50 protein-coding genes are annotated in these 57,229 nt (G+C 72.5%); 35 read left to right on the top strand and 15 right to left on the bottom strand.

All coding sequences use genetic code 11. The features are described from left to right. Positions 1-134: 134 nt before the first annotated feature. The 6 genes from TOK_RS02680 to TOK_RS02655 all read left to right on the top strand — a co-directional run bounded on the left by TOK_RS02680 (position 135) and on the right by TOK_RS02655 (position 8,314). A complete protein-coding gene (locus TOK_RS02680) occupies positions 135-959 on the top strand; it encodes a PaaX family transcriptional regulator C-terminal domain-containing protein (RefSeq protein ID WP_098956155.1) in 825 nt (274 codons plus the stop codon). A 164-nt stretch (positions 960-1,123) separates the two neighbouring features. Continuing rightward, a complete protein-coding gene (locus tag TOK_RS02675; RefSeq protein WP_098956154.1) occupies positions 1,124-2,209 on the top strand; it encodes a cupin domain-containing protein in 1,086 nt (361 codons plus the stop codon). Further along, entirely contained in the window at positions 2,206-3,018 is an 813-nt protein-coding gene (locus TOK_RS02670) for a fumarylacetoacetate hydrolase family protein (RefSeq protein WP_098956153.1), read from the top strand. Before TOK_RS02675 ends, TOK_RS02670 begins: the two co-directional genes overlap by 4 nt. Position 3,019: 1 nt before the next feature. Continuing rightward, positions 3,020-4,594 (top strand): FAD-dependent monooxygenase, encoded by a 1,575-nt coding sequence (locus tag TOK_RS02665; RefSeq protein ID WP_098956152.1) that lies wholly within the window; start codon positions 3,020-3,022, stop codon positions 4,592-4,594. Continuing rightward, entirely contained in the window at positions 4,591-6,636 is a 2,046-nt protein-coding gene (locus TOK_RS02660; protein WP_098956151.1) for an acetate--CoA ligase family protein, read from the top strand. The genes TOK_RS02665 and TOK_RS02660 overlap by 4 nt, the downstream gene beginning before the upstream one ends. Then, entirely contained in the window at positions 6,617-8,314 is a 1,698-nt protein-coding gene (locus TOK_RS02655; RefSeq protein WP_098956150.1) for a (2,3-dihydroxybenzoyl)adenylate synthase, read from the top strand. The genes TOK_RS02660 and TOK_RS02655 overlap by 20 nt, the downstream gene beginning before the upstream one ends. Before the next feature lie 276 nt (positions 8,315-8,590). On the opposite strand, the gene TOK_RS02650 is transcribed toward TOK_RS02655, so the two are convergent. Continuing rightward, positions 8,591-8,782 (bottom strand): hypothetical protein, encoded by a 192-nt coding sequence (locus tag TOK_RS02650; protein ID WP_098956149.1) that lies wholly within the window; start codon positions 8,780-8,782, stop codon positions 8,591-8,593. Between the two features lie 420 nt (positions 8,783-9,202). Between TOK_RS02650 and TOK_RS02640 the strand changes: the two genes are divergently transcribed. Both TOK_RS02640 and TOK_RS02635 read left to right on the top strand, forming a co-directional pair. Continuing rightward, positions 9,203-10,024 carry a DUF998 domain-containing protein gene (locus tag TOK_RS02640; RefSeq protein ID WP_098956147.1) on the top strand — a complete coding sequence of 274 codons (822 nt, stop codon included), beginning with the start codon at positions 9,203-9,205 and terminating at the stop codon, positions 10,022-10,024. A 44-nt stretch (positions 10,025-10,068) separates the two neighbouring features. Further along, entirely contained in the window at positions 10,069-10,893 is an 825-nt protein-coding gene (locus TOK_RS02635; protein ID WP_098956146.1) for a class I SAM-dependent methyltransferase, read from the top strand. 355 nt (positions 10,894-11,248) lie between these two features. Here TOK_RS02635 and TOK_RS02630 read toward each other — a convergent pair whose 3' ends face one another. Both TOK_RS02630 and TOK_RS02625 read right to left on the bottom strand, forming a co-directional pair. After that, positions 11,249-13,615 (bottom strand): FdhF/YdeP family oxidoreductase, encoded by a 2,367-nt coding sequence (locus TOK_RS02630; protein ID WP_098956145.1) that lies wholly within the window; start codon positions 13,613-13,615, stop codon positions 11,249-11,251. Positions 13,616-13,701: 86 nt separating this feature from the next. Then, positions 13,702-14,268, bottom strand: coding sequence for a DUF6328 family protein (locus TOK_RS02625; RefSeq protein ID WP_098956265.1), 567 nt, complete (start codon positions 14,266-14,268; stop codon positions 13,702-13,704). Positions 14,269-15,015: 747 nt separating this feature from the next. On the opposite strand from TOK_RS02625, the gene TOK_RS02620 reads away from it, so the two are divergent. The 3 genes from TOK_RS02620 to TOK_RS02610 all read left to right on the top strand — a co-directional run bounded on the left by TOK_RS02620 (position 15,016) and on the right by TOK_RS02610 (position 19,072). Continuing rightward, on the top strand, positions 15,016-16,560 hold the full coding sequence (locus TOK_RS02620; RefSeq protein WP_098956264.1) for a Re/Si-specific NAD(P)(+) transhydrogenase subunit alpha: 1,545 nt from the start codon (positions 15,016-15,018) through the stop codon (positions 16,558-16,560). Between the two features lie 3 nt (positions 16,561-16,563). After that, positions 16,564-17,988 carry a Re/Si-specific NAD(P)(+) transhydrogenase subunit beta gene (gene pntB, locus TOK_RS02615; protein WP_098956144.1) on the top strand — a complete coding sequence of 475 codons (1,425 nt, stop codon included), beginning with the start codon at positions 16,564-16,566 and terminating at the stop codon, positions 17,986-17,988. Positions 17,989-18,301: 313 nt separating this feature from the next. Further along, the gene (locus tag TOK_RS02610) at positions 18,302-19,072 is read left to right on the top strand and encodes a methyltransferase domain-containing protein (protein ID WP_098956143.1); all 771 of its coding nucleotides are present in this window, start codon (positions 18,302-18,304) and stop codon (positions 19,070-19,072) included. A 39-nt stretch (positions 19,073-19,111) separates the two neighbouring features. Here TOK_RS02610 and TOK_RS02605 read toward each other — a convergent pair whose 3' ends face one another. Together TOK_RS02605 and TOK_RS02600 are read right to left on the bottom strand one after the other, a co-directional pair. Beyond that, a complete protein-coding gene (locus TOK_RS02605) occupies positions 19,112-19,762 on the bottom strand; it encodes a L,D-transpeptidase (RefSeq protein WP_098956142.1) in 651 nt (216 codons plus the stop codon). 290 nt (positions 19,763-20,052) lie between these two features. Further along, a complete protein-coding gene (locus TOK_RS02600; RefSeq protein WP_098956141.1) occupies positions 20,053-20,331 on the bottom strand; it encodes a hypothetical protein in 279 nt (92 codons plus the stop codon). A 178-nt stretch (positions 20,332-20,509) separates the two neighbouring features. Here TOK_RS02600 and TOK_RS32280 point away from each other — a divergent pair, with 178 nt between their 5' ends. Then, the gene (locus TOK_RS32280; protein ID WP_098961369.1) at positions 20,510-20,764 is read left to right on the top strand and encodes a hypothetical protein; all 255 of its coding nucleotides are present in this window, start codon (positions 20,510-20,512) and stop codon (positions 20,762-20,764) included. 390 nt (positions 20,765-21,154) lie between these two features. Here the strand turns inward: TOK_RS32280 and TOK_RS02590 are convergent, their stop codons facing one another. Genes TOK_RS02590 through TOK_RS02580 form a run of 3 tightly spaced genes read right to left on the bottom strand, consistent with a single transcriptional unit; the run spans position 21,155 to position 26,476 of the window. Next, entirely contained in the window at positions 21,155-22,021 is an 867-nt protein-coding gene (locus TOK_RS02590) for an alpha/beta fold hydrolase (protein ID WP_098956140.1), read from the bottom strand. 55 nt (positions 22,022-22,076) lie between these two features. Further along, a complete protein-coding gene (locus tag TOK_RS02585) occupies positions 22,077-24,380 on the bottom strand; it encodes a hydantoinase B/oxoprolinase family protein (RefSeq protein WP_098956139.1) in 2,304 nt (767 codons plus the stop codon). After that, positions 24,377-26,476: a hydantoinase/oxoprolinase family protein gene (locus tag TOK_RS02580; protein ID WP_098956138.1), complete on the bottom strand. Its 2,100-nt coding sequence runs from the start codon at positions 26,474-26,476 to the stop codon at positions 24,377-24,379. The genes TOK_RS02585 and TOK_RS02580 overlap by 4 nt, the downstream gene beginning before the upstream one ends. Positions 26,477-26,683: 207 nt before the next feature. On the opposite strand from TOK_RS02580, the gene TOK_RS02575 reads away from it, so the two are divergent. The 8 genes from TOK_RS02575 (at position 26,684) to TOK_RS34850 (ending at position 34,903) form a co-directional block, all read left to right on the top strand. Continuing rightward, the gene (locus TOK_RS02575; RefSeq protein ID WP_098956263.1) at positions 26,684-28,195 is read left to right on the top strand and encodes an FAD-dependent monooxygenase; all 1,512 of its coding nucleotides are present in this window, start codon (positions 26,684-26,686) and stop codon (positions 28,193-28,195) included. Further along, positions 28,192-29,841: a (2,3-dihydroxybenzoyl)adenylate synthase gene (locus tag TOK_RS02570; RefSeq protein WP_098956137.1), complete on the top strand. Its 1,650-nt coding sequence runs from the start codon at positions 28,192-28,194 to the stop codon at positions 29,839-29,841. The genes TOK_RS02575 and TOK_RS02570 overlap by 4 nt, the downstream gene beginning before the upstream one ends. After that, a complete protein-coding gene (locus tag TOK_RS02565; RefSeq protein WP_216361825.1) occupies positions 29,841-30,608 on the top strand; it encodes a maleate cis-trans isomerase in 768 nt (255 codons plus the stop codon). The genes TOK_RS02570 and TOK_RS02565 overlap by 1 nt, the downstream gene beginning before the upstream one ends. After that, positions 30,605-31,339, top strand: coding sequence for a TetR/AcrR family transcriptional regulator (locus TOK_RS02560; protein ID WP_098956135.1), 735 nt, complete (start codon positions 30,605-30,607; stop codon positions 31,337-31,339). The genes TOK_RS02565 and TOK_RS02560 overlap by 4 nt, the downstream gene beginning before the upstream one ends. A gap of 118 nt (positions 31,340-31,457) precedes the next feature. Beyond that, entirely contained in the window at positions 31,458-32,072 is a 615-nt protein-coding gene (locus TOK_RS02555) for a VOC family protein (protein ID WP_098956134.1), read from the top strand. After that, positions 32,069-32,317: a hypothetical protein gene (locus tag TOK_RS02550; RefSeq protein WP_098956133.1), complete on the top strand. Its 249-nt coding sequence runs from the start codon at positions 32,069-32,071 to the stop codon at positions 32,315-32,317. Before TOK_RS02555 ends, TOK_RS02550 begins: the two co-directional genes overlap by 4 nt. Further along, a complete protein-coding gene (locus tag TOK_RS02545) occupies positions 32,314-33,555 on the top strand; it encodes an alpha/beta hydrolase (protein ID WP_098956132.1) in 1,242 nt (413 codons plus the stop codon). The genes TOK_RS02550 and TOK_RS02545 overlap by 4 nt, the downstream gene beginning before the upstream one ends. A 163-nt stretch (positions 33,556-33,718) precedes the next feature. Beyond that, complete coding sequence (locus TOK_RS34850) at positions 33,719-34,903, top strand: cytochrome P450 (protein WP_098956131.1); 1,185 nt, start codon at positions 33,719-33,721, stop codon at positions 34,901-34,903. A gap of 224 nt (positions 34,904-35,127) precedes the next feature. Here the strand turns inward: TOK_RS34850 and TOK_RS02530 are convergent, their stop codons facing one another. The 5 genes from TOK_RS02530 to TOK_RS02510 all read right to left on the bottom strand — a co-directional run bounded on the left by TOK_RS02530 (position 35,128) and on the right by TOK_RS02510 (position 38,249). Continuing rightward, positions 35,128-35,559 (bottom strand): PPOX class F420-dependent oxidoreductase, encoded by a 432-nt coding sequence (locus TOK_RS02530; RefSeq protein WP_098956129.1) that lies wholly within the window; start codon positions 35,557-35,559, stop codon positions 35,128-35,130. A gap of 52 nt (positions 35,560-35,611) precedes the next feature. Next, a complete protein-coding gene (locus TOK_RS02525; protein ID WP_013676286.1) occupies positions 35,612-35,968 on the bottom strand; it encodes a non-heme iron oxygenase ferredoxin subunit in 357 nt (118 codons plus the stop codon). Positions 35,969-35,977: 9 nt separating this feature from the next. Beyond that, the gene (locus tag TOK_RS33710; RefSeq protein WP_098956128.1) at positions 35,978-37,003 is read right to left on the bottom strand and encodes a non-heme iron oxygenase ferredoxin subunit; all 1,026 of its coding nucleotides are present in this window, start codon (positions 37,001-37,003) and stop codon (positions 35,978-35,980) included. Positions 37,004-37,394: 391 nt separating this feature from the next. After that, complete coding sequence (locus TOK_RS02515; RefSeq protein WP_098956127.1) at positions 37,395-37,817, bottom strand: VOC family protein; 423 nt, start codon at positions 37,815-37,817, stop codon at positions 37,395-37,397. Positions 37,818-37,865: 48 nt separating this feature from the next. Further along, positions 37,866-38,249 (bottom strand): STAS domain-containing protein, encoded by a 384-nt coding sequence (locus TOK_RS02510; RefSeq protein ID WP_141566243.1) that lies wholly within the window; start codon positions 38,247-38,249, stop codon positions 37,866-37,868. A gap of 65 nt (positions 38,250-38,314) precedes the next feature. Here TOK_RS02510 and TOK_RS32275 point away from each other — a divergent pair, with 65 nt between their 5' ends. Continuing rightward, positions 38,315-38,857: a hypothetical protein gene (locus TOK_RS32275; protein ID WP_172457366.1), complete on the top strand. Its 543-nt coding sequence runs from the start codon at positions 38,315-38,317 to the stop codon at positions 38,855-38,857. 260 nt (positions 38,858-39,117) lie between these two features. Here TOK_RS32275 and dmpG read toward each other — a convergent pair whose 3' ends face one another. Beyond that, on the bottom strand, positions 39,118-40,149 hold the full coding sequence (gene dmpG, locus TOK_RS02500) for a 4-hydroxy-2-oxovalerate aldolase (RefSeq protein WP_098956125.1): 1,032 nt from the start codon (positions 40,147-40,149) through the stop codon (positions 39,118-39,120). Next, entirely contained in the window at positions 40,146-41,051 is a 906-nt protein-coding gene (locus TOK_RS02495) for an acetaldehyde dehydrogenase (acetylating) (RefSeq protein ID WP_098956262.1), read from the bottom strand. Before TOK_RS02495 ends, dmpG begins: the two co-directional genes overlap by 4 nt. Before the next feature lie 40 nt (positions 41,052-41,091). Here TOK_RS02495 and TOK_RS02490 point away from each other — a divergent pair, with 40 nt between their 5' ends. The 14 genes from TOK_RS02490 to TOK_RS02415 all read left to right on the top strand — a co-directional run bounded on the left by TOK_RS02490 (position 41,092) and on the right by TOK_RS02415 (position 56,570). After that, complete coding sequence (locus TOK_RS02490; RefSeq protein WP_098956124.1) at positions 41,092-41,865, top strand: IclR family transcriptional regulator; 774 nt, start codon at positions 41,092-41,094, stop codon at positions 41,863-41,865. A 442-nt stretch (positions 41,866-42,307) separates the two neighbouring features. Then, a complete protein-coding gene (locus tag TOK_RS02480) occupies positions 42,308-42,970 on the top strand; it encodes a GntR family transcriptional regulator (RefSeq protein WP_098956123.1) in 663 nt (220 codons plus the stop codon). Positions 42,971-42,994: 24 nt separating this feature from the next. Next, complete coding sequence (locus TOK_RS02475; protein ID WP_098956122.1) at positions 42,995-43,936, top strand: polysaccharide deacetylase family protein; 942 nt, start codon at positions 42,995-42,997, stop codon at positions 43,934-43,936. A gap of 106 nt (positions 43,937-44,042) precedes the next feature. Beyond that, the gene (locus TOK_RS02470) at positions 44,043-45,239 is read left to right on the top strand and encodes a CaiB/BaiF CoA-transferase family protein (protein ID WP_098956121.1); all 1,197 of its coding nucleotides are present in this window, start codon (positions 44,043-44,045) and stop codon (positions 45,237-45,239) included. Between the two features lie 12 nt (positions 45,240-45,251). Further along, positions 45,252-45,896, top strand: coding sequence for an isochorismatase family protein (locus tag TOK_RS02465; RefSeq protein WP_098956120.1), 645 nt, complete (start codon positions 45,252-45,254; stop codon positions 45,894-45,896). 36 nt (positions 45,897-45,932) lie between these two features. After that, a complete protein-coding gene (locus TOK_RS02460; protein ID WP_172457365.1) occupies positions 45,933-47,102 on the top strand; it encodes a sugar ABC transporter substrate-binding protein in 1,170 nt (389 codons plus the stop codon). Continuing rightward, on the top strand, positions 47,102-48,733 hold the full coding sequence (locus TOK_RS02455) for a sugar ABC transporter ATP-binding protein (protein WP_098956261.1): 1,632 nt from the start codon (positions 47,102-47,104) through the stop codon (positions 48,731-48,733). The genes TOK_RS02460 and TOK_RS02455 overlap by 1 nt, the downstream gene beginning before the upstream one ends. After that, entirely contained in the window at positions 48,730-49,758 is a 1,029-nt protein-coding gene (locus TOK_RS02450) for an ABC transporter permease (RefSeq protein WP_098956118.1), read from the top strand. Before TOK_RS02455 ends, TOK_RS02450 begins: the two co-directional genes overlap by 4 nt. A 24-nt stretch (positions 49,759-49,782) precedes the next feature. Next, positions 49,783-51,465 (top strand): dihydroxy-acid dehydratase, encoded by a 1,683-nt coding sequence (locus TOK_RS02445; RefSeq protein WP_098956117.1) that lies wholly within the window; start codon positions 49,783-49,785, stop codon positions 51,463-51,465. Further along, positions 51,462-52,310 (top strand): CoA ester lyase, encoded by an 849-nt coding sequence (locus TOK_RS02440; RefSeq protein WP_098956116.1) that lies wholly within the window; start codon positions 51,462-51,464, stop codon positions 52,308-52,310. The genes TOK_RS02445 and TOK_RS02440 overlap by 4 nt, the downstream gene beginning before the upstream one ends. Then, positions 52,307-53,110 (top strand): alpha/beta fold hydrolase, encoded by an 804-nt coding sequence (locus TOK_RS02435; RefSeq protein ID WP_098956115.1) that lies wholly within the window; start codon positions 52,307-52,309, stop codon positions 53,108-53,110. Before TOK_RS02440 ends, TOK_RS02435 begins: the two co-directional genes overlap by 4 nt. A 204-nt stretch (positions 53,111-53,314) precedes the next feature. Then, positions 53,315-54,373 carry a polysaccharide deacetylase family protein gene (locus TOK_RS33175; RefSeq protein WP_216361824.1) on the top strand — a complete coding sequence of 353 codons (1,059 nt, stop codon included), beginning with the start codon at positions 53,315-53,317 and terminating at the stop codon, positions 54,371-54,373. A 39-nt stretch (positions 54,374-54,412) separates the two neighbouring features. Continuing rightward, entirely contained in the window at positions 54,413-55,141 is a 729-nt protein-coding gene (locus TOK_RS02420; RefSeq protein WP_098956114.1) for a FadR/GntR family transcriptional regulator, read from the top strand. A 28-nt stretch (positions 55,142-55,169) separates the two neighbouring features. Further along, positions 55,170-56,570 (top strand): amidohydrolase family protein, encoded by a 1,401-nt coding sequence (locus tag TOK_RS02415; RefSeq protein ID WP_253258135.1) that lies wholly within the window; start codon positions 55,170-55,172, stop codon positions 56,568-56,570. The last annotated feature ends 659 nt before the right edge of the window (positions 56,571-57,229 follow it).

Raw genomic sequence — 57,229 nt, 5'->3', positions numbered from 1 at the left:
TCACCGGGATCGGATGTGTCGAACGTCTGCCGGTCGTGGGAGCGCCGACTCGTATGCGCGAGCGGTGGCCGCCGCGCGGGGTGGAAGACTGAGGCCCGTGTCGGCCGGAGTCGGCCGGCCGGGGAGGTGACGTCGTGAAGGCGCGGTCGCTGGTCTTCGACCTGTTCGGTGACTACCTGCGCTACCGGGGCGGCGAGGCCCGGCTGCGCAGCCTGGTGTCTCTGATGGCGTGCTTCGACGTGCCCGAGCCGACGGTGCGGGTCGTCGTCGCGCGGCTGCGCAAGGAGGGCTGGCTGTCGAGCCGCAAGGATGGGCGCGAGACCGTCTACGCCCTGACCGACGCCGCCTGGGAGCTGCTGGACGAGGGGCGCGAGCGCATCTTCCAACGGGCCCGGGGGCCGTGGGACGGGCAGTGGCACATGGTCATCTACTCCGTCCCCGAGTCAGAGCGCGGGCTGCGCGAGCAGCTGCGCAAGAAGCTGGCCTGGTTCGGGTTCGGGCCGCTCTCGGCCTCGGTCTGGCTGAGCCCGCACGACCGCGGCGATGCCGTCGCCCAGGCCTTCGCCGACGAGGGGTCCGTCCGGCTCGACGTGTTCCGGTCCCGCTCGACGGGATCGGCCGAGGACCGCGACATCGCCACCCGCGCGTGGGACCTCGCGGCGCTCGACCGCGAGTACGCCGACCTGTTGACGACGTACCGGCCGAGGCTCGCGGCCTACCGGTCGGGCGAGCTGCGGGGTGCGGACGCGCTGGTCGAGCGGATGCGGCTCGTCCACGACTACCGGCGGTTCCCGTTCCGGGATCCCGACCTGCCGCCGGAGCTGCTCCCCGAGGGCTGGCGCGGCCGGGTCGCGCACGACGTCTTCCTCGAGGCCCACGGGCTGCTCCGCGGGCCCGCGGAGGAGTGCGTCGACGCGCTGACGGGGACGGTGCCTCTCCCCGGCGAGCGGGCGGGCTGAGCGCAAGAGTTTCAATTGCTGGACGCTCGTCGCCACAATGTTGTATCGTTCGGGTCGTCCGCCACCGGTGGCGTGGTGTGCGCGCAGCGGGGAGCGTGGAGCCCGGGTCACGGACGGACACCCAGTCACGCGACCCCTCGGGCGACGATGGAGGAGACGACCGCATGACGGCGACGGTTCCGGAGATCACGCCGGAGGAGCAGGAGCAGCTCGACGAGCTGTACGCGAACTTCGAGGCGGCCCACATGATGCCGCTGTGGACCCAGATCGGTGGGCTCATGCCCACCAGCCCGCGGCCCGACTCGGTGCCGTACCTGTGGCGCTGGTCGACGCTGCTGCCGCTCGCGGAGCGGGCGGGGGCCCTGGTCCCGGTCGGCCGTGGTGGCGAGCGGCGCGCGATCGCGCTCGCCAACCCGGGTATGCCCGGCACCCCGTACGCCACGCCGACGCTGTGGGCCGCGATCCAGTACCTCGGCCCGCGCGAGGAGGCCCCGGCCCACCGGCACGTCCAGTCGGCCTTCCGGTTCGTCGTCGAGGGCGAAGGCGTGTGGACCAACGTGGAGGGCGACCCCGTCGCGATGCGTCGCGGGGACCTGCTCCTCACTCCCGGGATGCACTTCCACGAGCATCACAACACGACCGACCGTCCGATGGCCTGGATCGACGGCCTCGACATCCCGCTCGTCCGCACGATCGACGCCGGTTTCTTCGAGTTCGGCCCGGACGTGCTCGCCACGACGGCGACCCCGGAGGTCTCGCGCAACGAGCGGCTGTGGGGCCGTCCCGGGCTCACGCCCGTCGGCGCGCCCGCCCCGAAGGCCTCACCGCTCATGGCGTACCGGTGGGAGCACACCGACGCCGCGCTGGCCGCGCAGCTGGAGCTCGAGGCCGAGGGCCACCCCGGGGTGGTCGAGCCCGGCCACGCCGCCGTGCGGTTCACCAACCCGGCCACCGCCGGGGACTGCCTCTCCACCATGCGCTGCGAGATGCACCGGCTGCGGGCGGGAGCCTCGACGGCCCTGACCCGCACGGCGGGCTCGTCGGTGTGGCAGGTCTTCACCGGCGCCGGCGTCGTGACCGTGGGCGAGGAGCGCTACGAGGTGGGCACGGGCGACATGTTCTGCGTCCCGTCGTGGGCGGGGCTCGCGTTCGACGCCGGACCCGACGGGCTCGACGCCTTCGCCTACTCCGACGCCCCCGTCTTCGAGGCCCTCGGTCTCGCCCGCACGTCCCGAGAGGACCGTCCGTGAAGCTCGCGACCATCCGCACCGGCACCGGTACAGTGGCCGTCCGCGTCGACGACGGGGCCGCGGTCGAGCTCGGTGCCGCCGACCTGGGTGAGTTCCTCGCCCGACCGGACTGGCACGCCGCCGCGGAGTCGGCGTCCGGCCCCCGGCACGACCTGACCGGACTGGACTACGCCCCGCCGGTCCCGCGCCCGGAGAAGGTCTTCTGCGTCGGGCTCAACTACCGCAGCCACATCCTGGAGATGGGCCGCGAGCTGCCGGAGTACCCGGCGCTGTTCGCGAAGTTCGCCCGCGCCCTGGTCGGCGCCCACGACCCGGTCGAGCTGCCCGCGGGGTCGGAGCAGGTCGACTGGGAGGCCGAGCTGGGCGTCGTCATCGGCGCCGAGGTGCGCCACGCGGACGCCGGACAGGCCGCGGCGGCCATCGCCGGGTACACCGTGGTCAACGACGTGACCGCCCGGGACTTCCAGTACCGGTCGGTGGAGTGGCTGCAGGGCAAGACCTTCGAGCGCAGCACCCCGGTCGGGCCGTGGCTGGTCACCGACGCCGAGCCGGGGGAGATCTCCTGCGAGGTCGACGGCGACGTCGTGCAGAAGGCCGACACGTCGGACCTGGTGTTCGACCCGGCCGACCTCGTCGCCTACATCTCGCAGATCATCACGCTCGTGCCCGGCGACATCATCGCGACCGGGACGCCCGGTGGGGTCGGGCACGCCCGCACACCTCCGCGCTACCTGGCCGAGGGATCGCAGCTCGTCACCCGCATCGAGGGCGTCGGCGAGCTGCGCAACGTCCTCGTCACGGGGGCCTGACGTGCGGGTCGCGGTGGCGGGCGGCGGGCCCGGCGGGCTGTTCCTCGCCACCCTGCTGCGCCGTGCCGACCCGTCGATCGAAGTGACCGTCTTCGAACGCAACCGCGCCGACGACACGTTCGGCTTCGGGGTCGTGTTCTCCGATCGCACCCTGGCCGGAATCCACGAGGCCGACCCGGTGCTGCGCCAGGCCCTGACCGAGCACGGCAGGCACTGGGACGACATCGAGGTCCGCCTCAAGGGCGAGCGGATCCGCTGCGGCGGCAACGGCATGGCAGCGGTCGCCCGCCGGACGTTGCTCGCGCTCATGCAGGCTCGCGCCCGGGACGTCGGCGCCGACCTGCGCTTCTCCACCGAGGTCACCCTCGACGACCTGGCCGACCACGACCTCGTCGTCGCCGCCGACGGCACCGGCTCCCGGATCCGGGAGCGACTGGAGGCCGGCCTGGGCGTCGAGGTCGAGACCGCCGACGCGAAGTTCATCTGGTTCGGAACCGACCACCTGTTCGACGGTCTCACCTTCGTCCACGAACGCAGCCCGGACGGCGTGTTCGCCGTGCACGGCTACCCGATCTCCGACGAGGTCTCGACCTTCATCGTCGAGACCGACGAGGCGTCGTGGCGGCGGGCGGGGCTCGACGAGTTCGACGTGACGCAACCACCGGGGGCGAGCGACCCGGTCAGCAAGGCGTACCTGGAGAAGCTGTTCGCCGACCAGATCGACGGCGCCACGCTGCTCACCAACAACTCCCGGTGGGGCAACTTCCGCACCCGCCGCACCCGGCGCTGGCACACCCTCGCCCCGCGGCCCGTCGCGTTCCTCGGCGACGCCGTGCACACCGCGCACTTCTCGGTGGGCTCGGGCACCAAGATGGCGATGGAGGACGCGGTCGAGCTCGCCCGTGCGATCGCCGCCTCGCCCGACGACCTCGGCGCGGCCCTGGCCGCCTACGAGGCGGCGGCCCAGCCGTCGGTGGAGCGGATCCAGAACTCCGCCCGGCCGAGCCTGTCCTGGTGGGAGCACTTCGGCCGCTACCACGACGAGTTCGAGCCCTGGCAGTTCGCGTACCACTTCCTGTCCCGCAGCATCGGCGACGCCCGCCTGGCCCGCCGCGCCCCCGACTTCGTCGACGCCAGCCACCGCGGCTGGGTGCGCACCCACGGTGCGGAGCCCCTCGACACCCCGTTCTCGCACGCCGGCTGGTCGACCCCGACCAGGATGACGACCGTGTCGGCGACGGCCGTCGGCGGCGACCTCCCGATCGCCGACACCCCGCGCCCCGGCGGTTGGGCCGCCCGAGTCGAGGCCCCGGACGGCGAGGACGGGTTGCCCGCCGTGTTCGCGGAGCTGCGCCGGCTCGCCGCGCTGGGCGACCGGGCGCCGGTCCTCGTCGCCGTGCACGGCGGCACGCCGCTCACCCGCACCCTCGTCTGCGAACAGGCCCGGATCGGCGACCGGCTGCCCGCGGTGCTCGTCGACGACGAGGGCGGTGACGACGGTGGCGAGTCCCTGCGCGACCGCGCGGTGACCGCCGTCCTGTCCGGTCGCGCGGACCTGGTCGGGGTGCCCGCATGACCCGCGGCGACCTCGACGCGCTGTTCGTGCCCAAGGGGATCGCCGTCGTCGGCGCCTCCCGCAACCCGGCCAAGCTGGGTGCGACCATGGCGCGTTCGCTGCGCGGGTTCGCGGGACACCTCGCCCTGGTCAACTCCCGCGACGAGACGATGCACCCGAGCGTCGCCGCCGCCACCGCGGACGGACCCGTCGACCTCGCCGTGGTGTGCGTCCCGGCCGCGGCGAGCGCCGCGGCCGTCGCCGAGGCCGCGGCGGCCGGGGCCGGGGCCGCGGTCGTCTGCGGCGGCGGGTTCGCGGAGGCCGGTGGTGCCGGGGTCGGTCACCAGGACGCGCTCGTGGCCGTCGCCGCGGAGACCGGCATCCGGCTGCTCGGCCCCAACACCAGCGGGTTCCTCGCCCCGCACGCCGGGGTGACCGCGAGCTTCGTGCCCGGTGTCGCGCAGGTCCGGCCGGGCCGGGTCGCCGTCGTCGCCGCCAGCGGCGGGGTCAACCACGTGCTGGCGTTCCTGCTCGCCGAGGCGGGCCACGGCATCAGCCTCGCCGTCGGCCTGGGCAACGCCGTCGACGTCTCGGCACCCGACGTCCTCGACCACCTCGTCGCCGACCCGGCCACCGCCGCCGTCGCCCTGCACATCGAGTCGGTCGCCGACGGCCCCCGGCTCGTCGCGGCCGTCCGCAGGGTGTCGGTCGAACGCCCGGTCGTCGCACTCGTCGTGGGCCGCAACGACATCGGCGCCTTCGCCGCCTCGCACACCGGGGCACTCGCCACCTCGTGGCGCACCACCCGGGCCGCTCTCGTCCAGGCCGGCGCTGTCGTCGTCGACGACGAACGCGAGCTCGTCGACGCGGTCGGCGCCCTGTCCGTCACCAGGGCCCGCCCGGCGCGCTCGGCCGGGGTCGGCGTGGTCACCGCCCAGGCCGGGCCCGGACTGCTGCTCCTCGACGACCTGCGCGGGCGCGGGGTGGACGTACCGGAACTGACCCGGCCGACCCGCGACGCACTGGCGACACTGCTGCCGCCGCTCACCTTCCAGGCCAACCCCGTGGACACCGGGCGGCCCGGGCCGGAGCTGGGCGCCGTCCTGCACGCCGTCGCCGCCGACCCGCAGGTCGACGTCGTCGCCGCCTACGCGCTGCACGAGCCCGACGCCGTCGACCTGCTCGCGGCGGCGGCGCAGGGCCGCCTCGACGGCGTCCCGGTCGTGTTCGGCGTCGGCGGGACCGGCGACGCCGTCGTCCGGCAGCGCCGCGACCTGCTGGCGGCGGGGATCGCGGTGGCGACCGACCCGCGCGGGGTGGCCGCCGCGACGGCGGCGCTGCTCGCCGACGCCCGGGCCAGGGCCACCCGCCCCGACGACGTGCACCGCGACCCGGTGCCGACCGGAGTCCGGGGTCGCCACGACGAGGACCGGGCGAAGTCCCTGCTCGACAGGATCGGCGTCGCGACCACCCCACGCCGGGTGTGTGCGACCCGGGCCGAGGCCCACGCCGCGCTGGCGGAGCTGGACGGTCCCGTCGCGGCGAAAATCCTCGACCCGGCGATCCTGCACAAGACCGACATCGGTGGCGTCCACCTCGGGATCCGGGACCCGGCCGAGCTGGACACGGCGCTCGACGCCCTCGACGCGATCGGTGCCGGGCGCTACCTCGTCGAGGCCATGGCGCCGGCCGGTGTCGACCTGGTGCTCGGGGCCCGCCGCGATCCCGTGTTCGGCCCGGTGCTGCTCCTCGGGCTCGGCGGCACCACCGCGGAAGCACTGGCCGACGTCGCGCTGCGGCTCGCCCCGGTGTCCACGACCGAGGCAGCGGACCTGCCCACCGAGCTGGCCGGGCACCCGCTGCTTGCGGGGTGGCGCGGCGGACCCGTGCTCGACCCGGTGGAGCTCGGCCGCATCGCCGCCGCGCTGGGCGACCTGCTCGTCGCCAATCCCGGCCTCGCCGAGATCGAGGTCAACCCTCTGCGACTGACCGGCTCCGGTCTGGTCGCCCTCGACGCCGTCGTCGTCCCGCGGGAGGTCAGCGATGCCCACACCGATCAGTGACCACACCGTGGCATGGCCCGCGGACGTGGCCGCGGAGTACGTCGCGGCGGGCTTCTGGGCCGGGGTGCCGCTCGGCGCCGCGCTGCGGGACGCCGCCGATGCGGCCCCGGACGACCCGGCCGTGTTCGACGCCGCCGCGGGCCTCCGGCTGACCCACCGCGAGCTGGCCGAACGCGCCGACGCCGCGGCCGCCCGCCTGCTCGACCTCGGCATGGGGCCGGGGGAGCGCATCGTCGTGCAACTCCCCAACTGCTGGGAGTTCGTCGTGCTCACCCTGGCCTGCCTGCGCGCCGGGATCGTGCCCGTCATGGCGCTGCCCGCGCACCGCCGTTCCGAGCTCGCCTACCTGGCCCGGCACGCCGAGGCCACCGCGATCGCGGTGCCCGACCGGATGCGCGACTTCGACCACCAGCAGCTCGCCCACGACCTCGCCGGCGACGTCCGCTCGGGCTCGAGCGAGGTCACCGACGCCGCGTGGCACGTCCTCGTCGCCGGCGACGACCTCTATCCCGACAGCGTCGACCTGCGGGCACTGTGCGGCCCCGGCACCGATCCTGCGGCGGACCGCGCCCGGCTCGACGCGCTGGCACCGGACAGCCGGGCCGTCGCGGTCTTCCTGCTCTCCGGCGGCACGACGGGCCTGCCGAAGCTGATCGCCCGCACGCACGACGACTACCTGTACAACGCGCGGTGCAGCGCGGCGGCGGCCGAGGTCGGCGCGGACGTCGTCTACCTGGTCAGCCTGCCCGTCGGCCACAACTTCCCGCTCGCCTGCCCGGGTGTCCTCGGCGCGCTGCTGGCCGGCGGCCGCGTCGTCACCCTGCCGTCGCCCGAGCCGGAGCGGGCGTTCGCGACGATCCGCGACGAGGGCGTCACCCACACCGCGGTGGTGCCGGCGGTCGCGGCTCGCTGGCTCGACCATGCCGCCGAGCACGGGGCGGAGCAGGTCGCCAGCCTGCGGGTGCTCCAGGTCGGGGGTGCCCGGCTGGCCGACGAGCTGGCCCGCAAGGTCACCCCGGTGCTCGGTGCGACCCTCCAGCAGGTCTTCGGGATGGCCGAGGGCCTGATCAACGTCACCCGACTCGACGACCCGGACGACGTCGTCTGCACGACCCAGGGCCGGCCGATGTGCCCGGCCGACGAGGTCCGGCTCGTCGACGAGCTCGACCACGACGTACCGGCGGGCGAGCCCGGGTCCCTGCTCACCCGCGGGCCCTACACCCCGCGCGGCTACTACCGGGCCGCCGAGCAGAACGCCCGCGCGTTCACCGAGGACGGCTGGTACCGCTCCGGTGACATCTGCAGGTGGACCGCCGACGGCAACCTGGTCGTCGAGGGCCGCGACAAGGACATGATCAACCGCGGTGGGGAGAAGATCTCCGCCGAGGAGGTCGAGAACCTCGTGTACCAGCTGCCGTCGGTCGCCCAGGTCGCCGCGGTGGCGATGCCGGACGTGGTGCTGGGCGAGCGGGTCTGCCTCTACGTCGTCCCGCGGCCCGGTGCGACCGTCACCCTCGACGAGATCCGGGCGTCCATGGACGCGATCGGCGTCGCCCGGTTCAAACTGCCCGAACACCTCGTCGTGGTCGAGGAGCTCGCCGCCACCAAGGTCGGGAAGATCGACAAGAAGGCGCTTCGGGCCGACATCGTCGAGCGTCTCGACGGCGCCCCCGCCTGACCGTCCGGCCCGCATCCGCGCGAAGGCTCAGACCCCCGATCCCACTGACGAAGGGTGCACCCGTGTCCGACATCGAACTCGGAACGACGACCTCGGCCGACGGCACCGAGCTCGGTTCCTCCGCCGGGGAGCCGGGCCCGCACTGGTGATCACGCACGGCAGCGTCGCCGGCGACCTCGACCGCGCGCTGGAGTTCGCGCTGGTCAACTTCGTCCGGGTGGTTCGCGCAGGCGGTCCGCGACGCCGTCGGCTCACACGGCCGGCCGGGGAGGGGCCTCAGGCGTAGTAGTCGTTGCCGCGCGAGAACTCGACGAACGTGCAGTTCGACCACCTGGCGCCGCGGTGGAACGTCACCTGGGTGACGGCGACGCCGTCCAGCTCGGCCGTCCGCTTCGAGATCAGGCCGTGCGGGTCGTCGGGGAGCTCCGCGAGCGTCGCCTTCTGCATCGCGGGGTTGAACGAGGGCATGGTGTCTCCTCCGAGCTGCGCGTACCGACCGCTGCCGCATGCCGGCAGCCGATGATCGGCTCGGCCGCCGCGCCGGCGACAGTACGGACGGGGTGGGCTGGGTGTGGGTCGACGGCCGCCCCGTCTTCGTCAGGCCGCCGGACCCGCGCCCTCCACGAGCTGCTGCGGCGGGTGGGGCAGTTCCAGGTCGCCCCGCAGCTCTACGGGGCCGACGCGGTCGCCGTGCAGCGCAGGGCGTTGGAGGAGATCATCGGGCTGTCGCAGGACGTGCTGGACAGGCTCGAGTAGCCCTGCCGCCGCGGTTCACCCGGCCGCAGGCGAGGCGTGGGACCTCGCGAAAAGTCAGGACATCGACCGACGGTAGGAGTTGGATGGGCAGGCGCCACGGACCGGCGCCAGGGTCGTGGGGGGAGGACGTCGATGTCCGGGTCGACAGCGCAACGCGACGTGCCGGAGCCGAGCACCGGCGGTACCGGCTCTCCCGCGGCCCAGCACACCGACGCCGAACGGGTCACCCGCAGGATGGGCGTCGGGCTCGTCGTGCTGGTGACGCTGATGCCCGTCCTGCTCGCGGTGGGGTGGAGTGTGTCGGCGTCGATACAGGTCGATGCCTACGACTGGACCGCGCAGACCATCAGTGTCCTGGCGGGCCGGGGCGCGACGGATCGCTGGATCATGGTGGTGCCGCTCGTCGTCGCCGGCGCCGTCTATGTCGTCCTCGCGCTGCGCCTCGACGGGCTCGTCGCGCCCTGCAGGGCGCTGCTGATGGTCGCCGGACTCGCCGTCGCCGTGGCCGGCCTTGCGCCGCAGCCGGTCCACGGCAGCTCCACGATCCACATGTCGGCGGCGGCCTGCGCCTGGATCGCCCTGACCCTCTGGCCGCTCACGGTGAAGCCACGGCCCGGCGCCGGGTTCGAGGCACCCCCGTTCCGTGCCGCCGCGACGGCCGTGCTGCTGGTGCTGATGGGCTGGTTCTTCGTCGAGCTCGTCACCGACGGTGCGCTGCTCGGGGCGGTGGAGCGACTGCTCATCCTCGCTCAGCTCGCGTATCCGACCGTCGTGGCGTACCGCCAGGGCCGATCCTGGACCGAGCGCCTTGGCTCGGACGTCACCCACGACGCGACTGTGGAGCTGCACGGCGTCGCCGAGCTGGGCGCACCGGTGATGCAGCTGGAGTTCGAGAAGCTCGGCAGGCAGACCGTCGACGGCATCCAGCGTGAGCTGGGGGCGCCGGACTCCTGACCGGCGTCGGCGCGTGCGCGGCCGAACCGTGGTTGGCTCGGACCGTGACCCGCCCCGACACCGCCCGACGCAGCCTCGATCACTGGAGCGAGGCGGGACGCGCCGAGATGTACGCGTTCTACACGCTCGCCACCGAGGACTACCGCCGGCTCGTCGCCGCCCGTGACTGGGCCGCAGACCTGCGCACCCACACCTCCGACGGACGCGTCCGGCTGCTCGACGTCGCCTGCGGCAGCGGCCGGTTCCCCACCGCTCTGCTCGCAGGCGGGCTGCCGATCGAGCCGGTCGTCGAGGTCGACCTGCTCGACCCGTCGACGTTCAGCATCACCGAGGCCCGCTCGGCCCTGGCGCCGCCGTTCGTCGCCGCCGCCGAACACGCGATCGTCCTCCAGGATCTCGACGCGCACGCGGTGTACGACGTCGCGTGGGCCACCCACGCGCTCTACGCGCTGCCGCCCGCCGAGCTCGCGGCCGGAGTCGCGCGGATGGTCGAGGCCGTGCGGCCCGGAGGGTTCGGCGCGGTGGCGCAGGCGGGCGCCCGTTCGCACTACCTGGAGTTCTACGAGGCCTACCGCCCGGCCTTCGCCCCGGACGCCACCCCGTACACCGACGGCGAGGGCGTCGCGGAGGCCCTGCGCGCCGCGGGTGCCGACGTGGCCGTACAGGTGCTGACCTACCGCACCGGCACCGCCGACCGCGCTGTCGCGCAGGGGTTCCTGCAGCGCTGCGCGTTCGACGACAGCGTCTCGCTGGAGCAGATGGAGAGTGTCGAACCGCTGGCGGCCTACCTGCGTGGTTGCCGTGACGCGGACGGCACCTACAGCTTCGCCCATGAGGTGCACCTGATGACCTGGGAACGCCAGGGGTGAGTGCCGAGCAGCGTCCGGGCCGGTGGCGCCGGGCGGGTGTCCGGGATCGATCAGCCCGGCGTGGGCTCCGGTGAGCTGAACGCGCGCACCAAGGAGAGACGGGGGACGGACCCCAACGCTGCGGCGGGGTGGGTGGCGGGAACCACCACCGAGATCGGGTCGTGTCCCACGACGACCCCGTCGGGACCCGGGCCGCGGACGAGGGCGGCGCCGAGGGTCCCCCGAGGATCATGGCGCGTGATCGCACACAGCGTGGTTCGGCCTTGCCGCCGACCGGCGGTCGACGATCGACGATCGACGATCGACGATCAGCCTGGCCGACCACGAGTCGCGACCACTGCACGGGCCGTGCCGGTCACGACAGGTGCCGGACCCTGGGGTGGGACTTGTGGGCGTTGTCGTGGCCGACCGACGCCTGCGAGCCCGCGTGGTCGCAGGCGTGCGCGTCGAGGTGCGTGAGCCGCACGATCACGGACTTCGACGCGGGCTGGTTGCTCTTCAGCGCGGTGTGGTCGAGCGGGACCAGCGGGTTCGTCTCGGGGTAGTAGGCGGCGACGGTCCCGCGGGGGACGTCGTAGGCGACGAGCCGGAAGTCGCGGGCGCAGCGGACGTGCTCGTCGCCGTCCCAGTGGGTGACGAGGTCGATGTGGTCGCCGGGTTCGTGGCCGAGGGCGGCGATGTCCTCGCGGTGGGCGAACACCACCCGGCGGCCGCCCTCGATCCCGCGGTAGCGGTCCGACAGCCCGTAGATCGTGGTGTTGAACTGGTCGTGGCTGCGTAGCGTCTGCAGCAGCAGGTGTCCATCGGGGACGTGCAGCACCTCGATCGGCGACACGACCATCTCCGCGAGCCCGGACTCGGTGTCGAAGGTGCGGGAGTCCCGCGGCGGGTGGGGGAGGACGAACCCGCCGGGGCGGCGGGCGTTCACCTCGTAGCTCTCACAGCCGGGCACGACGCGGGAGATGTGGTCGCGGATGCGCCGGTAGTCGGCGCGCATCCCGGCCCAGTCGATGCCGTGCAGGCCGCCGAGGGTGGCCTCGGCGATGCCGGTGAGGATCGCGACCTCGGAGCGCAGGTGTTCGCTCGCGGGTGCGAGCGGGCCACGGGAGGCGTGCACCGAGCAGGTGGAGTCCTCGACGGTGACGAACTGCAGGCCCGACTGCTGGGCGTCGCGTTCGGTGCGGCCCAGCGTCGGCAGGATCAGCGCGGTCCGGCCGCCGTGCAGGTGCGAGCGGTTGAGCTTCGTGGATATCTGCACGGTGAGCAGGGTGTTGCGCAGCGCGGCAGTGGTGACGTCGGTGTCCGGCGCGGCTTGCAGGAAGTTCCCGCCGAGCCCGACGAACACCTTGACCTTGCCGTCGCGCATCGCACGGATGCTGTCGACGGTGTCGAACCCGTGCTCGGGTGGCGGCGTGAACCCGAACTCCTTCCCCAGCGAGTCGAGGAAGCTCTGCGGTGCGCGTTCCCAGATGCCCATGGTCCGGTCGCCCTGGACGTTGGAGTGCCCGCGGACGGGGAACAGTCCGGCGCCGGGCTTGCCGATGTTGCCCTGGGCGAGGGCGAGGTTGACGAGTTCCTTGATGGTGGCGACGCCGTTGCGGTGCTGGGTCAGCCCCATCGCCCAGCAGAAGACGGTCTTACGGGACCGGGCCAGCAGGGTCGCGGCCTCGGTGATCTGCTCGCGGGTCAGGCCGGTCGAGGCGGCGACGAGGTTCCAGTCGACCTTCTCGACGTGCGTGCGCCACTCCTCGAACCCGGTGGTGTGCCGCTCCAGGAACTCATGGTCGAGGGCGTCCCACTCGACGAGCAGTGAGCCGATCGCCTGGAACAGGGCGAGGTCGCCGTTGATCCGGATCGGCAGGTGCAGGTCGGACACCTTGGTGCCGTGGCCGACGACGCCCTTCGGGGTCTGCGGGTTCTTGAACCTGGTCAGCCCGGCCTCGTGCAGGGGGTTGATCGTCAGGATGCGGGCGCCGTTGCGTTTGGCCTCTTCGAGCTGGGTGAGCATGCGGGGGTGGTTGGTACCGGGGTTCTGCCCCGCGATGACGATGAGCTCGGCGCCGAGCAGGTCGGGCAGGGTGACGCTGGCCTTGCCGATGCCGATCGACTCCTGCAGCGCGATCGACGTCGACTCGTGGCACATGTTGGAGCAGTCCGGCAGGTTGTTGGTGCCGAAGGCACGCGCGAAGAGCTGGTAGACGAACGCGGCCTCGTTCGACGCCCGGCCGGAGGTGTAGAAGGACGCCTCGTCGGCGGAGCCCAGGCCGTTGAGCTCGCCCGCGATGAGCCGGAACGCCTCGTCCCATCCGATGGGCTCGTAGTGGGTGGCGTCGGGCCGGCGCACCATGGGGTGGGTGATGCGGCCCTGCTGGCCGAGCCAGTACTCGGAGTGCGCGTCGAGGTCGGCGAGGCTGTGACGGGCGAAGAAGGCCGGGGTGGCGCGGTCCTTCGTGGCCTCCTCGGCGACGGCCTTGGCGCCGTTCTCGCAGAACTCCGCCACCGAACGGTGCCCGGGGTCAGGGTCGGGCCACGCGCAGCTCATGCAGTCGAAGCCCTCGGGCTGGTTGAGCTCGAGCAGGGTGCGAGCGGTGCGGACGGGGCCCATCCGCTCCAGCCCGCGCTTCATCGAGACGGCGACGGCGGGGGGCCCGGCCGCGTAGTCCTCCGGCGGGTGGACCTCGAGGTCGGCCTCGGAGTAGTCGCGCGCCTGACGCCGGCTCACCGGCCGGCCTTTGTCGTCTCGCTGGCAGTCACCCCGGCCGAGTTCCCGGACAGCGGATCGTCAACCCTCGCGGCAGCGAAGTTCGCCTAGGTGCGGTCCGGCGACGAGCCGTCGGACCCGGTCGTATCGGCGTCGGCGTCGTCCGTGTCGTCGGTCTGCCGGCGCCGGCGCAGGGGCAGGACCAGCCAGAGCCCACCGAAGAGCGCCCCCGTGACGCCACAGGCGATCACGCCGCCGAGGGTGCCCAGCACGACGTCGAAGATGAGCAGCACGACACAGGTCACCCCCAGGGCGAGTGCCGCGAGGCCGGCGACGGCGAGGCGCTGCGCGGTCGACACCAGGAAGAGCCGGGAGTGGCGCCGGAACAGCAGCCGGTGGGCCGCGACCGGGGCGATGAGCAGCGCCGCCGACGTGACCGAGAGCCCGAGCGCCGCCAGGTAGATGATCCGCTGCGCCGAGGACAGCTCGACGAAGCGCTGCTGGAACGGAACGGTCAGCAACAGGCCGGTCAGCAGCTGGACGCCGGTCTGGACGACGCGGAGCTCCTGCAGCAGGTCCGCCCAGTTGCGGTCGAGGCGTTCGGTCGCGGTCTCGCGCCGGGCGCGCCAGTTCCATGCCGAGTCGGACTCCGGCTCGTCGACGTCGTCCGCCATCGTCCACCTCGCCTCGTGCACCCCGGCGCGACGGTAACCGGCTCACCGGATCGGGTAAACCGCCCTCCCCGCCGCAGGACTGCTGACCGGGAGCCGTACCCGCTGACGCCGGATGGGCCGAACGAGCCACGGTCCTCGTCGGGGACCGAACAGCGCCACCACCCTCCGCCATGACGTCGACCGAAGGGCACGGCGATGAGCGGTTCGCGCTGACGGCCTGCGACTTCACGCAGGGGAACATCGACGCGTTCGACTGGATCTGCCTGGTCGTCGTCTCGTCGGTCGTGTCCGCGTGCTGTTCCGCAACGTGTGGACGAGGGCGACCGGGCACCGCAGGCGGAACGGACGTCCGGGCCCGGGCTCGTGACCGGATCGTTGCCCGTGCCGATCACGCCGGGGAGCGTGTCGTCCGGGAGCCACGTCGCCGCCTGAACAGCCGGGCCCGGGCACGCCGACCTGCGCCGACGCCCGTCGGCACAGCGTTGTGAGACGGCGAGATCACGTCGGGCTCGTCGTCCCGGAACGGACCGGACAGATTAGGGTGCTCGGTGGCAGCGACGCCGAGGACCGGCTCGTCAAGGACAGCGACGCCGCAGGGTCCGCCGCCCACGAGGCCCGGTCGTGAACCCTTCGGCGGAGGCGGACCCATGTCGGCGGGCCGCAATGCGTGGCGGCCCACATCGAGGAGAGTGAATGCGCGACACCACCGAGGACGCCGAGTCCCCACCGGCCCCGGGTCCTGAACCGATGCGGATCGCAGTCGTGGCCGAGTCGACGAAGTCCGAGACCCGGGTGGCCCTCACGCCGGAGACGGTCCGCAAGGTCGCCGATCTCGGCTACCACGTGACCGTGCAGTCCGGCGCCGGTGAGCTCGCCGGTTTCGCCGACTCCGCGTACGCCGAGGCGGGCGCCGACGTGGCCGAGGGCCCCGTCTGGGACGCCGACGTCGTGGTGATGATCAACGCGCCGCAGGCCGAGGAGATCGCGAACCTGCGCGAGGGCTCGGCCCTCGTCGCGATGCTGGCGCCCCGGTTCGAGGCGGAGCGGGTGACCGCCCTCGCCGGTCAGGGCGTCACGGCGCTGTCGATGGATGCGGTGCCGCGGATCTCGCGGGCCCAGTCGATGGACGTGTTGTCGTCGATGGCGAACATCGCCGGGTACCGGGCGGTGATCGAGGCGGCGCACGCGTTCGGCCGGTTCTTCACCGGTCAGGTCACGGCGGCGGGCAAGGTGCCGCCGGCGAAGGTGCTGGTCGCGGGGGCTGGTGTGGCGGGGCTCGCGGCGATCGCCGCGGCGAACAGTCTGGGTGCGGTCGTGCGGGCGACCGACCCGCGGGCCGAGGTCGCGGACCAGGTCAGGTCGCTGGGTGGGGAGTACCTGGCGGTCGAGGTGGAGCAGGAGGCGTCCACCGACGGCTACGCGAAGGCCACGTCCGAGGACTACGACCGGCGGGCGGCGGAGATCTACTCCGAGCAGGCCGCGGACGTCGACATCATCATCACGACAGCGTTGATCCCGGGCCGTCCGGCGCCGAAGCTGATCACTGCGGCGGATGTGGCGTCGATGCGTCCCGGGTCGGTGCTCGTGGACATGGCTGCGGCGCAGGGCGGGAACGTGGAGGGTTCGGTGGCGGGTGAGGTCGTGACGACCGATCACGGCGTGACGATCATCGGCTACACCGACCTGCCCGCGCGGCTGCCCGCGCAGGCCTCTCAGCTCTACGGCACGAACGTGCTGAACCTGCTCAAGCTGATGACCCCGGGCAAGGACGGGCGGCTGACCCTCGACCTCGAGGACACCGTGGTGCGCGGGCTGACCGTCGCCCACGGCGGTGAGGTGCTGTGGCCGCCGCCCGCGGTGTCGGTGAGCGCGGCTCCGGCCGCGGCGCAGGCCGCCGCGGCTCCGGTGGAGAAGAAGCCGGAGAAGGTGCGTTCGCCGCTGGCCAAGGCGCTGCCGCCGATCATCGGTGCGCTGGCGTTGTTCCTGGTCACGGCGTTCGCGCCGGCGGAGCTGGCCGGGCACCTGACAGTGTTCGTGCTGGCCATCGTGATCGGCTTCTACGTGATCGGGAACGTGCACCACGCGCTGCACACGCCGTTGATGTCGGTGACCAACGCGATCTCGGGGATCATCGTCGTCGGCGCGATCCTGCAGATCGGCACCGGCGGTGGTGGTCTGGTCCTCGGACTGGCCGCGGCGGCGACACTGCTGGCCGCCATCAACATCGTCGGTGGCTTCGCGGTGACCCGCCGCATGTTGTCGATGTTCTCGCGAAGCCCGGGGAGGAGCTGAGTCATGCAGACGTGGACGACGGCGGCGTACCTGATCGCCGCCCTGCTGTTCGTGGTCAGTCTCGCCGGGCTCTCCCGGCACGAGACGTCGCGCTCCGGGGTCGTGTTCGGCATCGCCGGCATGACGATCGCGCTGGTCGCCACCGCGATCGTCGCGTTCGGCTCGGCGTCGGGCCTCGGGATCGCGCTGCTGCTGGTGGCGCTGGTCATCGGCGCGGCGATCGGGTTGTGGCGGGCGCGGGTCGTCGAGATGACGGGCATGCCCGAGCTGATCGCGCTCATGCACAGCTTCGTCGGTCTCGCGGCCGTGCTCGTGGGCTGGAACGGCTACCTCGAGGTGGAAGGCGGAGCCGAGAGCGGGGCCGGGGAGCAGCTGACCGGGTCGTTGCTGGGCATCCACCACGCCGAGGTCGCGATCGGCGTGTTCATCGGGGCGGTCACGTTCACCGGCTCGATCATCGCCTACCTGAAGCTGTCGGCGAAGATCAAGTCGGCGCCGCTCATGCTCCCGGGGAAGAACGTGCTCAACCTGGGCGCGCTGGTGGTGTTCGCGGCGTTCACGGTGTGGTTCGTGATCACTCCGGCGCTGTGGATCCTCGCGGTGCTCACGGTGCTGGCGCTGCTGCTCGGGTTGCACCTCGTGGCGTCGATCGGGGGCGGGGACATGCCCGTCGTGGTGTCGATGCTCAACTCGTACTCGGGGTGGGCCGCGGCGGCGTCGGGCTTCCTGCTGGGCAACGACCTGCTGATCATCACCGGGGCGTTGGTCGGTTCCTCGGGTGCCTACCTGTCCTACATCATGTGCAAGGCGATGAACCGGTCGTTCGTCTCCGTCATCGCGGGCGGGTTCGGGGCGACGTCGTCGACGGCGGCTGCGGTCGAGGGCGAGCACCGTGAGGTCAACGCCGCGGGTGTGGCCGAGCTGCTGGCCGACGCCCGCTCCGTCGTCATCACCCCCGGCTACGGCATGGCCGTCGCGCAGGCGCAGTACCCGGTCGCGGAGCTGACCCGCAAGCTGCGCGACGCGGGCGTGGAGGTGCGGTTCGGGGTGCACCCGGTCGCGGGCCGCCTGCCCGGGCACATGAACGTGCTGCTGGCCGAGGCGCAGGTGCCCTACGACATCGTGCTGGAGATGGACGAGATCAACGACGATCTCGCCGGGACCGACGTCGTCCTGGTCATCGGGGCCAACGACACGGTCAACCCGTCGGCGGCGGAGGACCCGGGCAGCCCCATCGCGGGCATGCCGGTGCTGAAGGTGTGGGAGGCCAAGGATGTGATCGTGTTCAAGCGGTCGATGGCCACCGGCTACGCGGGTGTGCAGAACCCGTTGTTCTTCCGGGAGAACACGCAGATGCTGTTCGGCGACGCCAAGGAACGGGTTCAGGACATCCTCACCGAGCTGGCGGCGCTCGTCCGCACCGGCTGAGCGGGTCCAACCACGGCCGCTCCGACGACCGGGCCGAGACACACCCCCGAGGGGCCGGTGCCACGAGCTGTGGCGCCGGCCCCGCAGGTGTCCGGGACCTGCTGGTGAGAGGGGCGCACGATGACGACGTTGGAGCTGCACGGGCGCTCGACGCCGGCATCGGACCGACGTACTTCGACCTCGTCCTGGAGGTCTTCACCGGGCACACGTCGAGCGTCGCGCTCGATCTGAGGTAACCGGCGCGTGACGGTCACCGGCGCGACGTCCCGGACGTCGCTCCGCCGGTGGCCCGCCGGGGTGCGAGGATCGGGGCGTGCCGGAGGACGCGTGGGCGGAGCTCGCGGACGCGTTCGTCGACGGCGCGTACGCCACGGTGAAGGGCCGGGTGCGGACCCACGTCCTGCACCGCCAGCTCCTCGACCACCTCCCGCCGCCGCCTGCCGCGGTGCTCGACGTCGGCGGGGGAGCGGGACACCAGTCGCTCCCACTGGCCCGCCTCGGGTACGAGGTGACGATCGTGGACTCGTCCCCGGAGATGCTGGCCCGCGCGGCGGCGCGGGTCGCGGCCGAGCCGGCGGAGGTCCGTCGCGGGGTCCGGCTGGTGGAAGGGCCCGGCGAGCGCGCCGACGTCCTGACCGCGGGGAGGAGGTTCGCCGCGGTGCTCTGCCACGGCGTCCTCATGTACCTCGACGACCCACGCCCGATGGTCGCCGCGGTGTGCCGCTGCGTCGCGCCCGGCGGCGTGGTGTCGATCATGGCGCTCAACGCCCGGACCCTCGCGGTGCGGCCGGCACTGGAGGGCCGGTGGGCCGATGCGCTGGCCGCGTTCGACGCCGGCTCGGAGGTCGGCGTGCTCGGCGCCCCGACCCGGGGCGACACCGTCGACGGGCTCACCGAGCTGTTGCGCGCCAACGCAGTACACGCTGAGGCCTGGTACGGCGTCTGGCTGTTCTCCGACTGGTCGACCCTGCCCGACGACACGGACGCGGCGGCCGTCGCCGAGGTCGAGCTCAGGGCCGCGGCGCAGGACCCCTACCGGGCGCTCAGCCGGGTATTCCACCTCGTCGGGCGGCTCGGGCCGTGATCGCGGGCCGGCGGCTCCCCGTCGCCGACCCGCGACAGGTCAGTTGTCGCCGGAGCCGTCGTCGCCGGAGCCGCGCTGCTCGGCCTCCCACGCGCGGACCCCGCCGAAGCCGTATGTCGGCCCGTCATAGCTCTGGCCGCGGGCCGCGAACTCCTCCGACGCCTTGACTACCTGCACGGAGTCGCCCACCTGCAGGTAGGCGTACCACGCCTTGGCGTCGTCGGCAGCGAGGTGGATGCAGCCGCCCGACGCGGCCTCCGGGTTGCCCTCGTGGAAGGCGATCCCGCCGTCCTCGAAGAACACGGAGTAGGGCATCGGGTCGCCGACACCGTTGGTGAACGACTCGCCGCTGACGTGGTCGATGTCCTTGAGGTAGACGTGCAGGTCGTGCCCCACCGGCGTCGGTGCGGTCTTGCCGCCGGAGGCGACGTTCACCGGACCGCGGGTGACCGTGCCGTCCTGGATGAGCCAGGCGCGCTGCGAGTCGAGGTCGACGCATGCCTTGGCCGTGACCGAGCACGGGGTGCCGGGCACGAGGGCCTGGGAGCGGACGGCCGTGGTCGCGGCCGACTCGCCCGTCGCGGGGTCGGGTGCGGTGTTCGCCGCGAAGGCCGTGCCGGCGAGCAGCACACTCGTCGCCACCGTGACGACTCCGAGCCCGACCGCACCGTACGCGTGCCGCTTTCTCACAACCGTTCTCCTCTCGTGCCGGCGGCCGACACGTCGACCGCCGATACAAAGGGAGACGGGCATCGCCCGATCGGGTTGCGCCCCGACGTCGGGAAACCGCTCGTCGTCGCCCAGCTGTGCCGGGTTCGTGCCGGTTCGCGTCTGATCGTGACGACCTGAGCGGTTCGGGCACGGCTCGGTGGCGCGGTGGCGTCGAGAGCGCCTGTGACGACCGGTCGGGCCGTGTGCCGGTCCGGGCCGCCCTCGCCAGGAGCCTGCGGGAAGCCGGCGCCGCGCCCAGGTTCGACGGGTCAGCAGGCCCCGATCACCTCGAGGCCCGCCCGGGCCCGTTCCCACGTCAGCGAGAACTCCACGGTCCCGGCGTCACCGCCGTCGTCGGGGCCGGGCTCGGGGTCGGGGAAGGTGATCGTCGAACTCTGGCCGACCGCGAGCCCGTCGAGCGGTCCGGCCGCGCCGGCGGGGTCACCGTGGCGGGCGACCCAGTCGCCGACCATCAGCCGGTGGTAGCCCGCTGCCTCGTCCCACTCGCGGAACCGGTGCTCCTCGTCGATGCCGCACACCAGCCACATGGGCCCTCCTCCCGGACTCGCCGTCACCCAGTATGCCGCCGCACGCTGCGCGAGGTGTCGGGTTTACCCCCTCGGGAACGGGGGTGTGCTCGATGGGAACGAGGCCTCGTGGGCGGCAGAGTTCTCCTCAGCAGAGCAACACCCCCACAGCAACCCCCACACACCGAAGAGGCCCGCCATGTTCAAGTCCCACTGCTCCACCAGCAAGCACCACGACGACAAGTCCTGGAACAACGACGACTACAAGCACTGCAACGACGACTACAAGCCCCACAACGACTGGGACGACAAGTACAGCCACTGCTGGGATTACAAGCAGACCGACCACTGCTGGGACGACAAGTCCTACGACGACAAGAGCTGCCACGACCAGGACTACAAGCACTGCAACGACGACTACAGCCACTCGAGCGGCGGCTACGGCCACCACTGAGCCGCACAGAGACACCACGACCGACACCCACGAGCGGCGCGCGGGTCCGCACAGGACCCGGGCGCCGACGTGTGTCCGGTACCAGCCTCGCCCCATGACCGTCCGGTTCAAGGATCTGTGTGCCGACGCCGCCGGCCCCACCCTCGTCGCCGGCTTCTGGGGCGGGCTCCTCGGCCTCGACGTCGAACTCTTCGACGACGGCGACGCCGTCCTGCGCCGCGACGGCGAGTCGTGGATGTGGATCGACCGCGTGCCGAGCCGAAGACCGTCAAGAACCGGGTGCGCCTCGACCTGCACGTCCCGGACGCCTACGCAGCCGGGTCGCGAGCTCGGGGCTCGCGACGACCGGGATCGGGTGGAGCGGGCCCGGCGGCGCAGGACAAGGGCGGATCAGGTCGCGTCGAGGGCCTCGCGCAGCGTCACGGCGAACTCCGCGGGCTTGCCGGCGTAACCGTGCTCGCCGCCGAGGAACCCACCGTGGTGGCTCGGGAACACCGTGGCCTCCTGACCCAGCAGCGCGGCCATCGCGATCGACGTCCGGGCGGTGAACACCCCGGCCGACTCCTCGCCGACCCCGATGACGACGCGGGCCGGGGCGGCGTTCAGGGCGGCGGCGTCCGGGACGTAGCTGCTGACAGCCCACGACACGTCCGACAGCAGCGGGTCGTCGCGCGTGCCGTCGTCCTCGGTGGGCATCCCGAACATCGCCGGGTCGGGGGCGGGCGCGGCGAAGTACTCGGGGGTGTACTCGCCCTGCCACGACGTCATCGCGATGAACGCCGCCATCCCCGCGTTGGAGCCCTTCGCCCGGTAGATCTCGGTGACCCGGGCGCGGGCGCGCTCGGCGGCCTCGGCGTCGGGGAGCACCGGGATGAGGGGCGGCTCGTGCGCGACGAGCGTCCGCACGTCGCCGGGGTGGGCGGTGACGAGTGCCAGCCCCGCGATCGCGCCGCCGCTGCTCCCGAACACGTCCACCGGGCCCACGCCGAGCTCGACGATCAGGGCGTGGAGGTCCTCGGCCTGCACGTCGGGTCGATGGTCGGTCCGGCCGTCCTTGCGGACGCTGCGGCCGAGCCCGCGCGGGTCGTAGGTGACGACGGTGCGGTCGGGGAAGTGCGGGGCCAGCGAGCCGAAGCCCTCCGCGGCCATGGGCTGGCCGATCATGAGCAGCGGCGGCCGGCCGTCCGCGGTCGGCAGCGGGCCGATCACGTCGTAGGCGATGTCGGCGTCGGCGGTCGCGAGCGTGTGCGTCGTCATGTCAGTTCAGACGACGCACACGCCGCGAACTCATCGCCCGTCGCCACTCACAGGGTCAGGCGATCGCTGTCAGCCGGCCCAGCGTCGCGACGGTGTCCCCGTGGTCGGCGGGGACCACCGCGGAGTAGAGCGCGGTCCAGCACGACGGACAGCAGTACTGCCGGAACACCACCGGCGCGTCGACGTAGTCGGTGGCCGTCGCGATGATCTGCGGGCCCGCGTCGGTGGGCGGGCCCTCGTAGAGCGCCAGGGCGAGCGGGTTCTCCTTGTCGCCCAGCGTCTCCGAGCAGTGCCGGCAGGCCACGGCGCCCTCGTCACCGACCTCGACGAGGTTGTCGTCGATGCGTCGGGCCGTGGCGGTGTCGGCCCGGCCGCGGGTCTCGCCGAGCAGTCGGGACCGCTCGCGGCGGCGGGCCCGCTGGGCGTCGCGCTCGGTCGCGGTCGCGGCGTCGTCGACATCGGTGCCGTCGGCCACGACCCCGTAGACGGCGCGGGCGCCGCCGACGGTGATCTTCTGTTCCCTCAGGTCACGGCCGACCGACGCAGGGTCGCGGGTGAGTGGGTCGCCGTACCCGCCGCCGCCCTGCCACGTCATCGCGAAGACCTCGCCGGGCGCGAGGTAGCTCGACGCGTAGTTCTGGCCGGGTTCGAGGGTGTCGCTGATCTCGGCGAGGTCGGACGGCATCGTGCCCGCGGCCAGCAGCTCGGCGACGCGGCTCTGCCGGGCCACGACGTCGAGACCGCTGTTGCCGGGATGCCCACCGGACAGCCCGCCGTTCTGGGCGACGGCCTTTCCCGCCGACGCCAGCACCAGGCCCATCGGGACGCTGGTGCCGTGCGGGGTGATCGCGACCGACGCGCCCAGCCCGCCGCGGTGCCGCCCGGGACCGCCGGAGTCGGGCTCCTCGCGGCGCCACAACGTCAGCACCGGATAGAGGAACTCGGTCATCTCGACGTCGGGCACCCGGCCCATCGGGATGCAGAACAGGCCGCCGGTGTCGATGCCGTCGGCGTGGGGACGCGCACCGTAGCCGCCGGCCATCGGTTCCATGATGATGTTGAGGAACGGCGCGGGCTGTTCCCCGCGCTCGTCGAGACCCGCGATGACCGCGGTGTCCCAGGTGCCGCAACAGGTGGCCTGGACGTTGCGGCCCAGCTCCAGGTCCCTGTCGAGCATCTGGGCCAGACATTCCGCGACGAGGCTGCCGGTGAGCCACGCCGGCCCGATCGGCCCTCGCCCGACGGCGGCGGGGAAGGTGGCGTTGTTGATCGTGCCCTCTTCGGCGATCAGGTCGAAGCAGCGCATGAGTCCGCCCGCCGACCAGGGGATGTCCCCGGCCAGGATCGGCAGCAGCGCGAGCATGACACCGCCGCGCATGCCGGCGTAGGTGCAGTTGATGACGCCGGCCTGCGGGTCGGTGCCGGTGAAGTCGAAGCTCAGGTGGTCCCCGGTCTTCGTCGTCGTGACGGTGATCTTGTGGAGGTTGCGGTCGCCCTCGTGGGACTGGTCCTGGTAGCCGGTGGCCGACCAGGAGCCGTCGGGCAGCGCGGTGAGCTTGGCCCGCAGCCGGGCCTCGGCGTCGGACATCATCCGCTTCATGACGGCCTTGACGGTGTCGGGACCGTACTGGGCGATGAGGGCGTGGAGGCGTTCGGCGCCGACGTTGTTGGCGCCGATCTTGGCGCGCAGGTCGAGCCCGATGAGCATGGGCACGCGTGAGCGGCGGACCCACAGGTCGGCGACGTCGCGTTGCAGCTGCCCGCCACGGACGACCTTGACCGGCGGGGTGGGCAGCGACTCGGAGAACACGTCCTGTGCGGCGGGGGAGAAGGACCCGAGGCCGACGCCGCCCAGGTCGGGCTGGTGGGCGATGGCGCTGGTCCAGGCGAAGAGCTTCCCGTCGTGGAACACGGGCTGATAGACCATGACGTCGTTCTGGTGCAGCCCGCCGCCGACCCAGGGGTCGTTGGTGAGGAACATGTCGCCGGACTCGATGCCGGGGTTCACTGCCCGGTTCTGCAGGGTCCAGTAGATGGCGAGGTCGACGGCGCCGACGAGCATCGTGTTGTACAGCCCGACCTGCACCTCCTGGCCGAGCTCGTCGGAGATCGCGAAGTCGAAGTCGTTCGCGTCGGTGACGATCGGCGAGCCGGACATGCGCTTGAGCGCTTCACCCATCTCGTCGGTGACCGACCAGAGACGGTGGCGGACGACCTCGTAGGTGAGCGGGTCCAGTGCGTCCACCTGTTCCTGGGTGACGCTGTGCACGGGCAGTGAGCTGGGCAGGGAACGGGCGAGCTCGTCGGGATCGACGGGACGGCTGGAGAAGGCCTCCGAGCCTGGGATCGGCATGGTCACTTCGCGGCCCTCCGGATGGTCAGGTTGCCGAGGTGGTCGACGGTGCCGGTGGTCCCGCCGGGGACGACGACGGTCGTGGTGGGCACCTCGACGATCGCCGGGCCGGAGAGGACGTGGCCCGCGCGCAGCTCGCGGTAGTCGTGGATCGGGGTGTCGACGAAGCCCTCGCGCGCGACGAGACACACCGGGCGGGTGGAGGCGGGCTCCGCGGGGCCGGTCGCCTCGGCGACAGGAGGCAGCTCCGGGCTGAACGGCAGCACACCTACGCCGCGGACGCGGAAGGTGATCGCCTGGATGCCGGCCTCGCGGAAGCCGGCGTCCTTGCCGAACAGCTCGGCGTAGCGGGCCTCGAACGCCGCGGCGGCGTCCTCGATCGCCGCCATGTCCAGCGGCCCGTTCGTGACCGGGGCGGTGACCTCGGCGAGCTGCATCGAGTACCGCATGTCGATCTCGCGGTGGAGCTCCACGGTCTCGAACGTGACGCCCTGGCGCTCCAGGCCGTCACGGACGCGGTTCTCCAGGTCGGTGAAGTTGCGTTCGGCGCGGGCCGGGTCGAAGGGCACGACGGTCGGGTCCGAGAGCTCCGCGGCCAGCACGATGTCCGACGAGGCCAGGCCGAACGCCGAGAACGCCGACGCGACCGGGCCCAGTGGCACGACGACCTCGTCGACCCCGACCTCCGCGGCGTACCCGGCACAGTGGGCGGGGCCGGCACCACCGAAGGCGTAGAGGACGAAGTCGCGCGGGTCGTGCCCGGCTTCGACGACGGTCTTGCGCAGCAGGTCACCGGTCTGGGCGTTCTGCACCGTGTAGACGGCCGCGGCGGCCTCCTCGACGGTGAGCCCCAGGGGTTTCGCGATCTGGGTGTCGATGGCCTGGCGGGCGAGCTCCAGCGACAGCGGTTTGCGGCCGCCGAGCAGACCCCGCTCGGGGAGGATGCCCAGCACCAGGTTGGCGTCGGTGTTGGTGGGCTCGGTGCCGCCGTTGCCATAACACGCGGGCCCCGGCACGGCACCGGCGCTGCGCGGGCCGATCCGCAGGTTCCCACCCGCGTCGAGCCACGCGATCGCGCCACCGCCGGAGCCGATGGCGTCGACCCGCAGGGTGGGGACGTTGATCGGGTGGTGGTTGATGATGGTCGTGGTGTCGCGGACGGGTTCGCCGTCGACGATCAGCCCGGCGAGGAACGTCGTGCCGCCGACGTCGGTGGAGATGATGTTGCGATGGCCGAGCTGGCGGCCCAGAGCGACCGAGCCGACGACGCCACCGGTCAGGACCGACCCGACCGTGCTGATGGCACTCGCCGGCGCCTCCTTGGCTGCGACGGCGCCGCCGTTGCTCTGCATGACCAGCAGTGGGCCGACAAGCTTGTTGTCGCGCAGCGTGTTCTCGAGTGTCGAGAGGTAGTCGCGCAGACCGGGCCCGATCTGCGTGCTCATGATCGTGGTGGCGTTGCGGGCGAACTCGCGGATCCGGGGGCTGACCTCCGAGGAGAGCGCGACGAACAGGTCGGGGGCCTCCTCGGCGATGAGCTCGCGGAGGCGGCGCTCGTGCACGGGGTTGCGGAATGACCACAGCAGTGACACCGCGATCGCCTGCACACCGTCGGCGAGCAGCGCGCGGATCGCCGTCCGCGCCTGCATCTCGTCGAGGGTGACGACGACGTTGCCGTCGCGGTCGATGCGTTCGGTGACCTCCAGCGCGTGCCGCTTGGGCAGGAGGCCGTGGTCCTTGGTCTGGCCGAGGACGTGCTGCAGCTCGTGGGGCGAGCGGCCCAGGTAGCGGCCCTCGACGTTCATGATGAAGATCGAGTCGCGGTGGCCCTTGGTGGTCAGGAACCCGACGGGTGGCACGTCGCCGGTGACGAGCGCGTTGAGCGACGAGGTCGTGCCGTGCGCGATGTGGTGGGTGTCGGCCAGCATCTCCGGGAGCGTCCGACCGAGCTGCTCGGCGAGGAGCTCGAGCACGTCGAGGACGCCGCGGGAGTAGTCCGGCGGGGTCGAGGGGGACTTCGCGGCGAGCACGGTCCCGGCGTCGTCGTCGAGCACGGCATCGGTGAACGTGCCGCCCACGTCCACGCCGATGACATAGGCCATGACTCACGCTCCTTCGCGCGACGGGAGAGCCGCCCTGGTGCCGGGAGACTCCCGGACAGCGGCATCTGACGGTTGCGTAGACTATTCAACACAATTGCTGGGAGTCAAGCGGTCGAACCTCTTGACGATGACGCCGTCTGTAGCGTCGAATAGTCAACGAAGACGTCAAAGTCGGTGGCTGTGCCGCTGCAGCTGGGGGAGGTCGGGATGGAACTGCATCGCGTCGCGGTGCTGGGCGGTGGCCCGGGCGGGCTCTACGCCGCGCGGCTGCTCAAGCTCGCGAACCCCGCGTGCGAGGTGGTCCTCCACGAGCAGGGCGAGCCCGACGCGACGTTCGGGTTCGGGGTCGGGCTGGCCGCGGGGACGCAGCGCAAGCTGGAGGCTGCCGACCCCGACACCCTGCGCGAGATCGTCGCCGCCGGCCTGCGCCACGACATGACGATGACGGTTGACGGCGCCACCGCGCGGGTGCGCAACGACCGCCTCGTCGGGATCGCCCGCACCGAGCTGCTCGCCGTCCTGCAGCGGCACGCGGAGAAGGCCGGGGTCACGCTGCACTTCGGTTCCCGCTCGAGCGCCGACGACCTCGGCGCCGACGACCTGGATGCCGACGTCGTCGTCGCCGCCGACGGGGTCGGCAGCGCCACCCGCGAGGCGGGCGAGTTCGGCCCCTCCATCGACGTCGGCCGCGGTCTGTACCTGTGGTGCGGCACGGACTTCGCCCTGGACGACGCCGTCTTCGCGCCGGTCCGTACCGAGCACGGCGTGTTCGTCACCCACGCCTACCCCTATGCCGGCGGCGCCACCGCGGGCACGAGCACGTTCCTCATCGAGACCGACGAGGCGACGTGGCGGCGCGCGGGCTTCGATGCGACGACCGCTGCTCTCGACGCCGACGCCTCCGACGAGGTGTCGCTGCGGTACCTGCAGGACGCCTTCGCCGGGACACTGCGCGGGCACCGGCTGATCGGCAACCGGACCCGGTGGCTGCGGTTCCGCACGGTTCGCTGCGACCGCTGGTCGGACGGGCGCGCCGTCCTGCTCGGCGACGCCGCGCACACCGCCCACTTCTCCATCGGCTCGGGCACCAAGCTCGCGATGGAGGACGCGATCGCGCTGGTCGAGGCCCTGCGCGAGGAGCCGGACCGGCCGGCGGCCTTCGCCCGCTACGAGCGGGTCCGCAGGCCCTCGGTCGAGCGGCTGCAGGAGCTCGCCCGGCGCAGCCAGCTGTGGTGGGAGTCGTTCCCCGACCGTCTCGACCTTCCCGTCGAGCGGCTCATGGTCGCCTACATGTCCCGCGCCGGGAACGTCCCGCTGGAACGGTTCGCGAGCACCGCACCCGACGTCGTCGCCACGGCGCTCGCGCAGTACGGAGGCGGCGACCCACCGCCTGCCGGTGCGGTCACCGACTGGGTGCTCGACCGCACGCACCCCGCCCCCGCGGACCTGCCCGTGCTCGACGTCGACCTCGACGACCCGTGGTCGGCCTTGGGCGACGCGATCCTGGAACAGGCCCGCGCGCGCGGCTCCCGGGGCATCCTGCTCTCGGGGCCCGCGGCGCGGCCGGCGGTGCTGACCCGCACCGACCTCGCCGAACGGGTCCGGCGCGAGGTCGGCGGCCCGGTGGCCGTCGCCGCCCCCGCCGCCCTGCGCGACGACCTGGCCGCCGCGCTGCTCAGTGGGCGGTGCGACCACATCGTGCTCACGGAGGAGCGATGACGACCGACCCACGCCTGGTCCCGTTCCCCGCCGACGCCGTCGCGGCCTACCGCGACGCCGGCCTGTGGGGCACCGCCACGATCGCCGAGGAGCTGTCCCGGGTCGCGTCCACGCACCCCGACCGCGACGCCGTCGTCGCCCTCGACGGCCGCGTCACCTTCCGCGAGCTCGACGCCCGCACCGACCTGCTGGCCGCCGGGCTGCTCGATCTCGGCCTTCGCCCCGGCGACCCCGTGCTGTTCCAGGTCACCAACCGGCTCGACGCCGTCGTCGCCTGGTACGGCGTGCTCAAGGCGGGGCTCGTCCCCGTCTGCACGCTGGCAGCGCACCGCGGTCACGAGATCGGCGGGATCAGCCGCCGCGTCGGCGCCGTCGCCCACCTCGTCGAGGCAGGGACCCGCGGGTTCGACCTCGTCGGTTTCGCCCTCGACCAGCAGCGTGACCATCCGACGTTGCGGCACGTGCTCGTGGCCGGCGACGACCCGCGGGGCGTCTCCGTCGGCGCGCTCGCGGACGGGGCCGATCCCGCCACCGCACGGGCCACCGTCGCGCAGGTGCAGGCCGCGATCGCACCCGACGACGTCGCCGTCTTCCAGCTCTCCGGCGGCACCACCGGTGTGCCCAAGGTGATCCCGCGGCTGCACGCCGAGTACTGGTACAACGCCGCCGAGTACGCCCGGTCCTGGGGCTGGGACGAGACGACGCGCGTCGCGCACCTCATCCCGATCATCCACAACGCCGGCATCGTCTGTGCCGTGCACGCCCCGCACAGTGTCGGCGCGGCCCTGGTGCTGGGCACCGCAGACCTCGACGAGTCGTTGCCGCTCATGGCCCGCGAGGCCACGACGCACGTCCTGCTCGGCCACGGCCACTTCCGTGCCGCCGAGCATCCCACGTTCGACGCCGCCGCGGCCACACTCACCCAGGTCGTGCTCTCGGGCGCCAAGGTCCCGCCAGCGCTGTTCGACGGCCTCGAAGGGCGTGGCATCTGGTCGGGCCAGCTGTTCGGGATGGGGGAGGGCCTCTTCCTGACGACGCGTCCCGGCGCCGCGCGGGAAGCCCGGGCCACGACCGTCGGCACCCCGCTGTCGCCGCTCGACGAGATCCGCATCCTCGCGCCCGGGAGTGAGGACGAGGTGCCCGACGGTGAGGTCGGCGAGCTGGCCTGCCGTGGCCCGTACACGCTGCGTGGCTACCTCGACGCCCCCGACCACAACGCCCGCGCCTTCACCTCCGACGGCTTCTACCGCACCGGCGACCTCGCCGCGGTGCGCACGATCGGCGGCGACCGCTGCGTCTCGATCGAGGGCCGGATCAAGGACCTCATCAACCGCGGCGGCGAGAAGATCAACGCCGAGGAGGTCGAGCTGCTCCTGCTGCGGCACCCGCGCGTCACCGCCGCGGCGGTCGTCGCCATGCCGGACCCGCGGCTCGGGGAGCGGACCTGCGCCTACGTCGTGGTCCGGGGTGAACCGCTGGGGCTGCCCGAGGTGCAGCAGCACTTCGCCGCACTCGACGTCGCCAAGTTCAAGTGGCCCGAACGCATCGAGCACCTCGACGAGATCCCCCGGACGCTCGTCGGCAAGACCGACAAGAAACGGCTGCAGGCGTCGATCGCCTCGAAGCTCCTGGAAGGAACGTCGTGATGCTCCGTCGCATCGGGCTCGTCGTCCCCAGCTCGAACGTCACCGTCGAGACCGAGGTCCCGGCGCTGCTCGCCCGGCACGCCGACGCCCGCTTCTCCTTCCACGGCAGCCGGATGCGGATGCACCGCGTCTCGCCCGAGGAGCTGCGCGCCATGAACGCCCAGCGCGAGCGCTGCGTCGACGAGCTGGCCGACGCGGGCGTCGACGCCCTGCTCTACGCGTGTCTCGTCGCGCTGATGGCTCAGGGTCCGGGGGAGCACCGGCGCACCGAGCAGGCGGTCGTCGAGCAGTTGCGGGCCGGCGGCCGCGACACCGCCGTGCGGTCGAGTGCCGGAGCGCTCGTCGAGGGCATCGCTGCGCTGGGGGCGCGGCGGATCGCGCTCGTCACGCCGTACCTGCGACCGCTGGCCGAGCAGGTCGTCGGCTACCTGGAGTCCGAGGGGATCGAGGTCGTCGACTGGGTGGCGCTGGAGGTCGGTGACAACGCCGAGGTCGGCTGCATCCCGGGAGACCGCGTCATGACCGCCGCGCGCGGGCTCTCGTTCGACGGCGCCGACGCCCTCGTCATCTCCGCGTGCGTCCAGATGCCGTCGCTCGACCTCGTCGCGCCCGCGGAGGCCGAGTTCGCGCTGCCTGTGCTGTCGGCGGCGACCGCGGGCGCGTTCTCGCTGCTGCGCGCGCTCGGCCTCGACCCGGTCCTGCCCGGGGCGGGTGCGCTGCTCGCCGGGGCGGGCGCAGGCGTCGGTGCCTCTACGATCGCGTCATGAGCGGCGAGGAACCCCGGGGTCGGCGGGCGGGCGGCGGGCCGAGGACCGGCCGGGCCGGCACCGCGCGTCGCGAGCTCGTCGAGAACGAGCTGCTGGAGCACGCCACCCGGCTGTTCGCCGAACGCGGCTTCGCGGGGACCAGCCTGCAGGACATCGCCGACGCGATCGGCATCACCCGGCCCGCGCTGTACTACTACGTCAGGAGCAAGGACGAGCTGCTCGCCAAGCTCGTCACCGAGGTCACCAACGGTCCGCTCGACGAGCTCGACGCGCTGGCCGCCCGCACCGACCTGGACCCGGTGGCGAAGCTGCGCGGCGTCGTCGGGATCATCGTCGGGCGCCGGGTCGCCCAGCCCGAACGGTTCCGGCTGCTCATCCGCTCCGAGGCCGAGCTCCCCGCGGAGCTCACCGCCGCCTACGCCGCGTCGCGGCGGGACGTGCTCACCTCGATCGCCGGTGTGGTCGAGGACGGCGTCCGGGCCGGCCGGTTCCGCCCGGTCGAGGCCCGCGTCGCGGCGCTCGGCGTGCTGGGCATGTGCAACTGGGTCGCGTGGTGGTTCCACCCGGGTGGGCGTGACACCGGGGAGGCGGTCGTCGCGCAGCTGGCGGACATGGCCGTCGGCGCGTTGGCCCGGCCCGACGACCAGACCCTGGAGGGTGAGGGGCCGGCCGCGGCGCTGAAGATGCTGCGCCAGGACCTCGACCATCTCGAACGCGTACTCGACCTCTGACCCGCTTCGTCGTGGGCCCTCCACCGCTGGTGGAGGGCCCTTTTCGGTGCGGCGGCCGTGATTCGGCGCAAGTGTCGAACTGTTGACGCATGTGTAGACACCCGCGTACCGTGGAGCCATGACCGAACAGGACCACCGGGTCCGCGGCGTCGACCATGTCGCGTTCCCGACCTTCGACCCCGCCGCCACCGTGCGGTTCTACCGTGACGTGCTGGGCTTCCCGGTAGTGCACTCGATCTGCGCCGCGGGCTGGGGCCCGGAGAACCACCCGGACTTCATCCACTTCTTCTTCGACATCGGCAACGACGACCGGATCGCGTTCTTCTACTACTTCGGCTCCTCGCCGGAGGTCGGCGGCCCGGTGGGGGAGAAGGGCGACGCCTACGCCCGCTTCGGCGCCGACGTCCCCGAGTACTTCGTCCGGTCCCGGCACCTCGCGATCCACGTCGACTCCGAGCACGACCTGCTCGAGTACCGGCGCCGCCTCGACGCCAGCTCCTGGCCCGTCGAGATGCAGATCCAGCACGAGACCATCGAGTCGATCTACACCCACGACCCCAATGGCTACATGTTCGAGATCACCCGGGCCATGCGTCCCGTGACCCCGCAGGAGGACGACGACGCCAACCTGACGATCGACGCCCTGCTCGACGTCGTCGCCGGACCCGAGCCCACCTTCGGGAAGCTGCTGGCGCGCAAGGCCGAGCTGATCGTCGAGCGGGTGCCGGTGTGACAACCCTGTTCGTACTCGACGTCCCGGAGAACATCTCCGTCGTGACGGTCGCCGTCGAGGACCCGGCCGTGACCGTGGGCCGCCGCGGGCACTACCACGAGATCAGCGCCGACGGCCCGATCGTCATCGACCGGCGCGCGACGGGCTGCCGCCACGCCGTCTGGTACTCCTGCATCGCCGGAGTGGGCCGCGACGGCCGGATCACCCAGCACGACAAGAACGCCCTGCGCGTGGACCCGGTATGACCTCCGGGCTGGGCGCCGGGCGCTACCTGGCCGCTGGATCGCGGCCTGCCACGACGACGACCTCGGTCCACGAACTGACCACGGCCGACGGTGCGGGCGTCCGCGGCGTGCTGGCAACCGTGCCCGGTGCGCGGACTGTCGTGTGCCTCATGCACCCACGTCAGGACCTCACTCACCACCCGCTCGTGCCGCTGCTGCTCCAGGCCGGTGCCGCGGTCTGGACGCAGCACACCCGCTCGGTCAACAACGACCTCACGCTCGTCCACGAGCAGGCGCTGCTCGACGTCGCCGCCGGGATGGTGTTCCTGCGCGACAACGGGTTCTCCTCGATCGTCACGCTCGGCCACTCCGGCGGCGGCACGCTCTACGCCTACTACCTGCAGCAGGCCGCGCTGCCGCCGCAGCAGCGCGTGACGCGCACTCCCGGCGGGCGGCCGGTCGCGTCGGCCGACGCCGACATGCCCGTCGCCGACGGCGCCGTCTTCCTCGCCCCGCACCCCGGCCAGGGGCAACTCCTGCTGGGCTGCATCGACCCCTCGGTCGCCGACGAGTCCGACCCGCTCTCGGTCGTCCCGTCGCTCGACCCCTTCTCTCCCGCGAACGGGTTCGCCGAGCCGCCCGCGAGCTCGTCGTACTCCGCGGAGTTCCTCGACCGTTACCGCGCCGCCCAGCGCGACCGGGTCGCGCGCATCGATGCCGTCGCCCGGGAGTCGTTGGCGCGCACCGCCTCGGCTCGCGCGGCGTTCAAGGACACCGGTGCTGTGGCCGATCGGCGACGGGCCCTCGCGCCGCGCATCCTCACGGTCTTCCGGACCGACGCCGACCCTCGCACCGTCGATCTCTCCCTCGACCCGAGCGACCGGCCCTACGGCTCGCTGTTCGGCAGACGTCCCGACCTCATCAACTACGGGCAGGTCGGGTTCGGGCGGCTCACCACCCCTGAGGCGTGGCTCTCGACATGGTCGGGGCTGAGCTCGAACGCCGACTTCGTCCGCTGCGCGCCGGGGGTCACCGTTCCCACACTGTTCGTCGAGCTCACGGGCGACCAAGCCGCGTTCCCTGCCGACTCGCGGCGGATGGTCGAGGCGCTGGGCGCCTCCGACCTGACGACGGAGGTCGTGCGCGGCCTGCACTTCGGCGGTGCCCTCGCCGAAGGGGAGCCGACCGGCAACGAGCTCGCCGCGGCCCGCATCGCCGACTGGCTCGGGAAGCGCCACGAGCTGACCCCGCCGGGCTGAGGCCGGTCCGCGTCGCCGGACCCGCCGCGGCGGGCCCGGCGTGGTCGCGTGCGCTGAACGTCTTGTGCCACAACGCAATTCTGCAAACAATGCTGGTATTCGCCGCTTGCGTCGAATAACCTACGAATCAGTCGTCAGATCTGGATGCGCATAGGAGCGTGCGATGGTCGCCAGTGAACGGGCCGCGTTCAACCCCCTCGCCCCCGGCAGTCTCGAGGAGGTGCGCCGCGGCCTCGCCGACGCTCGCGAGAGCGGCTGTCCGGTCACCCGGGTCGCGCCCGGCCTCGGGTTCGTCTCCCACCACAGGTACGCCCGTGAGGCCCTGCTCGACCACGCCACTTTCAGCAACCACGGCAACTTCGTCCTCGACGGCGACGGCGACGGTCCCGCCCCGCCCGACCTCATCACCCAGAGCGACCCGCCCGAGCACACCCGCCTGCGTGCCCTGCTGCGTCCCGGCTTCACCCGCGCCGCGATCACCGACGCCGTCCCCTGGGTCGCCGAGTACGTCGACGAGCTGATCGACGGCCTCCCCGACGGCGGGCCCGCCGACATCGTCGGCGACGTCGCGCTCCCGCTCACCGCCCGGGTCATCGGCCGGCTCGTCGGCGTCCCCGCCGACGACGCCGCCGAGCTCGCGCGACTCTCCCTGGAGATCACGGCGATCCTGCCCGCGAGCTTCGTCGGCACCCCGATGTGGGCGAGGCTGGAGGAGTACCTCACCGCCGCCGCACGGCAGCGCCGCGCCGCCGACGCCCCACCCGACGACCTCGTCACCCTCCTAGCCCTCGGCGAGATCGACGGCCGCAGGCTCACCGACCAGGAGGTCGCGTTCCACGCCTGGCAGCTGTTCGTCGCCGGGCTCGAGAGCACCGCCTACACGATCGGCTCCACCGTCTGGCAGCTGCTGGACGACCGCAGCCGCTGGGAGACGCTGCTCGCCGACCGGTCCCTGCTCGACAACGCCCGCGAGGAGGGCCTGCGCCACGGCTCCGCGATCCGCTGGGTGCTGCGCACCGTCACCGGTCCCACTGACGTCGACGGCGACGACATGGCCGCCGACGACCGGCTGATCGTCGGCCTGGAGTCGGCCAACATGGACGAGGCCGTCTTCGGCCCCGACGCCGCGGACTTCGACCTGCGCCGCCCCACAGCGCGCCGACACCTGTCCTTCGGGCACGGCACTCACCTCTGCCTGGGCGCCGAGCTGTCCCGCATCGAGATCTCGACGGCGCTCGGCGCCTTGCTCGACCGCCTGCCCGGCCTGCGTCTGGCCCCCGGCGCGGCCTACGTCGACGTCGCGAGCCCGATGTTCTGCGGCCCCCGGAGCGTGGACGTCGTCTGGTGAGCACAGGCCGGGCAGGCCTGCAACGCCGAGACGCACATGGGCGTCGTGCGATCGGCCCCGGGCGACGCTCACGTGCATCTCGCCGGTGAACGGATACCGGACGAGGCGGTGCGCGGCATGCTGGGTGGTGTCGGGTTCACCCCCGGACAGCCACGCACGGCCGTGACCACGACGCCGGCGCCGCTCGCCTCGTGGGCCCACGACACCCTGCGGCCCCTGCCCGACTAGCGGATGCGCGCGCCGTAGACGTGGTCGACGGTCATCGTCATGAGGACACGCCGGTCGTCGATCATGACCCGGCGGTACTCGTCCCAGTCGGGGTGCTCGCCTGCGGCGGCGCGGTAGTAGTCGACGAGCGCGTCCACCTCGGGGCCGTGCGGGTCGGTGCCGGGACCGACGAGCGTCGCCACGCCCTCGACCGTCGCCCACCCCCAGCCGTCGGCGCTGGTGACCTCCAGTGTCGCGCGCGGGTCGCGGCGCAGGTTGGCCGTCTTCGCGCGGCCGTCGGTCATCGAGACGTGCAGGAGCCCGGCGGCGCGGTCGTAGAACGGCGTCACGGGGGAGAGCTGCGGGCGGCCGTCGGACTTGATCGTCGCCAGTACGCCGATCCGGCTCTCGGCGAGCAGCGCGTGCGGGTCGAACGGGGACGCGGTCATGTCCCCGGCAACCTGCAGGACGACGACGGCTATTCCGCTGCCGGGAACCCGGTCAGTGGAACGGCTTGTGCGGGATCTCGGCGTCGTTGAGCTGCTGCTCGGGGTCGACCCAGATGGCGTCGTCCTCGATCTTGCACGCGTAGACGGGGATCGGGCTGACCGCCGGCACCCCGCGGGGCTCTCCTGTGCGGAGGTCGAAGCAGGAGTTGTGGGCCGGGCAGATGAGGGTGTCGTCCTCCTGCAGGTAGCCCTCGTTGAGCGGCTGCTGCTGATGGGTGCAGGTGTTGTGGACGGCGACGGCCTCGTCCTCGTAGAGCCGGACGACGCAGATCGGCTCGCCCTTCATCTCGACGACCATCATGTCGCCCTCTTCGAGCTGGTCGAGATCCGCGACCGCTTCCCATGCCATGGCTGCCTCCTATGTGGTGGTGGGGGCACTACGTGTCCGGGTGCGGCCCTCGGCGGGTCCGGTCGTGGACGCCGCCGCGGATCGGGTCCCGCGTGCCCGGGGCAGGGAGCCCCGCACCTCGACCCATCCGTTGCGGATGCGGGTCGGGAGCACGGGCTGCGGATGGTGCGCAGGCCCGCGGACGATGTGGCCGTCGCGGAGGTCGAACAGCGACTCGTGCAGCGGGCACGAGATGACGCAGTCGACGACCTCCCCGCGGCTGAGCAGGCCGCCCGCGTGGCTGCAGAGGTCGTCGAGGGCGTGGACCTCGTCGCCGGAGCGGTGCAGCACGACCTGGCGGCCCTCGACGACGACGCCGGTGGTGGCGCCGTCGGGCAGGTCGGTCTCCTCGACGGCCTTGACCCAGCGGTTGGGGCCGGTGGTGGTCGCGACGCGGTTGACCATGACGGCGCGGCCCTGGACGAGGTGCCCGCCGACGTAGCCGGCGGCGGCCGTGACGGCCATGCCCGCCATGCCCAGTGCCTGCGCGGGGCGGCGTCGGCCGGCGACGCGCGCGGCGAGGGAGGCCGCCTGCAGCGTCGTGCCCGCCAGGTTCATCATCCCGTGCAGGAGCCCGACGCGGCGGTCCTCGCCGTCGCTGACGGTCCAGTCGGTGGCGCCGGTCGCGACCGTCGCGGCGGCCGCGGCGATCCCGGCGGCGCTGAGAGCTCCGGCGGGGTCGAGCCGGCTGCCGGCCGGGCGGACGTCCTTGCCGAGGACGTCGAGCACCACCGACCCGGCCCAGAACCCGATCGGCAGGTCGCTGAGCGCGGCGTGCAGTGAGTGCCCGGCCCAGCGGCCGCCGTGCATGAGCTCGACGACGAGGTTGCCGCGGTGGCGGTCGTAGACGGGGAGGACTGCGGCGGCGACCTTCTCGTCGGCGTCGCGCAGCCAGGGCCAGGCGGCGACGGCGGCGAACAGGTCGCGGTGCCACGTCGTCAGCCGGGACGCGCCTTCGGGCGCGGGGGCGCCTGCCGGTGTGTCCGAACTCGACATCGCTCCTCCGCCCGTCGTCGTGCCGCGCCGTCGCGACGTCTCGCATGGTGGCACCGCGCACGCGCGGCCACCATCACCGTGTTTCTCGTCCAGTGATGATCGGGCCGTCCACCGACGATCACCGCTGGTCCGGGGCGGGTGCCGATCCGGAGGCCTGCCCGGCGGGCCTGCCCGCCGACCCCGTGCAGCTCGACGTGGGGCCGGCTCGACCACGAGGTTCGCCGGTCTGATGTCGAACTCGGGGTGACTGCCGCGACGAGCGGATCTACGGCAGGGTGGCCGTGTGAGCGATCTCCACACCGTCGCCGACCATCTGATGGACCGGCATCGCCCACCGGGGCCGGACCGAGCTGGGAGGACCTGACGGTGTGGGCGCCGCGCTCCTGACGCCTCAGCCGGCGTCGGCCCACAGCTCCAGCGCGATGTTGTCGGGGTCGCGGAACTCCAGCAGGTACCCGATGCCGATGTCCTTGACGCCCTCGTGGGCGATGCCCAGCTCGTCGAGCCGGGCGGCGGCCGCGTCGAGGTCGGCCCGCGACGGCACGGCGAACGAGAGGTGGTCGAGCCCCGCGCGGTCCTCGGTGAACGAGTCGTCGGCAGGGGCGACGGGCCGCAGCCCGAAGAAGCCGCCCGGCACCTGGTAGACCACCCCGCCGAAGAGCCACCAGTTCTCCTCGCGCGTCTTCTCGTCGGCGTCGGGCGGGAGCTGGAACGCGACCGGGAGGCCGAGGACGTCGTCGTAGAACCGCTTCGACCGCTCGAGGTCGGTCACGGTGATGCGGACGTGAGAGAAACCGGTGACGGGGATCGACATGTGGCGGATTCTGGCGCGGGCCCCGGGCCGCCGCCACCCGGCCAACGGTCAGGTCCGGACGAGGTCGTCGAGCGCCACGTCGACAGCCGGGAAGGTCCGGAACCGCAGCAGCAGGTGCCGGTCGCGGCCGCTGAGGGTGACGGTGTGCTTCGACGTACCCACCAGGTCGATGGAGAGCCCGTGCGACTCGGCGACCTCGCGGGCCCGGTCGAGCATCGTGACCGTGCCGGGGGCCAGGGCGGTCACCCCGGAGAGGTCGACGAGCACGTGCCGGGTCGCGCTGTCGCCGCCGGCGACGAGCCGGCAGCGCGCGTCGACGAGGCGGAGCAGCCGGTTCGCGGTGGCGGCGTCGAGGCCACCGGTGACTCGGACGAGGTGCACCTGGGGAGCGGGGGACCCGATCGCGAGGAATCCTGGGGATGCGGGCGTCATCGATCGCCTCCTGGAGTGCGGGAGGCGGCTTCTTCACCCCGGGGCAGACGGGCGCGGTGCGCCCTGTGGCCAGCCTACCGGCCGGTGCGGGCGAGGACGTCGTGTGCGGAGCGACGACCGCCTCGTCGAGCATCCGCCCGGTCCGCGGGTCGATCGCGATGCCCGAACCGGCCGAGTCCAGCGTCGCGACCACCGAGCGGGCGCGGTCGAGCTCGGCGGGGGACGGCGTGGATGCGGCGCTGGTCACCGGCACCTGCTTCGGGTGCGCGGCGGTCCGGGCCCGGAAACCCTGGCGCAGCAGGGCCGTGGTGCTCGCGGCGAGGTCGGCCTCGCCGATCGCGAGCCGCTGCACGCGCAGCCCGCGGGCGAGCGCGGCGACGTCGAGGAGGCCCCGCCGCGGTGTCGACGTCGGCGAGCAGGTGGCCGATGGTCACCTCGCGGCGGACGTCGATGTGCGGGAAGGCGCCGGCCATGCGCAGCGCGGCGTCGACGGACTCGGCGGAGCTCAGGTGCAGCAGGTCGATCTTGGGCAGGCCGGTCTCGTGCGCGAGGTACGACGCGATCGAGACGCCATCCCCTCGGAGTGCGGCGGCCGCGACGTGGAGTAGGCGCGCAGCCCGGTCAGCGAGTCGTCGGCCTCGACGATCTTCTGGTACGCCGTCATGATCTCGGCTGTCTCGCAGTGCAGCCCGAGCGACGGTGTGGACGCCCTCTGAGCAGCGAAGATCACCCGCGGACCGTGTGGGGCCCCGGCCGCCGTGCGGTCCCGCTCGTCGTCGACGCACGGCGGCAGGGCCTCGGGTGCGGACGCCCGACAGCCGCCGGACCCCCGGCGGGGGCACGGCGGCTGTCGTCGTGCCGGGCGGCGTCAGGCGTCGTCGCGCTCGGCCGCGAGCGTGATCGCGACGTCGATGATCATGTCCTCCTGGCCGCCGACGTAGCCCAGCTCGCCGCAGCGGCGCAGGATCTCGTGCGCCGGGACCTTGTAACGCTCGCCGGCACGTTCGGCGTGCAGCAGGAACGACGAGTACACCCCGGCCCAGCCCTGCACGACGGCGTTGCGGTCCATCTTCGGCCACCGGTTCAGGTACGGGCGGACGACGTCCTCGGCCGCGTCGAGCAGCAGGCCGGCGTCGACGCCCGCGTCGATGCCGAGCCGGTCGAACACCGCCGCCAGCACCTCGGTCGGCGAGTTGCCCGAGCCCGCACCCAGCGCGCACAGCGACCCGTCGATCGACCGCACGCCGGTCTCGTAGGCGATCACCGAGTTCGCGACGCCCATCGAGAGGTTCTGGTGTCCGTGGTAGCCGACCAGCGCCTCGTCGCCGACCTCGGCGAGCAGGGCCTCGAACCGCTCGCGCGCCTCGTGCATCAGCAGCGCACCCGCGGAGTCGGTGACGTACGGGCACTGGCACCCGGCGTCGACCATGATCCGGGCCTGTTTCGCGAGGTTCGCCGGATCGGTGCGGTGGGCCATCATCAGGAAGCCGACGGTCTCCATGCCCAGGTCGCGGGCCGCGGCGAAGTGCTGCGGGGACACGTCGGCCTCGGTGCAGTGCGTCGCGACCCGGACCATCTCCGCACCCGCGTCGTGGGCCCGCTTGAGGTCGTCGACGGTGCCGATGCCCGGCACGAGCAGCACGGCGATCTTCGCGGTCCGGGCCTCCTCGCGGGCGGCGGCGATCAGCGTCATCTCGTCGGTGCCGGAGAACCCGTAGTTGAACGACGAGCCGCCGACGCCGTCGCCGTGCGACACCTCGATCCACTCGATACCCGCGGCGTCGAGGGCCCGGACCGTGTCGCGGACCTGCGTCTCGGTGAAGCGGTGGGCCATCGCATGGCTGCCGTCGCGCAGCGTGGTGTCGATGATCCGGACGTCGTTGCGCAGCGCGGTCCTCATGCCGGAACCCCCAGCTCGGCGCGTGCCATCAGCTCGCCGATGCGGGCCGCGGCCGCGGTCATGATGTCGAGGTTGCCCGCGTAGGGCGGCAGGTGGTCACCGTTGCCCTTGACCTCCAGGAAGACGGCCACCCGGGCGTGTCCGCCCCACTCGTCGGCAGGCTCGTCGAACTGCGGCTCGGCGCGCAGCGTGTAGCCAGGGACGTACTCCTGCACCCGCAGGACCATGTCGTGCACCGACGCGGTGATCGCGGCCCGGTCGGCGTCGGCACCGATCATGCAGTAGACGGTGTCGCGCATGATCATCGGCGGCTCGACCGGGTTGAGGACGATGATCGCTTTGCCGCGGTCGGCGCCGCCGACCTCGGCGACCGCGCCGCCGGTGGTGTGGGTGAACTCGTCGATGTTGGCGCGGGTGCCCGGACCGGCCGAGCGCGACGAGATCGACGCGACGATCTCCGCGTACGGCACGGGCGTCACCCGGGACACGGCCGCGACCATCGGGATCGTCGCCTGCCCGCCGCAGGTGATCATGGAGACGTTCATGGCGTCGAGGTGGGCGTCCCCGTTCACCGCGGGGCACACCATCGGGCCCAGGTGGGCCGGGGTGAGGTCGACGGCGCGGATGCCGGCCGCCTCGTAGCGGGGGGCGTTGGCGGCGTGCGCCTTCGCCGACGTCGCCTCGAAGACGATGCGGGGCAGCGGGTCCTGGGCGAGCAGCCAGTCGACCCCGCCGGCCGAGGCCTCGACGCCGGCCTCCCGGGCCCGCGTCAGACCCTCGGACTCGACGATGCCGGCGACGTAGCGCAGGTCGAGCACGTCGCTGCGCTGCAGCTTGACCAGGAGGTCGGTGCCGATGTGGCCGGGCCCGACGATCGCGACCGGCACCTTGGGCGTGTCCATGTGCTGGACGATGGCACCGGGACGGCGCAGGCTGGAAGCCATGCGGTCCACTCAACGGAACGGCTCGCCCGACGCCCCGAACTCCGTGCTCGGGCGCGCCCTCACGGTGCTGACCGCCTTCGAGCTGGGCGACGACGAGCTCTCGCTGGCTGAGCTGGTGCGCCGGACCGGCGTCGCGAAGGCGACCATCCACCGGCTTGTGACCGAGCTCGCGCAGTGGCGTGTCGTCGAGCGCACCCCCGGCGGCGGGGTCCGCCTCGGCATCCGGCTGTTCGAGCTGGGCCAGCTGGTGCCGCGCCAGCTGGGGCTGCGCGAGGCCGCCGCGCCGTTCCTCGCCGACCTGTTCGAGGCCACCCACGAGACGATCCACCTCGCGACGCCCGACGGCACCGAGGTCGTCTACGTCCAGAAGCTGGAGGGCCGCGCCGGGCCGCCGGTGCCGTCGCGGGTGGGCGGGCGGATGCCGATGCACTGCACCGGCGTCGGCAAGGCGATCCTCGCGTTCGCGCTGCCGCAGCTCCTCGACGACGTCCTGCGTGCAGGCCTCACCCGCCGCGCCCCGCGGACGATCATCGCGCCAGGGCTGCTGTCCGCCGAGCTGGAGCGCATCCACGAGCGCGGTGTCGCCTACGAGCGCGAGGAGTCCGGGATCGGCGTCACCTGCGTCGCGGCGCCGGTGCTCGACGGCGACGGCCACGCCGTCGCCGCCCTCTCGATCACGGGCTGGGTCAACCGCTTCGACCCCGAGCGGATGGCCCCCGCCGTCCGCACCGCCGCCCTCGGCCTCACCCGCGCCCTGGCCACGACCCTGTGAGTGGCGATGGTCGCCATGGCGACCATCGCCACTCACGAGGCCTGACCTGGGCCGGCCCGGGGATGGGTCACCGAGCCGGACGCAACCTCACGGTCGCCCGGAGGCGGCTCGACGACCGTGAGGTTGCGCCCGGGGGTCCGCTCAGGTGAGCGGGGAGATCCGGACGTGGCTCACGGGCCTCGCGGCGACGGCGAGCCGCTGGTGTGGACGAGCTACGAGGCGGTCCCGGAGTGGATCACCGGCATGGGTACCGGCGCGATGTTCGAGGTCGCCTGGGCAGGGAAGCGGACGGCGCAGCCGCCTCCGATGCCACTCAGCGGGCGGTCAGCGGGAAGCTCTTGCATGCAATCCGACTACAGGATATTTTCTATTCATTGCAGCGCGCGTCGGAGGGGGACTCCCGTGAGCCGGTACCACCTGCGTTACCTGCAAGATCTGCACTGTGACCGATCCTGAGGTTCCGACACACCAGACGAAGTCGGAGCTGGCCCTGCGGGTTCTGCGCGAGAGGATCCGCAGCGGTCGGCTCGAGGTGGGTTACCGCCTCCAGGTCGACGAGCTCGCGACCGAGCTCGGTATGAGCCCCACCCCGATCCGCGAGGCGCTCCGCCTGCTGCAGGCGGACCGGCTCGTCCACTACGAGCCCCACCGGGGCGTCGTGGTGGCTCGGCATTCGCCCGAGAAGTTGTCCGATGTGTATGCAATGCGAATGGCGCTCGAGCCGCTGGCCACCAGGCTGGCGATCGAGCACATGACCGACGAGCTGCAGGGGGAGCTGCAGACGATCCACCAGAACTTCCTCGCCGCCGGTCGCGCCGGGCGGGGGAAGCGGATGGCCCAGCTCAACTCCGCCTGGCACCTGGCGATCTACCAGGCCGCCGGCTCGGACATGCTGCAGGACTTCACCGGACGGCTGTGGGACGTCTTCCCGTGGCGGACCAACTGGGCCGTCGAGCAGCGGACGGCCGACAGCATGCGCGAGCACGACGAGGTCATGGACGCCGTGCGCCGCGGCGACGCCCAGGCGGGTGCCGACGCGATGTTCCGGCACATCCGGGCCGGGTCGGCGTCGGAGCAGCCGGAGCTGAGCGAGACGGAGCAGTAGCGCCCACAGAGCAGTGAGGACCCGATGACCCTGCAGTTCACCGAAGCCGACGTGCCCGGCCCCCGGCGCGATCTCATCGGTTACGGCGCGACGCCCCCGGCCGTGCAGTGGCCGGGCGGGGCGAAGATCGCCGTCAACATCGTGGTGAACGCGGAGGAGGGCTCCGAGCTCTCCTGGGCCGCGGGCGACGCGCGCAACGAGGGCCTCGGCGAGATCCCGTACGGCATGCCCGCGGAGTACCGGGACCTGTGCGTCGAGTCGATCTACGAGTACGGGGCGCGTGCGGGTGTCTGGCGGTTGCTGCGCCTGTTCGCCGAGTACGACGTGCCGACGACCTTCTACGCCGCCGCCGTCGCGTTCGAGCAGAACCCCGAGCTGGCCAAGGCCGTCGTCGCCGGTGGGCACGAGGTCTGCAGCCACGGCTGGCGCTGGGAGGAGCCGTGGGTGCTCAGCCGCGAGGAGGAGCGCGAGCACATGGCCGAGGCCATCGCGTCCTTCGAGCGGACCTGTGGCACCCGGCCCGTCGGCTGGTACTGCCGCTACGGACCCAGCGTGCACACCCGTGAGCTGCTGGTCGAGGAGGGCGGGTTCCTCTACGACTCCGACGCCTACAACGACGACCTGCCGTACTACGCGAGCGTCGGCGACAAGCGCCAGCTCGTGGTGCCGTACACGATGGTCTACAACGACGTGAAGTATGCGATGCCACCCGGGATGGCCAGCCCGACCGACTTCTTCGACGTCTGTGCCCGCGGTTTCGACGAGCTGCTGCGCGAGGGTCGCGGCGGGCACCCGCGGATGATGTCGATCGGCCTGCACCCCCGGTGGGCGGGGCAGGCGGGGCGGACCTCGGCGTTGCGCGAGTTCATCGAGCACGCCCAGCAGCAGTCCGACGTCTGGTTCGCCACCCGCGAGCAGATCGCGCGCTTCTGGCTCGAGAACCACCCCGACCAGGGCGCCTCGTGAGGTCCCGGCAGGCCCTGTCACACAGGCCTAATAGAATATTTTCTGTATCGGCTCCGTCGCCGGGGCACGACCAGCACTCACACCCGACGACGAGGAGCCGCACGGCATGAGCGACCTTCCCCTGCAGGGGCTCAAGGTGGTCGACGCGGCGTCGATCTTCGCCGGGCCCGTCGCGGCGACGCTGCTGGCCGACTTCGGCGCCGACGTCCTCAAGGTCGAGCACCCGCGCGGCGACAGCCTGCGGTCGATGGGCTGGAACGTCGACGGCGAGTCGCTGTTCTGGGCGCTGGTGTCGCGCAACAAGCGGTGCGTGACGCTCAAGCTCTCGGTGCCCGAGGGCCGCGACATCCTCAAGAAGATCATCGCCGACGCCGACGTGTTCGTGGAGAACTTCCGTCCCGGCACGCTCGAGCGCTGGGGGCTCGGCCCCGAGGTCCTGCACGAGATCAACCCGGGCCTGATCATTCTGCGCACCACCGGGTTCGGCCAGACCGGCCCGTACTCCAACCGGCCCGGGTTCGGGACGCTCGCCGAGGCGATGTCGGGGTTCGCCCACATCAACGGCTGGCCCGACAAGCCGCCTGCCCTGCCGCCCTTCGCCCTCGGTGACTGCATCGCGGGGTTCACCGGCTGTTTCGCGATCATGTTCGCGCTGTGGTGGCGTGAGCACGGTGGCAATGGCAAGGGTCAGGTCATCGACCTGTCGATCTACGAACCGATGTTCTGGATGCTCGGCCCGCAGACGATGCTGTTCGACAAGACCGGTGAGGTCGTCGGCCGCTCGGGCAACCACACCCCCTACAGCGCGCCGCGCAACGCCTACCAGACCAAGGACGGCCGCTGGCTCGCCCTGTCGGCCACGGCCCAGTCGATCGCGGACCGCGTCGTCAAGCTGGTCGGGCGGCCCGACCTCGCCGAACAGCCGTGGTTCGCCGGCAACCCCGGTCGGATCGCCCACACCGAGGAGCTCGACGACGCGATCGGCGGCTGGATCGCCGAACGCACCGCCGAGGAGGTGCTCGCGGAGTTCGAGACCGCCGAGGGGGCGATCGCGCCGGCGTACACCGCGGCCGACATCGTCAAGGACCCGCAGTACCTGGCGCGCGAGACGATCGTGCGGGTCCCGCACGAGGGCCTCGGCGACGTGCTCATGCAGAACGTGGTCCCGATCCTGTCCGACACCCCGGGGAAGGTCCGCCACGCCGGTGCCCCGAAGGGGTCGAGCAACCTCGAGGTCTACCGCGACCAGCTGGGCATGACCGACGAGCAGCTGGCGGCCCTCGAGGCCGACGGCGTCATCTGAGGGGCGGGGCACATGAGCTTCGAGGCGGTCGGGGATTTCTACGCGGAGCGCGGCATCGGCGCGACGGCCGGGACGGGATCGCGGCCTGCGGTGCTCGTCGTCGACGTGTCGCGGGCGTTCACGTCCAGCGCGTACGGCGTCGGCGCCGACGACGCGCCCGCGGTGCCGCACATCGCCGGGCTGCTCGGCCACGCCCGCGCTGCCGGGCTGCCGATCGTCTTCACGACGATCGCCTACGCACCCGGTGAGGACGGCGCGTCGTTCGCGGCGAAGGTCCCGGCACTGCGCGAGCTGCGCACCGACGACCCCGCGGCAGTCGAGATCCACCCAGAGCTCGGCCGGCAGCCCGATGAGCTGGTGCTGGTCAAGAAGTTCCCGTCCGCGTTCTTCGGTACGCACCTCACGTCGTACCTGGTGCAACGCGGGATCGACACTGTCGTCGTGACGGGATGTTCGACGTCCGGATGCATCCGGGCGAGCGTGATCGACGCGGTGTCCTACGGGTTCCGTGTCGTGGTCCCCGAGGAGTGCGTCTTCGACCGGGCCGAGGAGCCGCACCGCGCGAACCTCTTCGACATCGGTTCGAAGTACGCCGACGTGGTGCCACAGGACGAGGTGGAGAAGTACCTGGCGTCCATCGCCGACGGCGGCCGGTAGACCGGCCGTCGGACCATGCGCTCTCAAGGAGGAGAGATGCTCTCCAGCACGACGATGAAAAGGGTGGCTACGACGGCGTCCGCCGTACTGCTGCTCGGCCTGGCGGCCGCCTGTTCGTCGGGCGACTCCGGGTCGAGCGCCGCGGCGGGTGGGGGCGGCGCGAGCTGCGACCTGACCCAGGTGAACGCCGCACTCGACAAGTACTCGGCCGTCCCCGACTACACCGATCCCGGTCCGGCCGTCGACATGAGCGCGGCCGAGGGCAAGACCATCTTCAACATCCAGGAGTCGAGCGCCAACCCGTTCACCCAGGCGTTGACGACCTCGATGACCGAGGCCGCGGGCAAGGTCGGGATGAAGGTCGTCGACTACCCGAACCAGGGTGACCGCACCCAGTGGATCCAGGGGATGAACGCCGCGATCGCGCAGAAGCCCGCGGCGATCACGCTGACCGGCGGGACCATCAGCCCGACCTACTTCCAGCCGCAGGCTGCGGCTGCGAAGGCGGCGGGCATCCCGATCATCACCGTGCTCAACGAGGACCTCACCCAGCCGATGGGTCCCGAGGTCACCGCCCGCGTCGCGCAGCCCTACGACCTCGCCGCGCGGCTGTCGGTCGACTTCATCGTCAAGGACACCAACTGCGCGGCCAACGTCCTGGTGCTGACGTCGAAGGAGGTCATCGGGAGCCCGGCGTCGATCGACGCGGTCAACGACGAGTTCAAGAAGTACTGCCCCAACTGCAGGACCACGTTCCAGAACGTGTCGGTGCCCGACTGGTCGACGCAGATCACGAACATCACGCGGTCGGCCATCCAGTCCGACCCGACCATCAACTACGTGATGCCGCTCTACGACAGCATGTCCCAGTTCGTGGTGCCCGGCATCCAGCTCGCGGGCGCGACCGGCAAGGTCCACATCTCGACGTTCAACGGCACGCCGTTCGTCCTGAAGATGATGCAGGACGCCGACGTCGTGAAGATGGACGTCGGGGAGAACCCGTCGCAGGTCGGGTACGCAGTCATCGACCAGATCGGGCGCATCCTCTCCGGAGCCGGCCCGATCGCCTCGGGTGACGAGGGCATCCAGCTGCGGGTGTTCACCAAGGCCAACGTGAACGAAGCCGGCACCCCGCCGGAACTGGGCAAGGGCTACGGCGACTCCTTCGTCCAGAACTACATGAAGCTGTGGGGCAAGGCGTCCTGATGTCGGTCCCGGCACAAGCCGGCGGAGCGCCCACGGGCGCTCCGCCGGTCGTCGAGGCGCGCGGCGTCTCCAAGTCCTTCGCCGGGGTGCGGGTCCTCGACTCCGTCGACCTCGACGTGCTGCCCGGCGAGATCCACGGCCTGCTCGGGGAGAACGGCTCGGGCAAGTCGACGTTCATCAAGGTCCTGGCGGGCTTCCACGAGCCCGACCCGGGCGGGGCCCTGCGGATCAACGGCGAGGACGTGCCGCTGCCGCTGGCCCCCGGCGCGTTCCGCGACCACGGGCTGAGCTTCGTCCACCAGGACCTCGGGCTGATCACGAGCCTGTCCGTGCTGGAGAACCTGCGACTCGGGACGTTCAGCCGGTCCCGCGACTGGGCCATCGGCTGGCGGCGCCAGCGGGCGGACGCCCGGACGTTGTTCGAGGAGTTCTCCGTCGACCTGGACCCGGCGGCCCGCGTCGCGGACCTCGACGGCACACAGCGGGCGCTGCTCGCGATCGTGCGGGCCGTCCACGAGATGCGGACGTTGCGGGGCAGCGCGCGCACCGGTCCCGGGATGCTGATCCTCGACGAGCCGACCGTCTTCCTGCCGGAGACGGGCCGCCGCCAGCTGTTCTCGCTGATGCGCGAGATCGCGGGCGGCGGCGCTGCCGTGCTGTTCGTCTCGCACGACCTCGACGAGGTCCGTGAGATCACCGACCGGGCGACGATCTTCCGCGACGGCAGGCTCCGGGCGACGGTGCAGACGGCGTCGGTGACCGACACCGAGCTCATCGAGCTGATCATCGGCCGTGAGCTGCCCGAACACGGCGGCGAGCGCGACGACGTCGCCCCCACCGCGTCGGATGCCGCCGTCGTCGTCGAGGACCTGTCCGACGAGCGGGTCGAGTCGGTGTCGTTCGCGCTGGGCACCGGCGAGGTGCTGGGCCTGACCGGGCTGCTGGGCTCGGGCTTCGAACGCATCCCCTACCTGCTGTTCGGGGCGTTCCCGGCCGCGACGGGCACGCTGCGCACGGGTGCGGAGACGCTGTCGCTGCCGGCGATGGACCCGGTCAAGGCGATCGCGCACCGGATGGCGCTCATCCCCGCCGACCGCCAGCGCGACGGGAGCGTCGGCAGCATCAGTGTGCGGGACAACGCGATGCTGCAGATCATCGACCGCTACACGACGTGGCGGGGGCTCTCGCGGCCGCAGCTCGCCCGGGACTGCCAGGAGACCCTCGACCGGTTCGACGTGCGGCCGCCGGTCCCGGGACTGGCCTACCAGTCGCTGTCGGGCGGCAACCAGCAGAAGGTGCTGCTGGCCAAGTGGCTGGGAGCCGACCCGCGGGTACTGCTGCTGCACGAGCCGACCCAGGGCGTCGACATCGGGGCCCGCGCGCAGATCTACGAGGTCATCCACGACGCAGCCCGGGCCGACTGCTCGGTGGTGTGCGCGAGCTCGGACTACGAGCAGCTGGCCGCCATCTGCGACCGCGTCCTGATCTTCGACCGGGGCCGGGTCGCCCGGGAGCTCCGCGGCGCCGACATCACGAAGGACCGCATCGCGCACGAGTGCTACACGCTCGCCGACCGTGCGGTCCCCGCAGGCCCGGTGGGGCCGACCGAAGGTGAGGGTGAAGGGCGATGACCCGGACCAAGAACTCCGAGCCGGCGACCGACGTCGCGGGGCCCGGACGCTCCCCGGGCGTCGCGGTCGCGCGGTCGCTCGCGCAGCGGTTCTCGATCGTGATCGCGCTGGTCGTCGTCGTGGCGGTGTTCGGCTCGCTGCGTCCCGACACGTTCCTCACGACGTCGACGCTGCAGGGAATCCTCGGCTCGCAGGCGGTGCTCGTCGTCCTCACGTGCGCGTTGCTGATCCCGCTCACCGCGGGCGACTACGACCTGTCCGTCGCGGGTGTGCTCATGACGTCGCAGATGATGATCGGCGTCCTCAACGCCCAGCTCGGCATGAACATCTGGCTGGTCATCGTCCTGTGCCTGGTCGCGGGCGTGGTCATCGGCCTGCTCAACGGCTGGTTCGTGCTGCTGTTCGGCGTCGACCCGTTCATCGTCACCCTCGGCACCGGCACGATCCTGTCCGGTGTCGTGCTCTGGATGGGTGACTCGACCACGATCAGCGGCATCTCGACCGGCCTGACCGACTGGGTCATCGTCAACCGCTTCCTCGGCGTCCCGCTGGCGTTCTGGTACGGCCTGATCATCACCGCCTGCCTCTGGTACTTCCTGGAGTACACCGCGGCCGGTCGACGGCTGCTGTTCGTCGGCCGTGGACGCGCGGTGTCGCGGCTCTCGGGCCTGCGGGTCACCCGGATCCGGTGGGGTGCGCTGGTCGCGTCGGCGACGCTCGCCTCGATCGCCGGCATCCTCTACGCCGGGACGACGGGTGCGGCCGACCCGGTGTCGGGCGAGGCGTTCCTGCTGCCGACCTTCGCCGCGGCGTTCCTGGGCTCCACCGCGATCCTGCCCGGCAAGTTCAACTCGTGGGGCTCCTTCATCGCCGTGTACTTCCTGGTCGCGGGCACCACGGGCCTCACGATGCTCGGTGCCCAGTCCTACGTCTCGGACCTCTTCTACGGCGGCGCGCTCGTCGTCGCGGTCTGCGCCTCGCGCTACAGCAGGCGCAAGGAGGTCCGCGAGTCCGGATCGCTCTAGCCACCACCACGGAGAACCCACACCATGCCGTTCCACGAGCGTCCCAGCCGGGCGCTGTACGAGGGACCGGAGCGCGCCGCGGCACGCTCCTACCTGCGCAACATCGGCTTCACCCCCGGTGACCTGCGCAAGCCCGTCGTCGGGGTCGTCCACAGCTGGACCGGGACGATGCCGTGCAACCTCAACCACCGCGACCTCGCCGCGCACGCGTCGGACGGCCTGCGCGCCATCGGCTGCACGCCGATGGAGGTCAACACCATCGCGATCTCCGACGGCATCACGATGGGCACGCCCGGCATGCGGGCGTCGCTGGTGAGCCGCGAGCTGATCGCGGACTCGGTCGAGCTGGTCGCGCGCGGGCACATGTTCGACGGCATCGTCGGCATCGCGTCGTGCGACAAGACGGTGCCCGCGATGGCGATGGGCATGGCCCGCGTCGACCGGCCGTCGGTGCTCCTCTACGGCGGCACGATCCTGACCGGCCGGTTCCGTGGCCGCGTCGTCGCGGTGCACGACGTGTTCGAGGCGATCGGCGCGCACGCCGCCGGGACGATCACCGACGACGACCTCGACGAGATCGAGGCCGCGGCCTGCCCCGGCGCCGGCGCGTGCGGCGGCCAGTACACGGCCAACACGATGGCCATGGTCATGGAGGTGCTGGGCCTCTCGCCCGCGCGGGTCAACGGCATCCCTGCCGTCGACGCGGACAAGGCGGCCGCGGTGGCCGCGGCCGCGGCGCTCGTCGAGACCGCCGCGACGAAGGACCTGCGGCCCAGCAGGCTGCTCACCCGGCCCGCGTTCGAGAACGCCGTCGCGGCCGTCGCGGCCTCGGGCGGGTCGACCAACGCAGTGCTGCACCTGATCGCGCTCGCCGCCGAGGTCGGTGTGCCACTGACCCTCGACGACATCGACCGCATCTCCCGGCGCACCCCGCTGCTGTGCGACCTCATGCCCGGCGGGACCTACAGCGCCGCCGACCTGCACGCGGCGGGCGGGACGATGCTGCTGGTGTCCCGGCTGGTGGAGGGCGGGCTCGTGGACGGCTCGACACCGACGGTCACCGGGCGGACGCTCGCCGAGGAGGCCGCGGATGCCGTCGAGACCGCCGGGCAACGTGTCGTCGGACCGCTCGCCGAGCCGTTCGCCGTCGAGGGCGGACTCGTCGTGCTGCGCGGCAACCTGGCGCCCGACGGTGCCGTCGTCAAGATCACCGCGCACACCCCGCGCTCGCACACCGGCACCGCACGCGTCTACGACGGCGAGCGCGCCGCGCTGGACGCCGTGCTCGGCGGTGAGGTCGGGGCGGGCGACACCGTCGTCATCCGCAACGTCGGGCCACGCGGTGGACCGGGCATGCCCGAGATGCTGCAGGTCACCTCGGCGATCGTCGGCCGCGGGCTGGGCGAGACCGTCGCACTGGTCACCGACGGCCGGTTCAGCGGCGCCACCCGGGGTCTGATGGTGGGGCACGTCGCCCCCGAGGCCGCGGCCGGTGGGCCGATCGGGCTGCTGCGCACCGGCGACCGGATCGTCCTCGACGCCGACACCCGCACGATCGCCGTCGAGGCGGACCTCGACGGCAGGCGGCCGCCGCCGGCACGGGAGCCGGAGTTCACCCGCGGTGTCTTCGCGAAGTACGCCGCGTCGGTCGGCTCGGCCGCCGACGGCGCGATCACGTCACCCTCTCCGAACGGAGCCCACGTATGACGGACCCCCGCTCCCTGCTGTTCGTGCCGTCGAACCGGCCCGACCGGTTCGAGAAGGCATCGCGCTGTGGCGCCGACGCCGTGATCCTCGACCTGGAGGACTCCGTCGGGGTGAGCCAGAAGGCGGCGTCGCGCGACAACCTGCAGGCCGCCGCCGACCTCGCCGTCGCGGCGGGCCAGTCGGTGTACGTGCGGGTCAACCCCGTCGGCACCGAGTGGCACACGGAGGACCTCGCCGCGGCCGCCCGCATCGGCGCGCGCGGTGTCATCGTCCCCAAGTGCGAGGACGCCGACGTCGTCGACGAGGTCGACCGCGGCCTCGCCGGCGGTATCGAGCTGGTGCTGATCCTGGAGACCGCGGCCGGGGTCCTCGCCGCGGGCAGGCTGTCCCACCCGCTCGACCGGGTCCGCCGGGTCTCCTTCGGCGCCTACGACTTCGCCCTCGACATGGGCGTCGTGCCCGAGCGGGCGCACGCGCTGATGACCTCGGCACGCATCCAGGTCGCGATGGCCGCCGTCGCCGCCGGCGTCCAGCCGCTGGACACCGCGTTCGCCGACGTCCGCGACCCCGAGGCGATGCGCCGCCAGACCGAGGAGGCCCACGGCATGGGCTTCACCGGCAAGTTCGCGATCCATCCCGGGCAGGTGCCGATCATCAACGAGGTGCTCTCGCCGAGCGCCGTCGAGATCGACACGGCGCAGCGCATCGTCGCGGCCTTCGCCGAGGCCGAGCGCGACGGCATCGCCGCGATCACCGTCGACGACAAGCTCGTCGACTATCCGATCGCCCAGCGCGCCCAGGCCACGCTGGCCAGGGCGGCGCAGTTCGGGCTGGTGGCCCGATGACCCCGTCGGCGACCGAGCCGCGCCGCTCCGCGTCCGGGCTCGACCTGCACGTCCACACCGGCGACGGCTCCGGCGCGGCGCCGATCGTCGCGTTGCACCCGTGGTTCGGCTGCTGGCAGTTCTGGCTGCCCGTCGTCGAGCTCATGCCGGAGCGGGACTGGGTGCTCGTCGACATGTACTCCGGCGCGGGCACGATCCCGGCCGACGACGACGCCTTCGACGGCCTCGCCGCGGCGATCACGTCGGCGATCGAGGAGTACACCGACCGGCCCGTCGTGCTCATGGGCAACTCGACCGGAGGGCTGCTCGCCCAGGTCGTCGCCATCGCGGGACGCCCGCCGCTCGACTCGTTGGTACTCGTCGGCACGGGGGCGACGGCCGCCGGGGTGAAGGCCCCGTTCCGGGCCACGCTGGGGGAGTGGCTCGACGCCGGGGGCACCGCCGCGCCGGCCTCGACCGCCGCGGTCGTGCGGTCGCTGGTGTACCGCGACCCGCCGCCCCCCGACATGGCGCTCTACGCCGAGGCCGTCGAGACCGCCGACTACCCGTTCCTGTCCGCGGTCCTGCGCGGGGTGCTCGGGGGAGACGTCGTCGACAGGCTCCCGGAGATCTCCGTTCCGACGCTGGTGATCCGCGGGGCCGAGGACGCCGCCCGCACCGAGGAGCACGTCGCCACGCTGGTCGCGGGCATCCCCGACTGCCGGGCCGTCGAGATCCCGCTCGCCGGGCACTCGCCCCAGGTCGACACCCCGGCCGAGGTCGAGGCGGCACTCCGGGACCTGCTGGGGGACAACGGATGACCGGCCCGGGCGGGCGTGATGTCGTCGGCTACGGCCCGAACCCGCCGACGCGGCGCTGGCTCGGCGACGACCGGCTCGCGATCTCACTCGTCGTCAACTACGAGGAGGGCTCGGAACGGTCACTGCCCGCCGGTGACGCGACGCAGGAGTCGCTGACCGAGTGGGGCGCCTACCCGTTCCCCCCCGGGCACGCGGAACCTCGCGATGGAGTCGATGTACGAGTACGGCTCCCGGGTCGGGGTGTGGCGGATCCTCGACGTGTTGCGCCGCAACGGGGTCCCGGCGACGTTCTTCGCGTGCGCGCAGGCGTTCGAGATGGCCCCCGCGGTCGCCGAGGCCGTCGTCGCGGCGGGGCACGAGGTGTGCAGCCACGGCTGGCGCTGGGAGGAGGTGTGGGCGCTGTCCGAGGAGGAGGAGCGTGCGCACATCCGGATGGCCGTGGAGTCGTTCGAGCGCACCACCGGCAGCAGGCCCGTCGGCTGGTACTGCCGGTACGGGCCCAGCGAGCGGACGCGGCGGCTGGTCGTCGAGGAGGGCGGGTTCCTCTACGACTCCGACTCCTACGCCGACGACGTGCCCTACGAGGTCGACGTAGGCGGCACCTCGCACCTGGTGGTGCCCTACACCGCCGACACCAACGACATCCAGTTCTGGCTGGCCGACCCGCTCGCGACGTCGGAGCAGTTCTTCACCTATCTGAAGGACGCCTTCGACACCCTCTACCGGGAGTCCGCCGATGCGCCGCGGATGATGTCGGTGGGGCTGCACTGCCGGATCATCGGCCGGCCCGCGCGCATCGCCGGGCTGGAGCGGTTCGTGGAGTACGCGTCGGGATTCGACGGGGTCGTCTTCACGACGCGCGAGCGCATCGCGCGGGGGTGGCTCGCGTCGGCCTCGTCGGACCCGGTTGCCCGGCCGGTGACGGTGGTGGCGGCGGAACCGGCGGGTGAGGGTTCCTGGGCGCGGATGCTCGTCGACGCCGACACGGTGCCGGGCGCGACCGCGACGCTCGGGCTCTCGCACGTGCTACCGGGGGAGTCGACACCCTCGATCCGGCACACGACCGAGGAGGTCTGCCTGGTGGTGGCCGGGTCGGGAGTGCTGCGCACCGACCTCGGCGACGTCGCGTTCTCCGCGGGCGACGCGCTGCACGTCCCGGCCGGTCGGCCGCACGCGATCGTCAACACGGGGGACGTCCCCACGGGGATGGTCTTCTCCTTCCCCGGGGCCCGGCGGCTCCGCACCGAGGAATGTCCGGACTGATGCTTGTCCCGTGCATGGCGAGAGGTCTAACCTCTCGCCATGCAGAAGTCGGACCACTCGCGGGCGCGGTTGTACATCGCGGTGGCCCAGCAACTGCTGACAGCGATCGCCACGGGGGAGTACGTGCCGGGAACCCGCCTGCCGGGCGACCGTGACCTGGCCGAACGTCTCGACGTCTCCCGCACCACCGCGCGGGAGGCCATCCTCGCGCTGGAGATCGTCGGCGCCGTCGAGGTCCGGCACGGCGACGGCACCTACGTCCGGTCGCACCCCGCGGTCGGCGCGATCGAGGCGACGGCACTCGACGTCGCCCCCCGTGAGCTGATCGAGGCCCGCCGCAGCGTCGAACCAGCCGTCGCCGCGCTGGTCGCGGCCCGCCTCGACGCCGGCACCGTCGGACGGCTCCAGCGCATCATCGACGAGTCCGCCGAGATCGTGGCCGACCCGGCCGCGCTGTCGCGGTTCCTCGAGCTGGGCCTGAGCTTCCATGCCCAGCTCGCGCTGGGCTGCGGCAACACGATCCTGTCCGGGATCGTCGGCCAGTTCGTCAGCGCCGAGTCGCACCCGCTGTGGGTGCTGGTCAACCAGCTCGCGGTGAGCTCGCTCGCCGCGCGCGAGGGCCAGCTCGCCGACCACCGCGCGATCGTGGCGGCCATCCGTGCAGGCGACACGGCGGAGGCGGCGCGCGTCATGACCGACCACCTCGCGGCCGTCGACTCCGTGATCTTCCATCCGGCGGCCAGCGAGGCCGCCCCACCCGCCCGCTGATTCGCCCAGGAGCCGAGGAGAGTCACCCATGAGCGCGCCCGTGCACGCCGACCTGGTCGTCCACGGCGGCACCGTCGTCAACGCAGGCGGCAGCGTCCCGGCGACGGTCGTCGTCGCCGGCGGCCGCGTCGTCGCCGTCCAGGACCCGTCGCTGCCGCTGCCCCCGCACGAGCGCGCGATCGACGCGACCGGCTCGCTCGTGCTGCCCGGCGGCGTCGACCCGCACTGCCACGTCGGGCAGCGCCTCGGCGACTACGCCCAGCTCGACGACTACGGCTCGGCCAGCATCGCCGCGCTCTGGGGCGGCACGACGACCGTCATCGACTTCGCCATCCCCGACCCCGGCCAGCGCCCGATCGACGCCGTCCACGAGCGGCGCAAGCTGGCCGAGATCTCGCGGTGCGACACCGCGCTGCACGGCTGCGTCATCGAGTGGGACGACTCCACCGCCGCCCAGATCGCCGAGATGGCCAACACTGGCGTGCGCACGATCAAGCTGTTCACGACGTACAAGGACGTCGTCATGGCGGGCCCCGACACGGTGCTCGAGGTGCTGCGCACGCTGCACGCCCAGGGCGGCATCGCCTACGTGCACGCCGAGGCGAACCACGTCATCGAGGACGCGCAGGCCCTCGCTGTCGCGGCGGGTGAGGCGGCGGCCGGGCACATGCCCCGCACCCGGCCGGAGCTGGCGGAGGCGTCGGCGGTGTCGCAGGTGCTGGCCACGGCCGAGCACGTCGACGCGCCGGTCTACTTCGTGCACCAGACCACCGCCGAGGCCGTCGACCTCGTGCGCGACGCGCGGCGCCGTGGGGTGCGCGCCTACACCGAGACGTGCCCGCACTACCTGTACCTCGACGAGCGCACCTACTCGTCCGAGCACCCCGAGCGCTTCGTGTGCTGCCCGCCGCTGCGCGCGCCGGAGACGGTCGCGAAGCTGCGCGCCCGCGCGCTCGTCGGCGACATCGACACCCTCGGCTCGGACCACTGCTGCTACTCGACGCACCAGAAGACCGAGCACTCCCACGACGTGCGGGTCATGCCCAACGGGCTGCCCGGCGTCGAGACCCGGCTGCCGGTCACGTTCACCCAGCTCGTCGTGCGCGGCGGGATGCCGGTGGAGCGGTTCGTCGGCATGTTCGCGACGAACCCCGCCCGGCTCAACGGCCTGACCGGCAAGGGCGTCGTCGCCGCCGGTCACGACGCCGACCTGGTCGTCCTCGATCCGGCCCTGCGTCGCGGCGCCCGCAGCGGCGACCTGCACATGGCCACCGACTACACGCCCTACGAGGGCGAGGAGCTGGCCGGCTGGCCGTCGGTCGTCGTCAGCGGTGGCCGTGTGGTGCTCGACGCCGACGGTTTCCACGACCCCGGCCCCGTCGGCCGCGCGCTGGAGGCCGACCCCATGCCCGACCACCTCATCACCTGACCCGGCACCCGCCACCCGCCCTCAGGAAGGCCGCACGCAGCACCGCACGCACCTCTCCTACGGAGCCCGACATGCCCAGCCCGGCCGCAACGCCCCGATGTGGACAGGTGCCGTCGTACGACGGCACCGGACGGTGCGCGGACGTGCGTACGGGCAGCGGCGGCCCCCTCGACCGATCCCGCCGGGGGCCGGCAGCGCCCCCGGCGGTCGGCCGGCCCCGTCCGGGGACGGCCGGCGCGCAACACGATCGTCATCCGGATCGGCTCCGTGACGACGTTCGGTGCGCAGGTCACGATCACCGCGGGCATGCCGGCGGTGCGCGTGGCGCGTGGCCCAGCTCCTTCACCGAGTTCACCGAGATCGCCGGGTCCGGACGGGCCTGAGCGGGCGCCGCCCGACCGGATGGCGCCACTCGCCGCGGCGCCGGAAGGCGGCGACACCTCCACACCTCGCGGACGGCCGGCGGCGTCCGCGGACAGCCCGTGCGCGGCGGTTCGGACACGCCGGGACGCGGTGTGGCTGCGCGCTGTAGCGGTTCAAGATTGCATACCGATTGAGCGCAGTCACCACGTGGTTGCGAAACTCAACAGTTACAAACCGACCGTCAGATCTGTTGACTGAGGAGCATAAACCCGCTTCGATTGGCCGATCGGGGGACT

Origin of the sequence: Pseudonocardia sp. N23, from assembly GCF_002583555.1 — a bacterium.
Lineage (GTDB): Bacteria > Actinomycetota > Actinomycetes > Mycobacteriales > Pseudonocardiaceae > Pseudonocardia.
This window is presented reverse-complemented; position numbering and strand designations above follow the sequence as displayed.

Bases quoted from the DNA above. Each gene is read 5' to 3' on its own strand.
- TOK_RS02675 (WP_098956154.1), top strand. From the start codon at position 1,124: ATGACGGCGACGGTTCCGGAGATCACGCCGGAGGAGCAGGAGCAGCTC.
- TOK_RS02660 (WP_098956151.1), top strand. From the start codon at position 4,591: ATGACCCGCGGCGACCTCGACGCGCTGTTCGTGCCCAAGGGGATCGCC.
- TOK_RS02655 (WP_098956150.1), top strand. From the start codon at position 6,617: ATGCCCACACCGATCAGTGACCACACCGTGGCATGGCCCGCGGACGTG.
- TOK_RS02650 (WP_098956149.1), bottom strand. From the start codon at position 8,782: ATGCCCTCGTTCAACCCCGCGATGCAGAAGGCGACGCTCGCGGAGCTC.
- TOK_RS02640 (WP_098956147.1), top strand. From the start codon at position 9,203: ATGTCCGGGTCGACAGCGCAACGCGACGTGCCGGAGCCGAGCACCGGC.
- TOK_RS02625 (WP_098956265.1), bottom strand. From the start codon at position 14,268: ATGGCGGACGACGTCGACGAGCCGGAGTCCGACTCGGCATGGAACTGG.
- TOK_RS02620 (WP_098956264.1), top strand. From the start codon at position 15,016: ATGCGGATCGCAGTCGTGGCCGAGTCGACGAAGTCCGAGACCCGGGTG.
- pntB (WP_098956144.1), top strand. From the start codon at position 16,564: ATGCAGACGTGGACGACGGCGGCGTACCTGATCGCCGCCCTGCTGTTC.
- TOK_RS02600 (WP_098956141.1), bottom strand. From the start codon at position 20,331: ATGTGGCTGGTGTGCGGCATCGACGAGGAGCACCGGTTCCGCGAGTGG.
- TOK_RS32280 (WP_098961369.1), top strand. From the start codon at position 20,510: ATGTTCAAGTCCCACTGCTCCACCAGCAAGCACCACGACGACAAGTCC.
- TOK_RS02590 (WP_098956140.1), bottom strand. From the start codon at position 22,021: ATGACGACGCACACGCTCGCGACCGCCGACGCCGACATCGCCTACGAC.
- TOK_RS02580 (WP_098956138.1), bottom strand. From the start codon at position 26,476: ATGGCCTATGTCATCGGCGTGGACGTGGGCGGCACGTTCACCGATGCC.
- TOK_RS02575 (WP_098956263.1), top strand. From the start codon at position 26,684: ATGGAACTGCATCGCGTCGCGGTGCTGGGCGGTGGCCCGGGCGGGCTC.
- TOK_RS02570 (WP_098956137.1), top strand. From the start codon at position 28,192: ATGACGACCGACCCACGCCTGGTCCCGTTCCCCGCCGACGCCGTCGCG.
- TOK_RS02565 (WP_216361825.1), top strand. From the start codon at position 29,841: ATGCTCCGTCGCATCGGGCTCGTCGTCCCCAGCTCGAACGTCACCGTC.
- TOK_RS02560 (WP_098956135.1), top strand. From the start codon at position 30,605: ATGAGCGGCGAGGAACCCCGGGGTCGGCGGGCGGGCGGCGGGCCGAGG.
- TOK_RS02555 (WP_098956134.1), top strand. From the start codon at position 31,458: ATGACCGAACAGGACCACCGGGTCCGCGGCGTCGACCATGTCGCGTTC.
- TOK_RS02545 (WP_098956132.1), top strand. From the start codon at position 32,314: ATGACCTCCGGGCTGGGCGCCGGGCGCTACCTGGCCGCTGGATCGCGG.
- TOK_RS34850 (WP_098956131.1), top strand. From the start codon at position 33,719: ATGGTCGCCAGTGAACGGGCCGCGTTCAACCCCCTCGCCCCCGGCAGT.
- TOK_RS02530 (WP_098956129.1), bottom strand. From the start codon at position 35,559: ATGACCGCGTCCCCGTTCGACCCGCACGCGCTGCTCGCCGAGAGCCGG.
- TOK_RS02525 (WP_013676286.1), bottom strand. From the start codon at position 35,968: ATGGCATGGGAAGCGGTCGCGGATCTCGACCAGCTCGAAGAGGGCGAC.
- TOK_RS33710 (WP_098956128.1), bottom strand. From the start codon at position 37,003: ATGTCGAGTTCGGACACACCGGCAGGCGCCCCCGCGCCCGAAGGCGCG.
- TOK_RS02515 (WP_098956127.1), bottom strand. From the start codon at position 37,817: ATGTCGATCCCCGTCACCGGTTTCTCTCACGTCCGCATCACCGTGACC.
- TOK_RS02510 (WP_141566243.1), bottom strand. From the start codon at position 38,249: ATGACGCCCGCATCCCCAGGATTCCTCGCGATCGGGTCCCCCGCTCCC.
- dmpG (WP_098956125.1), bottom strand. From the start codon at position 40,149: ATGAGGACCGCGCTGCGCAACGACGTCCGGATCATCGACACCACGCTG.
- TOK_RS02495 (WP_098956262.1), bottom strand. From the start codon at position 41,051: ATGGACACGCCCAAGGTGCCGGTCGCGATCGTCGGGCCCGGCCACATC.
- TOK_RS02490 (WP_098956124.1), top strand. From the start codon at position 41,092: ATGCGGTCCACTCAACGGAACGGCTCGCCCGACGCCCCGAACTCCGTG.
- TOK_RS02475 (WP_098956122.1), top strand. From the start codon at position 42,995: ATGACCCTGCAGTTCACCGAAGCCGACGTGCCCGGCCCCCGGCGCGAT.
- TOK_RS02470 (WP_098956121.1), top strand. From the start codon at position 44,043: ATGAGCGACCTTCCCCTGCAGGGGCTCAAGGTGGTCGACGCGGCGTCG.
- TOK_RS02465 (WP_098956120.1), top strand. From the start codon at position 45,252: ATGAGCTTCGAGGCGGTCGGGGATTTCTACGCGGAGCGCGGCATCGGC.
- TOK_RS02460 (WP_172457365.1), top strand. From the start codon at position 45,933: ATGCTCTCCAGCACGACGATGAAAAGGGTGGCTACGACGGCGTCCGCC.
- TOK_RS02455 (WP_098956261.1), top strand. From the start codon at position 47,102: ATGTCGGTCCCGGCACAAGCCGGCGGAGCGCCCACGGGCGCTCCGCCG.
- TOK_RS02450 (WP_098956118.1), top strand. From the start codon at position 48,730: ATGACCCGGACCAAGAACTCCGAGCCGGCGACCGACGTCGCGGGGCCC.
- TOK_RS02445 (WP_098956117.1), top strand. From the start codon at position 49,783: ATGCCGTTCCACGAGCGTCCCAGCCGGGCGCTGTACGAGGGACCGGAG.
- TOK_RS02440 (WP_098956116.1), top strand. From the start codon at position 51,462: ATGACGGACCCCCGCTCCCTGCTGTTCGTGCCGTCGAACCGGCCCGAC.
- TOK_RS02435 (WP_098956115.1), top strand. From the start codon at position 52,307: ATGACCCCGTCGGCGACCGAGCCGCGCCGCTCCGCGTCCGGGCTCGAC.
- TOK_RS33175 (WP_216361824.1), top strand. From the start codon at position 53,315: ATGGAGTCGATGTACGAGTACGGCTCCCGGGTCGGGGTGTGGCGGATC.
- TOK_RS02420 (WP_098956114.1), top strand. From the start codon at position 54,413: ATGCAGAAGTCGGACCACTCGCGGGCGCGGTTGTACATCGCGGTGGCC.
- TOK_RS02415 (WP_253258135.1), top strand. From the start codon at position 55,170: ATGAGCGCGCCCGTGCACGCCGACCTGGTCGTCCACGGCGGCACCGTC.